The organism is Paenibacillus sp. J31R30, assembly GCF_059692115.1.
The window spans coordinates 1-57,671 of record NZ_JCAUAV010000001.1 but is presented as its reverse complement, the minus strand read 5'-3'; the positions used below and the strand labels follow the sequence as shown (position 1 = coordinate 57,671).

Annotated in this window: 40 protein-coding genes and 1 pseudogene (1 of these 41 running past the window's edge); 7 read left to right on the top strand and 34 right to left on the bottom strand. The window is 44.3% G+C overall.

Annotation, left to right across the window (positions count from 1 at the left end):
* From AC58QO_RS00205 to nagA, 18 genes are all read right to left on the bottom strand, one after another.
* Window positions 1-683, bottom strand: the 5' portion of a protein-coding gene (locus AC58QO_RS00205) for a class II fructose-bisphosphate aldolase (RefSeq protein ID WP_497262930.1). The gene continues 238 nt to the left of window position 1, outside the view; only the first 683 of its 921 coding nucleotides appear in the window; it begins with the start codon at window positions 681-683; its stop codon lies beyond the left edge, outside the window.
* Between the two features lie 40 nt (window positions 684-723).
* Window positions 724-1,386, bottom strand: coding sequence for an aspartate/glutamate racemase family protein (locus AC58QO_RS00200; protein WP_497262928.1), 663 nt, complete (start codon window positions 1,384-1,386; stop codon window positions 724-726).
* A complete protein-coding gene (locus AC58QO_RS00195) occupies window positions 1,376-2,755 on the bottom strand; it encodes a sedoheptulokinase (RefSeq protein WP_497262926.1) in 1,380 nt (459 codons plus the stop codon). The genes AC58QO_RS00200 and AC58QO_RS00195 overlap by 11 nt, the downstream gene beginning before the upstream one ends.
* Before the next feature lie 13 nt (window positions 2,756-2,768).
* Window positions 2,769-4,799: a hypothetical protein gene (locus AC58QO_RS00190; RefSeq protein ID WP_497262924.1), complete on the bottom strand. Its 2,031-nt coding sequence runs from the start codon at window positions 4,797-4,799 to the stop codon at window positions 2,769-2,771.
* Between the two features lie 2 nt (window positions 4,800-4,801).
* Window positions 4,802-6,070: an amidohydrolase family protein gene (locus AC58QO_RS00185; RefSeq protein ID WP_497262922.1), complete on the bottom strand. Its 1,269-nt coding sequence runs from the start codon at window positions 6,068-6,070 to the stop codon at window positions 4,802-4,804.
* A gap of 68 nt (window positions 6,071-6,138) precedes the next feature.
* Window positions 6,139-7,446 carry an ABC transporter substrate-binding protein gene (locus AC58QO_RS00180; RefSeq protein WP_497262920.1) on the bottom strand — a complete coding sequence of 436 codons (1,308 nt, stop codon included), beginning with the start codon at window positions 7,444-7,446 and terminating at the stop codon, window positions 6,139-6,141.
* Window positions 7,447-7,705: 259 nt separating this feature from the next.
* Entirely contained in the window at window positions 7,706-8,557 is an 852-nt protein-coding gene (locus AC58QO_RS00175) for a carbohydrate ABC transporter permease (protein WP_497262918.1), read from the bottom strand.
* 14 nt (window positions 8,558-8,571) lie between these two features.
* Complete coding sequence (locus tag AC58QO_RS00170) at window positions 8,572-9,444, bottom strand: carbohydrate ABC transporter permease (RefSeq protein WP_497262916.1); 873 nt, start codon at window positions 9,442-9,444, stop codon at window positions 8,572-8,574.
* A gap of 16 nt (window positions 9,445-9,460) precedes the next feature.
* Window positions 9,461-10,459 (bottom strand): LacI family DNA-binding transcriptional regulator, encoded by a 999-nt coding sequence (locus AC58QO_RS00165; RefSeq protein ID WP_497262914.1) that lies wholly within the window; start codon window positions 10,457-10,459, stop codon window positions 9,461-9,463.
* Window positions 10,460-10,802: 343 nt separating this feature from the next.
* The gene (locus AC58QO_RS00160) at window positions 10,803-11,609 is read right to left on the bottom strand and encodes a DeoR/GlpR family DNA-binding transcription regulator (protein WP_497262912.1); all 807 of its coding nucleotides are present in this window, start codon (window positions 11,607-11,609) and stop codon (window positions 10,803-10,805) included.
* 188 nt (window positions 11,610-11,797) lie between these two features.
* Window positions 11,798-14,233 (bottom strand): alpha-mannosidase, encoded by a 2,436-nt coding sequence (locus AC58QO_RS00155; protein ID WP_497262910.1) that lies wholly within the window; start codon window positions 14,231-14,233, stop codon window positions 11,798-11,800.
* 50 nt (window positions 14,234-14,283) lie between these two features.
* Window positions 14,284-15,009, bottom strand: a complete 726-nt coding sequence (locus tag AC58QO_RS00150; protein WP_497262908.1) for an MBL fold metallo-hydrolase — start codon at window positions 15,007-15,009, stop codon at window positions 14,284-14,286.
* A 26-nt stretch (window positions 15,010-15,035) separates the two neighbouring features.
* Window positions 15,036-15,953: a class II fructose-bisphosphate aldolase gene (locus AC58QO_RS00145; protein WP_497262906.1), complete on the bottom strand. Its 918-nt coding sequence runs from the start codon at window positions 15,951-15,953 to the stop codon at window positions 15,036-15,038.
* Entirely contained in the window at window positions 15,950-18,673 is a 2,724-nt protein-coding gene (locus AC58QO_RS00140) for an alpha-mannosidase (RefSeq protein ID WP_497262904.1), read from the bottom strand. The genes AC58QO_RS00145 and AC58QO_RS00140 overlap by 4 nt, the downstream gene beginning before the upstream one ends.
* Window positions 18,674-18,684: 11 nt before the next feature.
* Window positions 18,685-19,566, bottom strand: a complete 882-nt coding sequence (locus AC58QO_RS00135) for a carbohydrate ABC transporter permease (RefSeq protein ID WP_497262902.1) — start codon at window positions 19,564-19,566, stop codon at window positions 18,685-18,687.
* Complete coding sequence (locus AC58QO_RS00130; protein WP_497262900.1) at window positions 19,563-20,516, bottom strand: carbohydrate ABC transporter permease; 954 nt, start codon at window positions 20,514-20,516, stop codon at window positions 19,563-19,565. The genes AC58QO_RS00135 and AC58QO_RS00130 overlap by 4 nt, the downstream gene beginning before the upstream one ends.
* Window positions 20,517-20,585: 69 nt before the next feature.
* On the bottom strand, window positions 20,586-21,938 hold the full coding sequence (locus AC58QO_RS00125) for an ABC transporter substrate-binding protein (protein ID WP_497262898.1): 1,353 nt from the start codon (window positions 21,936-21,938) through the stop codon (window positions 20,586-20,588).
* 271 nt (window positions 21,939-22,209) lie between these two features.
* Complete coding sequence (gene nagA / locus AC58QO_RS00120; RefSeq protein WP_497262896.1) at window positions 22,210-23,376, bottom strand: N-acetylglucosamine-6-phosphate deacetylase; 1,167 nt, start codon at window positions 23,374-23,376, stop codon at window positions 22,210-22,212.
* A 162-nt stretch (window positions 23,377-23,538) separates the two neighbouring features.
* Between nagA and AC58QO_RS00115 the strand changes: the two genes are divergently transcribed.
* Entirely contained in the window at window positions 23,539-24,003 is a 465-nt protein-coding gene (locus AC58QO_RS00115) for a DUF2243 domain-containing protein (RefSeq protein ID WP_497262894.1), read from the top strand.
* Entirely contained in the window at window positions 23,993-24,781 is a 789-nt protein-coding gene (locus AC58QO_RS00110) for a cytochrome c oxidase assembly protein (protein ID WP_497262892.1), read from the top strand. The genes AC58QO_RS00115 and AC58QO_RS00110 overlap by 11 nt, the downstream gene beginning before the upstream one ends.
* A gap of 64 nt (window positions 24,782-24,845) precedes the next feature.
* On the opposite strand, the gene AC58QO_RS00105 is transcribed toward AC58QO_RS00110, so the two are convergent.
* On the bottom strand, window positions 24,846-24,971 hold the full coding sequence (locus AC58QO_RS00105) for a hypothetical protein (protein WP_268240221.1): 126 nt from the start codon (window positions 24,969-24,971) through the stop codon (window positions 24,846-24,848).
* Between the two features lie 170 nt (window positions 24,972-25,141).
* On the opposite strand from AC58QO_RS00105, the gene AC58QO_RS00100 reads away from it, so the two are divergent.
* Both AC58QO_RS00100 and AC58QO_RS00095 read left to right on the top strand, forming a co-directional pair.
* Entirely contained in the window at window positions 25,142-25,429 is a 288-nt protein-coding gene (locus AC58QO_RS00100) for a WGxxGxxG family protein (RefSeq protein WP_497262890.1), read from the top strand.
* An 88-nt stretch (window positions 25,430-25,517) separates the two neighbouring features.
* Complete coding sequence (locus tag AC58QO_RS00095) at window positions 25,518-26,375, top strand: manganese catalase family protein (protein WP_497262888.1); 858 nt, start codon at window positions 25,518-25,520, stop codon at window positions 26,373-26,375.
* A gap of 69 nt (window positions 26,376-26,444) precedes the next feature.
* Here AC58QO_RS00095 and AC58QO_RS00090 read toward each other — a convergent pair whose 3' ends face one another.
* Entirely contained in the window at window positions 26,445-26,627 is a 183-nt protein-coding gene (locus AC58QO_RS00090; RefSeq protein ID WP_497262886.1) for a hypothetical protein, read from the bottom strand.
* Between the two features lie 334 nt (window positions 26,628-26,961).
* Here AC58QO_RS00090 and AC58QO_RS00085 point away from each other — a divergent pair, with 334 nt between their 5' ends.
* From AC58QO_RS00085 to thpR, 3 genes are all read left to right on the top strand, one after another.
* The gene (locus AC58QO_RS00085) at window positions 26,962-27,810 is read left to right on the top strand and encodes an MBL fold metallo-hydrolase (RefSeq protein WP_497264340.1); all 849 of its coding nucleotides are present in this window, start codon (window positions 26,962-26,964) and stop codon (window positions 27,808-27,810) included.
* 77 nt (window positions 27,811-27,887) lie between these two features.
* Window positions 27,888-28,406 (top strand): DUF3231 family protein, encoded by a 519-nt coding sequence (locus AC58QO_RS00080; RefSeq protein WP_497262884.1) that lies wholly within the window; start codon window positions 27,888-27,890, stop codon window positions 28,404-28,406.
* 359 nt (window positions 28,407-28,765) lie between these two features.
* Window positions 28,766-29,356, top strand: a complete 591-nt coding sequence (gene thpR / locus AC58QO_RS00075) for an RNA 2',3'-cyclic phosphodiesterase (RefSeq protein ID WP_497262882.1) — start codon at window positions 28,766-28,768, stop codon at window positions 29,354-29,356.
* Window positions 29,357-29,741: 385 nt separating this feature from the next.
* On the opposite strand, the gene AC58QO_RS00070 is transcribed toward thpR, so the two are convergent.
* The 14 genes and pseudogenes from AC58QO_RS00070 to AC58QO_RS00005 all read right to left on the bottom strand — a co-directional run.
* The gene (locus AC58QO_RS00070; RefSeq protein WP_497262880.1) at window positions 29,742-36,416 is read right to left on the bottom strand and encodes an OmpL47-type beta-barrel domain-containing protein; all 6,675 of its coding nucleotides are present in this window, start codon (window positions 36,414-36,416) and stop codon (window positions 29,742-29,744) included.
* Between the two features lie 345 nt (window positions 36,417-36,761).
* Window positions 36,762-38,915, bottom strand: coding sequence for an alpha-galactosidase (locus AC58QO_RS00065; RefSeq protein WP_497262878.1), 2,154 nt, complete (start codon window positions 38,913-38,915; stop codon window positions 36,762-36,764).
* 16 nt (window positions 38,916-38,931) lie between these two features.
* Complete coding sequence (locus tag AC58QO_RS00060) at window positions 38,932-40,890, bottom strand: alpha/beta hydrolase family protein (RefSeq protein ID WP_497262877.1); 1,959 nt, start codon at window positions 40,888-40,890, stop codon at window positions 38,932-38,934.
* Between the two features lie 42 nt (window positions 40,891-40,932).
* Entirely contained in the window at window positions 40,933-42,300 is a 1,368-nt protein-coding gene (locus tag AC58QO_RS00055) for an alpha-L-fucosidase (RefSeq protein ID WP_497262875.1), read from the bottom strand.
* Between the two features lie 165 nt (window positions 42,301-42,465).
* Window positions 42,466-47,082, bottom strand: coding sequence for a fibronectin type III domain-containing protein (locus AC58QO_RS00050; RefSeq protein ID WP_497262873.1), 4,617 nt, complete (start codon window positions 47,080-47,082; stop codon window positions 42,466-42,468).
* A gap of 170 nt (window positions 47,083-47,252) precedes the next feature.
* Window positions 47,253-48,770, bottom strand: coding sequence for an ABC transporter substrate-binding protein (locus AC58QO_RS00045; RefSeq protein WP_497262871.1), 1,518 nt, complete (start codon window positions 48,768-48,770; stop codon window positions 47,253-47,255).
* Between the two features lie 37 nt (window positions 48,771-48,807).
* Entirely contained in the window at window positions 48,808-49,698 is an 891-nt protein-coding gene (locus tag AC58QO_RS00040) for a carbohydrate ABC transporter permease (RefSeq protein WP_497262869.1), read from the bottom strand.
* Between the two features lie 10 nt (window positions 49,699-49,708).
* Window positions 49,709-50,638, bottom strand: coding sequence for an ABC transporter permease (locus AC58QO_RS00035; protein ID WP_497262867.1), 930 nt, complete (start codon window positions 50,636-50,638; stop codon window positions 49,709-49,711).
* A gap of 214 nt (window positions 50,639-50,852) precedes the next feature.
* Window positions 50,853-53,192, bottom strand: a complete 2,340-nt coding sequence (locus AC58QO_RS00030) for a helix-turn-helix domain-containing protein (RefSeq protein WP_497264339.1) — start codon at window positions 53,190-53,192, stop codon at window positions 50,853-50,855.
* Between the two features lie 152 nt (window positions 53,193-53,344).
* A complete protein-coding gene (locus tag AC58QO_RS00025) occupies window positions 53,345-54,142 on the bottom strand; it encodes a polysaccharide deacetylase family protein (protein ID WP_497262865.1) in 798 nt (265 codons plus the stop codon).
* A gap of 381 nt (window positions 54,143-54,523) precedes the next feature.
* Window positions 54,524-55,426 carry an ATP-grasp domain-containing protein gene (locus AC58QO_RS00020; RefSeq protein ID WP_497262863.1) on the bottom strand — a complete coding sequence of 301 codons (903 nt, stop codon included), beginning with the start codon at window positions 55,424-55,426 and terminating at the stop codon, window positions 54,524-54,526.
* A 586-nt stretch (window positions 55,427-56,012) separates the two neighbouring features.
* Complete coding sequence (locus AC58QO_RS00015) at window positions 56,013-56,624, bottom strand: hypothetical protein (RefSeq protein WP_497262861.1); 612 nt, start codon at window positions 56,622-56,624, stop codon at window positions 56,013-56,015.
* A gap of 189 nt (window positions 56,625-56,813) precedes the next feature.
* Window positions 56,814-57,170 (bottom strand): hypothetical protein, encoded by a 357-nt coding sequence (locus AC58QO_RS00010; RefSeq protein WP_497262859.1) that lies wholly within the window; start codon window positions 57,168-57,170, stop codon window positions 56,814-56,816.
* Between the two features lie 287 nt (window positions 57,171-57,457).
* A pseudogene (locus tag AC58QO_RS00005) lies at window positions 57,458-57,671 on the bottom strand (carbohydrate ABC transporter permease); the annotation flags it as partial.

Genomic DNA, 57,671 nt, shown 5'->3' with positions numbered 1-57,671 from the left:
ATCTCCGAAGGCACACCAGAGCCGCCATGAAGAACAAGATGTACAGGCGTTAATTGACGAATTTTCATTAAGCGATCATAGTCAATTTTAGGCTGCTTCACGACATACACACCATGTGCCGTACCGCAAGAAACGGCTAGCGCATCAATACCCGTAATCGCCACAAACTCAGCTGCTTCAACAGGGTCTGTGTAAAGTTCTTCATCTTTATCTGTCTCTACGAAGTCTGTCGTACCGATCATCCCCAGTTCGGCTTCTACGGATACACCTTTGGGACGAGCATAGACTACAACTTCTTTACTAATCGCGGCATTTTCTTCAAACGGCTTCTCAGAAGCATCGATCATAACGGATGTAAATCCTGCTGCAATCGCTTCTTTAATGGTTTCCAATTCCTTCGTGTGATCCAAGTGAAGGACAACTGGTACGGTAATTTTCATTTCTTCCACTTGACGGTAGAACTCTTCGCCGAATTCAGCCGCCGTAATGCCATAGCGAACTAATTCTTTATGTGAAATTTGCACGATTAAGGGAGAGTTCGCTAATTGTCCCGCCTTTAATACTGCTGCAATCATTGGGGTATAGCGCGGTGAGAAGGAACCAATCGCAAAATGGTTTGCTTCAGCTACCTCTAGTGCTTGTTTCAACGTAATAACTGATGAATTCGTGGATGTTTGTGTCATGATGAACTCTCCTTTTTACTCCTATTTTTATCTCTATCTATTAAAGCTGCTCAATCACTTGTTTGACACGCAGCATGCCTAGCCTAGGACTGCTAAGAAAACGCGTTTGCTCCTCTGGAGTAAACTGCGAAATGACTCTAGCCATGGAAGCTTGAGCAAGAATTACCAGATCTGTTCTAGATGCAAGCTCGCGAAGAACCTCTGCTAATTCCACATCATGTCCCTCTTTATCCCCAGCTATTAGCTTTTGATATGCTGATTTAGCTACAACAGCTTCAATGTGCACCGTTTTGCCAGCTAGCGCGGCTTTACCGGAAAGCAATTTTTTCGTCGGTTGAAGTGTCGTTTCGAGCGTTGCTGCCACACCGATGGTTTCAGCAGAACTCACTGCAAACTCTGCCATCGCATCGTCAATCCGAATGATGGGAACACTCAACTGAGGTCGTACGCGGGCTACGAGCTCTCCAATCGACGAGCATGCACTTAAAATACAAGATGCGCCTGCTTTCTCTGCAATGAGTGCGTATTGAAGAAAGCGATCTTCGATCTCATCAATTTGCCCTCCGTTTGCAGCAAGTTGCGGCAAAATGGAATCATCTACCCAGTTCATCACTTCAATGCCTGGTAGAAGTTCATTTGCTAACGCTTTTAGACTGTCTACAGTAACGGGGGTTGTATGAATAATGGCAAGTTTATGCTTCATAACTATCGCTCCTTTGCATCCTTTGTAGGGCTTCCTCATAATTCCTAAAATAATCAGTTACGACTGCGGCATGAATGGCTGCGCCATATGCAGCTTCTTCTTTCACCTTCCCAAAGCTTAAGGGCAGCTGCCATTTCAACTGAGCGATACGCTGCATCGCAGCATTTTTACGCAGCCCATTGCCTGATGCGACCAGCCTGGCTAGCTTTTCAACAATGTGAGTAGGAAACTGCTGCGTACAACCAACTAATTCATCTAAAATGCCATGAAGAAAACCTGCTGTTAACTGTTTGACATTGAAATTATCTGCACGAATACCTTCAATGAAGCCCGTTGCTTGCGGATACTCCCTAGTTCCGTAAAATTGGGTTCCAACTCGCAGCGGTGGAACGGCATCCGTCATCGCTTCTTCCGCCAAGCGATTCATCGCCTCATATAGTCGGCCTTCATCTGCCTCAACAAATGCGCCGAGCACAGAACGGAAAAATTGTTCCAGCACTTCATACGATTTCCCACCGCTAAGCGAAGCCCCTACAAGCAAATACCCACCGTCTACGAACGGACGTGTTTCCAGCATGGGACATTGTACAAAATCAGGAGAATATACAGATACTTGCGACCCTGTTCCCACATTGACAAGTAAATTGCCTTCGAAAACAGGAACCGCCCCCAGAAAGCTTGCTTGATTATCGCCGATTGCACAGACGACCTTCTTCCCGTCATTCGTTTCCCCAATAAGCTGTCGGTCGGTTGCAAGCTCTGGCAAATAACTGGCATCCATCCCTGCAGCGCTTAGCTTTTCCTTAGCCCATTGCCCGGTCTTTAGCGAATAAAGCCCAATACTTGCAGCATTCGTGCGATCCATTAACGGGGCAGCTTCCCCGCAGAGCTTCATCCCCACATAATCACCAATTGTGCACAACTTTACAGCACGCATTGGAATTTCATCTTGTTGCGTCATATAAAAGTGCGTAACTAGGCCAAATCCCGTTTTGATCGGATAACCTGTCCAGTCATTTAACGTTGCTGCATACGTTTGACCCGAAGCAAAATGCAAATCTCCGCGGCCATCCTGCCAAGTAATGAGCGGGCTAACCGCTTGACCTTCTCTGTCGACATACAGCACACCGTGCATTTGACAGGAAATACCAATGACATGAACGTTTACCCACTCATCCTGACACTCGGCAATTAACTCATTGACCAGTTCTACAACTCTATTTGCATTTTGGGCACGTTCCCAAAATTCGATTCCAGGAATGTCTGAATCATTTGCTCTAGATGCGATACGGATAACTGATCCGTCTTGGATACTGGTCACGATGACACAAATGGATGTTGTGCCAATATCAATGCCCGCCGCATACATCGGGTGTGCCCCCTTATCGATTGAATAGATTCAATTCATTTTCATAAGAAAGAGAGGCTTGTGATGCATATAAAATGAGTCCAATGCACCAGGAATGGGAAAGTGTCAACATCATTCCCTTAGGCTGAAAGCAATTCGTATTATAGAATCTTTCGGTTACCATCCCTTTGTATGCATTGAAATCCCCATCTTCCCTTGCAATAAATTGCAAGAAGCAAGATATATGATCACGGGTACGATCCAGATAATAGCGGTCGCCTGTATATGTCCATAACCGCAACATCTCAGGTACAGCAAACAATCCATAATTGTGTAAATGTTGGTTCGATGTTGAGGCTTGATCTGCACCGCGTGAGCAGTAATTGTATTGGGCAAGAAAGGAATGCTTAGGAAATTGTAAATTATACGTCCAGCGGAATGTCATCATCCAGTCCGCAGCGCTTGATGCAAGCTCTAACCAAAGCGGCTGACGATTAAACTCATATAACAACACATAGGAGACGACCGCATTATAAGCATCTTCTGAAGTTGGTGTTAAATGAACATCTTCTGGCGCGCCATAGATATACTCGTCACGGATGAATCGTTCGTAATAGCTGCCGCCACGAACCGCAGCAGCGGAGAATGCCTCTTCAGCGAAGTATGCCGCTCCTTCAAGTAAGGCTGCAATCCAAAGCATGCCGCCTGCGCCGTCCCACTCTTGCACTTCGCCCGTTTCACAGTCGTAATAAGAGCCGAAGTTACCATCCGAGCGTTGATGCTCTACCGCATATCGCAGGTTGGACAGCACCGCATGCTCCCAATCCGGATGAGTGATGCCCGCTTCTCGCTCAAAAGCTAACGCCCTAACAAGGAATAACGTGGCTTCCGATACGGTTCTTGCTTGAAGCCAAGTCCGCTTGGGATTCCAACCGGCCGTCCAGCCTCGTCCAAGCTCCCATGAAGCCCAGAAGGTTCCGTTCGGGGCAAGACCTGTTGCAATCTTATTCAGAACCGCAATCCCTGCATCCGTATAGGAGGAATTATCTTTTTTCCTACCGTACGTCAGTAATGCAAAGGCATAAGGCACACCGCTTACCCAGCTGACATGCATGTGAGGACGATCGCCCATCCCTTTCACATTGTTATTGAACTCTCGATCGAATGCTGCGGTTTCCCTTAAGATGTCGTTCTCTTTGTCATAATGCCATTCGTATAGGCCATGAGCCGTTAATTCAGCTGCTTGTTCTAATCCCATCCACGGATTGAGACCGTGCTCTTGGCGATGTATCGCATACATTTGGCGAACAAATGGATTATAGCTGTGTGGATCTGGTGTACCTGCATACACATAGAGATGGAGCTGCACTTTCTCGTTAGGCTGGAAGGTATGCATAACCAAGTCGGCTGGTGCTGGCACAGCGTTACCAATAAACGTGACGGGTTCCTCTTTGTAAGGAAAGTTAAGCCAAATTTCCGTACCTGCCGCATTGCCGCGGAAGCCCAAGCCGCTTAACCCGAGCGGGGACATTTCTTCCGTACAAAGCGCGCCGCACATGCCGTCATTCCACGCGAATACAGCTGGAAGAGCTGCACGGTCCGCACGGAAAGACCAATAGTCAGACACCATTTGCTGCGGGTCGCCGCCTTGGAAATCATAACGCGGGTAAGGACGCAGGTTCTTCTCGAAACGATTCTCTTTATAAAATGCACCCGGAATCATCCAGTCTGGTTTACCTGCTCCTTCTAACTGACAGCCAAACTGCAGGTTATGGGCAGATGCTTCCCTACCTTTATACTGAATGTCTACAAACACTTCGTAATAGCCGCAAATATCCTGATGTTGTTTCCATGTTGAGCTCACTTGGAAGTTTGCGGATTGCCCTGACACTTCAAGTCCATCCGAATTCGATGACGCTACATCCACAGGGACGATTTCCTTGTCTCCCTGTCGGTTGATTACCGTTAGCAATTGGGTAAATGACAGACAGGCTTCTTGCTTGGATTCCGCATGTTGAATCTGAACTGCTTTCATGAACCCGTTATCCGATAAACGCCATTGCATCCTCACTGTACCTCCATGTCCTTCAACTTATAGATGTCAATTAAATTTAAGCGGAAAATCCGATCCGCAAATGTCATCGCTTCGGTTTCATCGAGTGCGCCTTCTGCTACCTTCTCCGTCAAAACATCCGCAACGACTTTCCTCGCTAGCTTCTGATGAGCATACGTGCCTTCGATATAGTTATAATCGCCGCCAAAGCCTTGTATTTTCGTCATGGGTACCATTTCAATGAATTGATGCAGGATTTGTTTTGCCGCCGTCGGCGAAATGATATACAACCAGGTCAAATCTGCATAAACGTTTTGGAAATTTTTTACGATACTTAAGTAGGGTAAATAATAAGGATAGCCGCTGTGGAGCAAGACGAATTTCGTATCTGAGTATTCCAACAACAATGGAATGAGCAACTCCACATTGGAGTTCGTAATCGTGTTGCCGTTGCATGAAACACTGACTTCATGATGTCCTGTATGAATTTGAATCGGGAGTCCGTAGGCCGTTGAACGCTGGATAATAAAATGGATCAAATAATCCTGAAGCGCCACTGTTTCAGCTTGAGAAAGAGACTCTTCCAGGCTGCAGCCCATTAATCGATTAAAAGCGAGCTCCGCTTCGTGAAAGGTCGGTTTTCCTGAAGCAAGGGAGCGCCAGTACGCATGCCCGAACTTCGTTGCAACCATGCCTTCCTGAACATATCTATGCAATAAGGCATCCACTGCATCTAAATATTGGCGCAAATGATAGACTGTCACGCCAGACATCCGTTCTACAGCGGTAATATCCTTTAATGTTCGTAACTTAAATGCGAAATCCATAAACATAATGGGACGAAAACGATCGTAGTCCAATTTCGTTGTTTGGATAAGTGTAAAGGCAAGATCAATACCTGACTTTTCGGCCATGACTTGCTCATACCAATTCGGGTTGTGCGTGGCTTGCAATACCTTTTCATTCGCCTCTAGCAGGCTTTTCACGTTCCAATCCGTGACGCTATATAAATCTTCCAGCGCGGTCCGGAACATCCGAGCATACGTTGTATTTTTCGTTTTATGCCAATAGTCCATAAACATCGAAGCCTTTTGCTCCACATCTAAGGGACTCTGTCTTCCCAGAACACCTTGTTTCATGCCCGCACTATAAAAATCTGAGTCCAAGTAATGCAAGAGGGAGAACAGATCATGATTTTCTCTCTTACGAATTTGCGGTGTTGCTAGATGTTCATGACCGTCAATGATGCGGATTCTGTTAACATAATCATGAAGGATGCTCATTACCAGGTCTCTCTCCTTCTAAATGCGCGGCTGCTTCTTTTCGAAGCAGCCGCCCTCTATATTTGTCATTATTGAAGCTCTGGGAACGCTGCTTTCACTTCTTTTTGGAAAGATGCTACGACATCCGCATAACTTTTGTTATCTGTAATCCCTTGACCAGCTACTTTTCTCCACGTACTAAGGATGGAGTCGCTGTATTTATCAGACTTAATAACAGGCATCGCCTTCATCATCGCGTAGTAAGGTTGAAGCACTTTCTGATCGCCTGTTAGCGTACCTGTGTATTTATCTACATTGGCATCATATACACTTTGCAGCGCCGGCAAGTTTCCTCTTGCTAGCAAATCTGCGTTTTGCCATTCTGCACTTGCAGAGAACTTGATAAATTCATTCGCGATGTCTTTATTCGCTGTTTTATTGTAAATCGCCCGGAATGTTCCACCGTTATAGAAGCCTTCTGGCGTTTTGGCAACGCCGAATTTGCCTACTGCTTTGTTATCTTTGTTACCGATCATAAAGGACGCCCAAGCTGGCATAGCAACGAGTACAACACTGCCGTCATTCAGGGCATTTCCCCATCCTGCTGACATGAATGGCAGTTTAGCATCTACATTATTCGCGCGGATATCTTTCTGCGTGTTATATACTTTTTCCCATTTCGCATCGATATTTAATTTGCCATTCACATAGAAAGGCTGCGTATTGTAGCTGGCGATATCGAACAAATCACCTGTATTCGCGATCAAATGAACTTTGCCATCGCTATCTTTTGCAACTTTTTTACCAAGCTCAATGATTTTATCGTAGCTGCTCACCATGTCACTGATTTTCGCTGAATCGTCGGTTCCAAGGAACTTTTTCGCATTTTCTTTCAAATACCAGAAGCCGCCTGGCGAGGATTGGTCAGAGATCGCTTTAATTTTGCCATCCGATGATTTACCAAGCTCTGCTACATATGGAATATAATTTTTTACGAGTTCATTTGCACCAATTGGCGCTAAATCCATTAAGAAAGGCGATTCAATGAATTTACCTACATAGCTTCTTTCAAGGTCAAGCACGTCAGGTACATCCTTGCCGGATTGTAGGGCAGACAACAATTTGATTTGATATTGATCGCCCGGGAATACCTTTACATCCACTTTGACATTTGGATATTTCTTTTCAAATGCTGTTGCAATGCCCTTTGTTCCATCAAAGAAAGTCCAAAGAGAAAGCGTACCAGAGAGCTTAGCTGGGTCTACTGCTGGCGCAGCTGTTGCAGCTGGACTCGTAGATGCCGAATTATTCGAATTCGATTTTGCGCCGCATGCTGTCAAAACCCCTGTAGTCAGTACTGCAGTCATTAAAATAGATGCCCATTTTTGTGCTTTCAAGAGAAATCGCCCCTTTGATGTAATAGAATTAGTAGTTCTACTGACTTTGAACTTGTAAGGATTTTTTTCCTATGAGAAAACCTTTATCGAGGCCATTCAATGATGAGCGACCGTGTTTAGAGGAAGGTTTTATCGCCAAATAGAAGGATGTTTTCGGGTTCCGAAAACTTATACTTTCTATTGTGGTAAAATAGAAACGAATAGGTTCAGATATATCAGCGCTTGTTAGGTGAGCATCACTCCTCTCAATGTCCGTTTCCTAGCCTTTAACAGCCCCGGCTGCAACACCGTTAATAATTCGTTTAGACATAAAAGAGAAGAAGACCAAAATAGGAACGACCGAAATGACAATTCCCACATATTGTGCGCCAAAGTCGGAGGAGAACTGCGATTTGACACTCGCGATCATCACCGGAAGGGTTTGCATATCCCCATCGAATAAAATAATCATCGGAACTAAGAAGTCATTCCATTTTCCAATAAAAGCAAATATCGCTAATGTGGCCAGAGCTGGACTCATTAAAGGTAAAATAATGCGATGGAAAATTTGCATTTCCCCATACCCATCAATTCTTCCAGACTCAATAATTTCAGAAGGCACAGAGGTATCAGCGAACTGCTTGACTAGGAAAATGCCGAAAGCATTGTACATCGATGTAAGCAACAGCGGATAATACGTATTCAGCATATGGAAGACATCCATTAATTTATAAAACCCTATAATTCCCAGCTGTCCAGGAATCATCATGGTTGCAAGCACCATCATGAACAGCGTGCCTTTATAGCGAAAATTGTATTTGGAAAAGCCATAACCAGCTAATGCTGCAAAATACACATTAATCAGGGTTGCCGTCACCGTAATGAACACCGTGTTTCCCAAACCCCGCCATATGTTGACGGTTTCAGTTAAGCGGTGATAATTCACCAAGAACTGATTCCCAGGAACGATCAACAACTTCCGCGCGATGTCCGAATTCGTATGTGTAGACGTAATCAGCATGCTGTAGAAAGGAAGCAAACAAGTCAGGGCTATCGCAATCAAACCCACATAGATGATGATTTTCAATAGTAACAGATGGAGTGCAAACGGTTTCTCTTCACTTCTAACCACTGGATGGTTACCTCCTACTCATTTAGCTTTGAAGCTTTCGCTGTAATTGCCGTTAAGATCATGACAACCACGAAAATCCCATATGCGACTGTCGCTCCGTAGCTGTAATTGAAATTTTTGAACGCTGTCTCATATAAATACATGACCATTGTTCTTGTCGTATTGTCCGGACCGCTGCCCAGCATCAATGGCGCATCGAACAATTGCAGCCCGCCGATCACGGATGTAATGAACGTAAAGAGTAATACCGGACGCAATAAGGGAAGCGTAATAAACAGTGTGCTTTGCCATTTGTTTGCACCATCAATTTTGGCCGCTTCATACACTTCTTCCGAAATGGACTGTAAACCAGCGATAAATACGATCAAATTGAACCCGAAATATTGCCAGCAGATGACACCAGATACAATCGTACGTGACCACCAAGGACTGCTAAACCAATTCACGGGCTCACTGACAATGCCTAGATCCATTAGCACTTTATTCACTGAGCCTGTTTGCCAATCGAACATTAAACTGAACATGACACCAAGCGTAATCGGAGTAATAATGTGCGGAAAATAGTACACAGCCCGGAAAAAATGTTTACCACGTATCCATTTCTCATTCAGTACAATCGCAAGTACGAGAGCAATGATGAGCTGCGGGACAATCGACATGATCCAGATGATCATTGTGTTCCCTATCGTTTGATAGAAGTATGTATCGTGCAAAAGGCGGGTATAATTCGCGAAGCCGATATAAATCGGATCCGAAAATCCATCCCATTTGGTAAAGCTTAAATAGAACGTATATAAAATCGGGATCAATCCGAAGATGCCAAAGCCGATAAAAAATGGTGCAATAAATAGATAGCCGTAATTCGACTTATTGATTTTAGAAATCATCGCTCACAACCCTTTTCTAAAGTGTGGTACAAGATTGACGAACCATCAGTGTCGGTTTATATAAATGTGCTGTTCGTTCAACTTCTTCTCCTTCGATTTGGGCAAACAACCCCTCAGCTGCCTTCATCCCTACTTCTTGCAGCGGCTGGCGAACGGTTGTCAATTTGGGCGATACCCAGCTTGACAACGTAATATCGTCGAACCCGACGATGGACATCTGTTCAGGAACTTGACGTCCTGATTCCTGTATCGCACGAAGTGCGCCAATCGCCGTTTCGTCACTGGAAGCAATGACAGCTGTAAACCCTTCATGTCGGAGTAGCTCATTCATAGCTTCATAGCCACCTTGATTGCTCCAATCAGAATTCACAATCCACTCCGGCCTGCATTCCATGTTTAACGCGCTCATCGTTTGTTGCAAACCTTTCAACCGATATTTGATTGGCCCCATATGAGCAGGACCCGAAATATAAGCAACGCGGCGATGTCCTAATCCATGTAAATAAGTCACCAAATCCGAAACCCCGGCTGCGTTGTCGATATCCACCGAGAATAATCCGTCCAACTCCCCATGATCTCCAATTAGTGCCAGCGGAAACGGCACCTCGATCATGCGTTCCAGCTCCTGCTGATCTCTTTTCTGGAAGCTGAGCAGGATAATCCCGTCAACATGACCTTCATAAAGCAGATGGAGAAAGGAAACTTCGTGTTTAGAATTCGATGTGCCGCTGTAAAAAATACAATTATATCCTTTTCTATTTGCAACAGCTTCAATACCTCGGATAATACCTGAGTAAAATATGTTTGAGATGTTATCGACAACGATACCAATCGTATTCGTCCTACTCATCACTAATCTTCTAGCATTTTCATTGCGATGATAATTAAGTGATTGTATGGCCCTCTCTAACGCCTCTTCCGTGTCTTTCTTCACCTTCTGACCATTTAAATAACGTGAAACCGTGCTCTTGGATGTATTCGCTACTCGAGCGACATCATGTATTGTAGGCCCCATCTTCTGCCTCCTTTATTAATCTAATGTATCGTCTATTCCCAACTCTGGGAACGTTCCCATTTTTACGTACATACCATTGTTTCGTATGTTATATTGGTCGTTTTCTTATTATTGGGAACGTTCCCATTTTTCATTCAAAAAAAAGACCTTTCGGTTCATCGCTGTCATTCAGTTTTGGGATCGTTCCCAAAATGATTTCTGTAAGTTCTTGTACCTACATGTTATCGCTTTCAGCTAAGATTGTCAACGCACAATTTTCCCTATTCATAATTCATGAAAAAAAAGAAAATTGAATCCTTCGGATACACTTTTGCTCCCGAAAAAGATCAATTTTCTTCAATTCTTATTCGTCATCATTTTGAAGGAGATGCTTAACCGGGCACACCATCACTTCAACACCTAACTGACTAATCTCGTCAAGCAAACTCTTTTCAACCAAGTCACTGGTTACCAGGATATCCACATCTTGAAAGCTCGAAAATGAAATCAATCCCTGCCGCTCGAATTTACTGTGATCTGCTACGATAACAATCTTCTGCCCAGCTGCAATCATAGCCCGCTTCACTTCGGCTTCATAGAGATCAAAACTTGTAAATCCTTTGCGTTTGGAAATCCCAGAGGCGCCTAAAAAAGAAAAATCAGCATTATATTTTTGCAGCTCAAGCTCTGCCTGCGGCCCAACAAGGCTCATCGATTTTTTAATTAGTTTGCCACCGATCACAAAGACTGAAGCTTCTTCATTCTGACTGCTTTCTTCAGCAACATTCAAACCGTTCGTGACGACCATTAGATCCGGTACATTACGTAAGTGACGAGCGACACACCATGTCGTGGAGCCCGAGTCTAGAATGACAATCTCTTGGCCGACCACTAAAGAAGCAGCCATTTTACCGATAGCATCCTTCTCCACGTAGTATTGAAATCTACGCTGTTCGACAGGTGGAATCTGTTGTAAATTCGATTGCAATTCTTCGACAAGAATGGCGCCGCCATAATTTTTTTGGATGATGCCATCTTGCTCCAATTGATTCAAATCACGTCGAATCGTTTCTTCGGAGACACTGAATTCTTTCACCAAATCAGCTACTTTGACACTGCGCTCTTGGAAGAGTAATTCTTTTATTTTGGTTCTGCGATGTATGGCTATCATGCCCAATCCCCCTCTAATCCTCGAATACCTTTTCACCTATTAGTTTCCGTATCAGAAAGGGATTTCTGATTGGGGAGTTCACAATGGAGATAAAGCAATGTTGCAAATTCTAATATCGCTTTTCTTTGGGATGTTGTCAACCTAATTATAATGTACAGTTGGAAACGACTTCTCCTTGCCAAGCCGCCTTACCATTCAATCAGATTGGTCTCTGAAATGGGTAGGCTCGGATCTAAAGGTACGCGGAACGTTTTAATTTCACAAGGGCCAAATCGCGCCGTGATCGTTCGATTCACATGCGGCAATTGAATGATCGCATCTGTTGTCTCTCTCGTTGACTCATAAGCACGAATAATCAGGTCACAGCCATCTTCGGCTTTTTTCACTACGCTGACAATGATATTATCCTTATCTACATTTAAATAGGAATCCTTCTGCGGGAGATCGCCTTCATGATAGGACTCAATGATCATAGTCGGACGTTGATTCAGCTCAAGCGCATGTTTGATGGTACCAGCCTGCTCCCAGCTTCCTTGATGCGGCAGCAATCTGTACGTAAAAGACTGAATCCCTTGATCAATAAATGAATAGTGGCCATGAGGCTCAGGTACAACTGGATCATGGTGGGCATAAATCGGGCTGCGAAGCACCGTCATCGCCAACTCTTTATTCATAATGCTGTAGCTGTACTTGGCATCATTCATCAACGACACACCGTACGATGTCCCGCTGTGTTCGCCTCCATCCCTTAGGATACCACCATAATCAACCCAGCTTTGGCCTGGTTCTTCTTCACCATTGTGTTCTCTTTCCTTAAAACCATAAGGAATTTCATACGTTTGTTTGGTAAATATCAAATTAATCGGGAATACCAATTTCAACATTTTAAACTGTTCGCGCCAATCTACCGTCACTTTGACGTCGATATAGTCCAATTCTTTGAATAGCGTAAAATCCTGAACGATTTTTGAACTGCCATATTCACTAGTGACACGGATGACGGACTTTATCGGCCCATGTTCCACGCGCTGGACGCTCGTTGCGATGAAGTCGCCAACTTTATTGTTAAAATGGAAAACATTATGACTCCACGTATCTGACTTATCTTCAATCACAACGGGTCTGGCCGCAGGTCCGCGGAATACTTCATACTGGACTTTCTTATCAAAGAGACTGGATATGAAGCCTGTCTTTGGATCAAACTCCAAGCGGAGTCTATCATTTTCTAAGGCATAGTCATTCGCTTTGATCGGCTGCACGGCTAACTTGGGTTCCAGCGATGCTGTCTTCACCTTATACACGCGGTAACCCAACGAAGGCAACTCCGCAATAAAACTTAGACGGAATCTTCCGCCAGCCGTTGCCTGCGATTGCACCAATTGGAAAGGCACCTGTTTCCCCGTCTCATCCACCACGATGGTCGTATCCTTGATACCGCCAACTTCAAGCTCTACATTTACTCGGCTGTCCCAAGAGTGCGGATTGAATATAACAATCGGCTTCATGCCCTCTTCCTGTTCAATGCCGATATTCCAAGATAAGGATTGAATCGCATAATTCAAACCACGTTCTGCAATGGTCATGGCTTCTCCGTGCATGTTGCGCGCATCTTCATAAGCCGACTCTAGACTAGTACCAGCCAGGATATCATGGAATTGGTTGAATAGGACATTTTTCCAAGCGCGGTGATAATCGGCCGGATAAGGTTGCCCCGTCACGATTTCTGCCAGGGATGACCACTTTTCCGCTGCAAGGAGTGTATTCTCTGCTTGGCGATTCCAGTGCTTTATTCCTGAATGAACCGCATAACAACCACTTGCATGATGCTGAAGATCATCGTGAACGACTGGAATAGGCAAATCCATTGCTTCCATATCGGCAAAAAATTCATTCGGAGCCGCCATTTCCATCGTCGGAAATTCAGGCAGTGCGTTCATCCGCTTGATGCTGTTGATGTTTTCCTTCGTCGGACCACCGCCATGATTACCAACCCCATAGAAGACCATCAAGTTACCGAACGGATCTTTCAACTCCTCCATACAGCGGCGTACGTGCTTTTCCAAATCTTTGCCCCATGTGCAGTATTCGAATGGAATCCGATACGACATGACACGGCTGCCATCATCGGATTCCCAATGGAATAATCGCCCTGGTAAGCCTTTTTCATTCGGCATAGGACGCATAAAAATATAGTAAGGCATTCCGCTTTTGAGTAAAATTTGCGGCAGCATGCCGTGATGTCCGAAGCTGTCGACGTTATAACCTACCTTCGCGGTTACGCCTAATTTCTCTTTAAAATACCGCTGACCATATAAGCCTTGGCGGACAAAGGATTCCCCGCCAGGTATGTTACAATCGGGTTGGATCCACCAACCTCCGACGATTTGCCATCTGCCTTCGCGGACACGTTCCTTAATCTCTTCAAACATTTTGCGATCATTGTTTTCAACCCACTCATAATTCGCTGCGGAGCTGGAAGTGAAAATAAAATCGTCATATTCCTTCATGCGATCGAGCGCTGAGCGAAATGTTGCTTTCGTTTCTTGAAAGCCTTCCTGCCATTGCCATAGCCAGACTGGGTCCAAATGGGCATTCCCGATCATGTAAAGTTTCTTATGTTTCATTGGTTCTCTCTACCTCTCTCTACATAGTTACTTTCGTTTGAACAAGCGAGTTAATACTGAAAGGCTTCACACATCGGCTTAAACCAAGGGTTAAAGTACGTTCCTAGCTGTCTGCGTGCTTCAGCAACTTTCTTCTTCGCATCATAGACCAGCGTTGGAGGCAAATGACCGAAGGTCATCAAGTCAAAATCATAGGTCAGCAACTTATCCATGGAATGCTCCCATGCTGCCAGATCAGATCCTACCCTAGGATGGTAGCCGCCCCACAAAGTATCTCCGGCAATTAATATGTTGTGTATGCCATCTTTTAATAGAAGGGACACACTCCCAGGCGAATGCCCTGGGGTGTGAATCACTTCCAATGTGAACTTGCCTACTTGCAAAATTTCCCCATCGTTCAACGTCCTGTGAACCTGTACAGCTGGAAAAGGCTTGCCATAGAGAAAAGCAGCTGTTCGCTCGTAATCGCCTTGTTCCACTTGCTCGCGATCATTTTCGTGAATCCACAGTTCAGCATGGCTTTCCTCGGCTAGCTGCGCAAATCCACCCACATGATCCCAATGACCATGCGTGGCTATCACTTTTGTAATATCTTGCGGCTGCAATCCTAGCTCATCGAGGTTTCGCTTCAGTGCAGGGTAACCTTCAGAGCCTCCACAATCAATTAGGATAGGCTCGCTTCCTGTAAGTAAATAAGCACTTGCACCCCATGGATGGGTCAGTTTATCGCCAGAAATGACATAGAAATCTTCAGCAAGTTTCACTGCCTTGGGCATTGTGTTCCTCCTTTATGCCATGACTGCTAAACAAAATGGTTATCTCGCCCTGTGCTTCCTAGAAAATGGGTCATTTTATCGATGACTGTGTTTTCTACAGCGGATCTTCCTACTTCTAAAAGCGATGGCTCTAGAGCCTGACATTCTGCATTCGTTAGTCTTTCTTCGCGTCCTAATGCGCCTAAGAAGGCAAGTTCCAGATCTGTTGCAATATTGACTTTGCTCACACCGCCGCCTGGAAGTTGAATCGCGCCAGCCATCATGTCAGCCGGCACACCGGAACCACCATGTAGGACGAGATGTACAGGTGTAAGTGAACGAATAGCTTGCAGTCGATCGACATCGATCTTAGGCTGCCTAACCATGTAAACGCCGTGAGCAGTTCCGCAGGAAACGGCCAATGCATCAATTTGAGTTTCATCAACGAAGCGGTGTGCTTCCTGTGGGTCCGTGTATAACTCCTCATCTTTATCCGTTTCTACGAAATCCGTTGTGCCAATCATACCAAGCTCTGCTTCAACCGATACGCCTTTCGCACGTGCGTAATCCGCAACTTCCTTCGAAATGGCGATGTTCTCTTCCAAATTTTTCTCGGAAGCATCAATCATGACCGAAGTAAAACCAGCATCAATCGCTTCAGCGATCGTCTCTAATTCTTTTGTATGATCAAGATGTAAGACCAATGGCACGGTGATATTTTCTGCAACCACTCTGTCATAGAACTCATCCGCGAATTCCTTCGGTGTAATGCCGTATCGAACCAATTCTTTATGAGAGATTTGTACAATAGCTGGTGATTTCATCTTCTCTGCAGCCCGCAAAACTGGCGTTATCATTGGTGTATATCTAGGGGAAAACGAGCCAATAGCGAACCCAAATTTCTCAGCTACCTCCAAGGCTTGTTTGAGTGTTAGGACATTCTTTGGTCTAATTCCTGCTGTCATGACAATCTCTCCTTCGTCGTGAAATAGATTTCAAGTGTAATAATTTCTGCACCTTTGGCCTGCAGGGTGAACGCACCCTCGGCATCGATGATCAAGTTTTCTCGAACCATCGGTTGTTCATTTAACTTAACGTAACGAACCTGCTGAGGCTTGATCTTCAGATGCACGCTGGCAGTTGTAGCTGCCTTCGACGTATTCCAGAAGCGCACAATGAGCGCATCGTTTTTTTCGGATTTCTTACAAGCACTAAGCATGAGTGTATGATCGCCTTTGAGCTCCAGCCAACCGCCAGTTTGCTCTAAAACGCCATCATGCTGATCTGTGACTGAGCCGTAGCTTGCAGTTAAATATTCATGGACCTTAGTACTGATCTTGGCTTCCAGCCAATCTTCCTGATGGACAAATATGGCATACTCCGCTTCATTCATCCCCAAGCTTTGCGCGTCAGGTACAGGTGTTTCGGGTCCTGCCCCGCCGTGTCTGATCAGGGTATCTTCACGAGATAACCAGCCCACAGCCCTCAGAAGCGTGATCGCCAGTGTCCCTTGCTCATCGTTCAGCATTTCATACTCGGTCAGCCCTTTATTAGCGATTGTCAGTCCTTTATCGCTGCCTTTTACACTGACAAAGCCTTGCTGTGGCTTCTGCGGCACGTACGTTTCTGGCCATCCATTCCCCATGTCTAGAATAGCTGCCTCTCGTTCCACCACATCGAAATGGCTTTCTGCATACGAGACCTTAAACTTCTCACCTAGAGGGAATAATACCCTCAACCGATGGTCTTCCGCCTGATTGTTCCAAACTGTTCGTACATCCACTCTTTCGGAACCCGCAGTTAATGTCACATAATTCGTTATGCGATAATCTGTGTATGAGGCCATTCTGCTTAACCGATCCTCGCTAAGCATCGTCGGTAAGGACCAATGAATGTCCACCTGAAGGGTGACTTTCGCGTATCCGATTTCCGCTGCAGAAACATGCACGCCTAGCGAATGATCGGTCGTACGCCGTACGTGATCGATTAATGGAGCCGCATAATTGTACGTGTCCCCTGCGTCTCCACCACTTTCGAATGCGCCTAAGCCATCATAAATGCAGCCGCTTCGTTTGTCCGTGATACGCAGTGTACCGTTCTGTGCATGAACCTCCACACGCAGGAATTCGTTCTCTATTGTGTTGTTACTAATGTGCAAGTCAGATTTGGCTTCACTGCCCTTGATCTTGGCAGCTGGCTGCAGCGTATTGAAATAGACCTGTTTAGGATCGCAAGCAGTCTCTTTTTTTCGTAGCACATACGTCTTGTAACCAAGGCCTGGAAGGTCTTTTGCAGCGAAACAGATTTCCGTATAGAAATGTTTATCCGTCATCGGTTTCATGCCACTGACGTCCTTCACTTGAAACGGAACCTCAAATCCATTTGAGTCCTCAAGCACATGCGTTTTAGGGTGAACGGTCAACTTGCGTTCGATCCAAACTGTAGCGGTATCACTCCTCGTCCAACAGAGTGAGTTATGGATAACAATCGCGATGGCATCCTCAGGCAACCCACTTGTATCAATGAGTTTGTTGATGTGCTGTACGCTCTTCTCCGTCAATATGTCAGCGATCTGTTTAGATTGGGCGAAGCGAGGGAGCATCTCCCGATGGACTTCATCAATACTGCAACCGCAAATACTATCATGGGGGTGATTCTGAACAAGAAGCTCCCAAGCCGTCCACAGGAGTGCCGCTTCATACTTGCGCCCATGCATCCAGGCTAAAGCTGAGAATGGCTCTGCGTATCGCTCCATGGCTAGCTGCCCAATGAAATTATGCCGTTTCAGGTACATCCGGGCAGACAGCACACCGGGCAATACATGAGGCAGCTCTGCGCCAAAATGCCGTAGCTCCCCTTTGATGACGTCCAAGGAAGGATTTTGTGCACGGACAGCCTCCATGAAATCCTTGGTTGTTCCCCAGTGCAGCTCCGCCACTTCCTGTAAATCCTCTTGAACCTGCTTCATTAATCGGGGCAATCGTGCATCGATAAGTCTATGATCACCGCCGTATGGCATTAACAAACAATCTGTGGTAGCCCGTGTTGCCCAGCGTTCAATCGATTTACGGACTCTGCCATACGTTTCTTCATACGTCTTCTTCGGATTATCGAAGTGGAGAAAATCCACCATATAATAGCCATCTGGGAACCAATATGTGAACACTTGTGTGCCATCTGGCGCTTCCCAAAGAACCTCTTGTTTAAAATCGGGAGATGGGCCGCCCAGCCCTCGCCAAACCATCGCATTATCAATGCCAAAGCCTTGCAGAATCTGCGGCATTTGCGAAATATGACCAAAGGTATCCGGGATATAGCCGACATCCAGGTTCGTAAAACCAAGCTTTTCGGACATCCGATTCCCCAACATCAGATTGCGTACATGTGCCTCACCGCTGACGAGAAACTCATCCGGCAAAATGTACCACGGACCGCATTGAATACGGTTTTCGTGGATGAATCGCAGCAAACGCGCTTGATTTTCTGGTCGAATCTCCAGATAGTCCTTCAATACAATCGTTTGACCATCCAGTAAGAAGCAGCGAAACTCGGGATCTTTATCAAGTGTATCCAGCAGTTCATCGATAAGCTCCACCAAACGGATGCGAAAATCCTGCATCGTCGCCCACCATTCTCGATCCCAATGGGTGTGATGGTACACAAAAACGCGATATTTACGATCCAAGCTATTTCCTCCTACCCTTTCGTACCAGCACTGATGTTCATACCTTCAATAAAATACCGTTGGAAAATAAAGAAGATTGCGATAACCGGAATCATCACCATAACGGAACCTGCCATCAATAAATGCCATTGGCTTGTGCCTGAGCTGACCTTGAAGGCTTGTAAACCAATCTGTAAGGTGTACTTCGCTTCATCGTTCACATATAAAAGCGGTCCAAGGAAATCATTCCACGCTCCAGTGAATGTCCCGATTGCAACAGTCGCAAGTGCGGGCTTGGCCAGAGGAAGCATGATTGAACGCCAAATGTATAGATGGCTTGCGCCGTCGATTTTGGCAGCTTCAACGAGATCATTTGGAATCCCCAAATAAAATTGACGGATAAGGAAAATATGAAATGCACTTCCAAAGAACCCTGGGATGACGAGTGGTAAATAGGTACCTACCCAGTGTAATTTGGAAAACAAAATGTATTGAGGAATAAGCGTTACGAATCCCGGAATGATCATCGTTCCCAGAATAATGGAAAAGAGAAACCCTTTCCCTGGAAACCGAATTTTAGCAAACCCATAAGCAATGAAAGAGTTTGAAATGACGTGAGCAAATACGGCGACTGACGCAATGATTAACGAATTCGCTGAGTATCTGGCAAAATGCCCCGCATTCCATGCCTCTTTGTAATTAGACCAGACGAATTTCTGAGGAAACCAGGTTGGTGGATACGAAACAACTTCCGATAGTGATTTCAACGATGTTTGAATCATCCACCAAAACGGCATTAGAAAGGACAAGCTGCCCGCAATTAGAATCAGAGTTACGACCCATTTAGAGATTATTTCCTTATTGCGGCGGCTTTGATGATACGATTTTTTAGTAACTGTTGCAGCAACCGTCATCGCGAATCTCCTCCTTCATAGTGAACCCAATATTTGGACAGCACCATATTAATCACGGTAACAATAATGGCGATTATGAAGAGGAACCAGGCCATGGCCATGGCGTACCCCATATCAAATATTTTGAAAGCTTTCAGGAACATATGCAGATTGTAGAATAAAAGCGAGTTCGATGGAGAACCAGGCGAACCAGGATCATCAGCCATTACGTAGCCTTCCTGGAAAATTTGAAAGCCGCCAATTAGGCTAGTTATAACATCAAAGAAGATTACGGGTGTTATCATCGGCACGGTAATATGCCATAGCTTGCGAATTTTAGAAGCACCATCAATCTCAGCGGCTTCATACAGATGATCGGAAACCCCTTGCAGCGCCGCTAGAAACAGCAGCATCCCACCGCCGACGGCCCACATTTTCATCATCACAATCGCATTTTTCGTCCATGCAGGATCCGACAACCAAGCAGGTCCTTCAATGCCAATCCAGCTAAGAACGGTATTAATAAGTCCTGATTCCGGATTAAGCAGCATCATCCAAAGCATATAAACAGCTACACCGGACAAAACGGTTGGCAGATAGTAAATCGTCCGAAACCATCGCATACCGGGAATTTTCACATTCAAAAAAACGGCAAGAATGACAGAGCCCATCGTGGTTAAAGGAACGGCAAGTGCAACATAATACAGCGTATTGCGGAGCGATTTCCAGAATAACGGATCTTCGGTAAACATGCGTTTATAGTTATCGAGCCCGATATAATCCATGCGCGAAGTGATGTCATAGTTCGTAAAGCTGGCGTATAAAGAAAACAACAGCGGACCCGCAGTGAAAATGAGAAAGCCAATGAACCATGGAGCAACGAAGCTGTATCCTTGCAGTGCTTCTTTTTTATCTAATGACCACTTTTTTATTTTTTTCGGTTGGGTACCTTCCATCAATTGAGGATTCACTTGTTTCCCTCCTTATATTAAAAGGGTGGAGCAGTAAAACACTACGCCTCCACCCTTTATCTCTAAAGCTTATTTTGTATTCGCTTTAACCAAATCTTCGACCGCTTTCTGTGCTTTATCCAAGGCCTCTTTCGGTGTTTGTTTACCTAAAATCGCTTCATCAATTTGTGGATTTACCAAGTTGAGGAAATCAGGCGCTGTTACTGGAACAGTTCCCAGTACCGTTGATTTCAAGTTATCTACCGTAAACTTATAGATCGGATCCTTGATCAACTCTGGATCATTGGACGCTTTAATATTGGATACATTATCGAAGTTGAATTGCGCCCAATATTTCTGTGCATCAACATCTGTCATGAATTTCAAGAACTCCCAGCTTTCATCTGGATGCTTAGCGCCAAACGGAATTTCAATCGTAAAGCCTCCGCCGTTACTCCAGTTGCCGCTGCCTGCTTTGAATTCAGGCATTGCTGCGACACCAAAGTCTTCTTTCTTCGGTGCAAAGTCACGAATTTGTGTCCAGAACGTTCCTGCATCAATTTTCATCGCTAACTTGCCAGCAATGAGTGGATCGTTCGTTTTACTGCCGAAGCCAGCTTTGAAGGCATCTACTTCTTTTTTGCCTAAACGCGTATCCCAACTGTTAAACCATTCCAAGGCTGCGATTCGGTTAGGTGAATTGATATAAATCCCTTTGTCATCCAGCCAAGGTCTTCCGCCATCGGCGTTGTTCAAGAACATATCTTGCCCACCTGCAATACGAGGATGGAAGCCTAAACGCTCAATTTTACCATTGTTAATTTTATCGATTTTCTTGGAATACTCTTCCAATTCCGCCCATGTTGTTGGTGGTTTTTCCGGATCGAGACCCGCTTCTTTAAAGATGGCTTTGTTATAGAACAATACGCGAGTATCTGTTACAAATGGAAGCGCGTACACTTCATTTTTGTATTGCATCGCATTTAATAAGTGCGGGAAGAATCGATCCTTAATGTTATCTTTCGCCAGATATGGCGTTAGATTCATCACTTGCTTTTTGCTTGCGCGTTGAGCAACTTGGCTAATATCGTGAATGATAACATCGGGCGGATTACCAGCTGCAATAGCGGCTAGTTCTTTCGTCCAACCATCTCCATAAGGTAAGAAAGTATGTTTCACGACGATGCGATCCTGAGAAGCATTAAAGTCACTAATGATTTTCTCAATAATAGGACGGCGAGTTGTAGAGCCCCAATGCGTCCAGAAATCTAGTGTTACTTTACCCTTCGGTTTCTCTACCGCGCTACTTGCAGCTGGACTTGCAGCCGTTCCAGCAGAAGCACTCGGACTTGCCGTATTGCTCGTGCTGCAAGCAGTCAATACTAAGCCTGTAGTAAGCGCTGTGCTGAGTACAACCATCATGGATTTATTTGCTCTCTTCATACGGTTTCATTCCCCCTAATAAAATGGTTAGACAAGCAATGCCACATTGCGGATTAACAATCCCACATCTTGAAGCGCTTTCAATGTGGTTTCTTGAAGCCTATATCTATATAATACTCAAAAACTCCACATTGTCAATTTATTTTTAAGCGCTTTCAGACATGATTTCGTGGTGATTGATAAAACAAACCTCACAAACCCACATTTCATGCGAAAGATCCCAATAAAAAAATCTCCCGCATCAAAGGATGGGAAGATTTCTCGTGCTTCACTATTCGTTTGTCTCTCCAAACACCCTGCCGCCGATCATCGTCCATTCCACTTGAAAGCGTTCGTCCAACAAGACCAAATCAGCATCCGCATCCACTGCGATTCTTCCTTTCTGGGGAAGGCTAAGCAGGTCCGCAGGTGTCCTTGTCGCCATGGTAACGGCATCATGCAGGGAAATGCCTAACTCTACTGTATTTTTCAATGCCTCATTCATCGTTACCGTGCTGGAAGCAAGCGTTCCGTCTTCTAATTGCGCAACACCGCCAACTACCTTCACCGGATGCCCACCGAATTGATAATCTCCATCGCCTAATCCCATAGCGTGAAGTGCATCCGTGATGAGTACCATCCCATCCGCACCTTTAATCTTGTGCATCAGGCGAATAATCGCAGGATGCAGATGAACATGATCTACAATCGCTTGCAAGCTAACATGCGGCTGTTCAAAGGCTGCAACTACCAGACCGGGGTCTCTGTGGTGAATCGGACGCATTCCATTGAAACAATGTGTGATATGACTTGCACCAAGCCGAAAGGCCTCTGTTGCCTCTTCATAGGTGGCATCTGAATGTGCAATCGCCGCGATGATTCCCCGCTCTCGCAAATAGGAGACAAGTTCCATTCCTCCGGGGAGTTCGGGGGCGACTGTCACCATTTTCAATAGTGAGCCTGCTTGCTCCACGACACGCTCCATTTCCATTAAATCAGGATGTCGAAGAAAGGCTTCATTCTGCATCCCTTTACGTTTTACATTTAAATAGGGTCCTTCTGTATGAATACCTACGATCGATGCACCACGCTCTGTCCCAGCTACTTGCTTAACATTGTCAATCATGGTCAGCAAATCCTCCAGTTTGGAGCTCACCGAGGTAGCTAAAAACGATGTACAGCCAGTCGCAGCGCATGTATCTGATACTACTTCGATACTTTGTAGGCTGCCGTCCATCATGTCATACCCTTTTGCTCCATGAATGTGGACGTCAATCATACCAGGGATAAGCAGCTTTCCTTCTCCATCGAGAATCTCATGACTCTCCCCTTCTACATGAGTAGGAATGCCCTCTATAACAGCAGTAATTCTACCTTTTTCCACGCGTACGGAACCTGATTCAATAATCCCCGTTTCTACTACTACTCGTACATTCGTAATCCATCGTGATGGTTGCAAGAGAATTCCTCCGTCTACTAAAATTTAGATTTAGTATACAAGAGTCTATTATCATGTTGTCAAGGATGGAGTGTTCTATGAGTCTAAGTGGTTACAATTCCATAAATTGGGCAAATTAAAAATATGATATGTAGCTGGGAAATTTTAAAGGAGTTATGAAAAGTGGAAACAGCTAACCGCAATCTGTGGTCGGGTATATTATTTGGCCTTGGTTTAGTCGGCTTTATCGATGAAACAGTATTTCATCAACTCTTGCATTGGCATCATTTCTACGACAAATCCACGACCCAAATTGGTTTGATTTCCGATGGTTTGTTTCACGCTTTTAGTTGGTTTGTGACGGTTGGGTCGTTATTTATGTTTGCAGATCTTCGACGTAGAAAAGCGCTACACCTTAAAAGGTGGGTAGGCGGCATATTACTAGGCGCTGGCTTTTTCCAACTATATGATGGAACAATCCAACATAAAATCTTGCGACTTCATCAAATCCGTTACATCCCAAATGTCATCATTTACGATACCATATGGAATATTAGCGCTATAATTTTGCTTTTCATTGGAATCATTTTAACTATTCATTCCCGTATTAATGTTCATGTCGAGAGGGCACCTTCGGATGACAAATGATCATTTTTCTCATGGCGGTGGCGCTTACTCTGACTTTATCCTCATACTCCTATTTTTAGGTGTGGTATTTTTTTATCTGTACGCAGCAGTCATATCCAGTCGCACCTATAAGCAATGGCCCTTCTCTCGTTATAACTACTGGTTATTAGGTTTACTATGTATTGCCCTATCTGTTGTTGGGCCTATAGCAAATCTTTCACACATAAACTTCACAGCGCACATGATAGGTCATTTACTTCTTGGGATGCTGGCTCCTCTATTCATTGCACTTGCAGCACCTGTGACTCTCATCTTAAGGACTCTCCCCCTACAATCTGCTCGTAGGATCTCACGGATACTTAGAGGCATGCCGTTTCGTATGTTTAGCGATCCTTCAGTAGCTTCAATATTAAACATCGGTGGACTATGTATCTTATACACTACCAACTTATATTCGAACATGCACAAGTTTTCAATTTTACATTTAATCGTTCATCTTCATATATTTACTGCAGGTTACCTATTCACAATCTCAATGATTTACATCGACAGACCACCCCATCGAACTAGCTACGTTTACCGTGGTATTATCTTTATATTTACCATAGCCGCACATGGCATATTATCTAAAACCATTTATGTGAACCCCCCACTTGGAATATCAGCCATTCAAGCGGAAAACGGTGCTAAGCTTATGTATTATGGCGGGGATGCAATTGACACTTTTATTATTATTATCTTTTTCTATCAGTGGTTAAAAATCAGACACCCTCGTAACTCAGTAGTACCTGAAACCTAGCACAACCTCACTTGATTGAAGTGAGGTTGTTTGATCAGTTTATTAAGTTGTTGAAATAAATTTATTAACCACCAGAATTAATATTTGCATCATCAATACCATTATTGCTGCTACTTTTTTTACTACTGTTTTGATTTGGTTTTTGGTTTTTTTGCTTTGCTGATTCAATACTCTTTTTTTGGTTCGTCATGACTTTAGCCCACCTATCTTAAGTAATTGGAACATCAATATTATATGTTTTTCGTAACAATCTACACCTTCCATTTAGTGGACTACTTTGGTAATCTCTCATTCGTATAATTGATTTACATAAAGGAGAAAACAAACGTGTAAACAAATTGAATGAAGGAGAGAAGCCAAATGAAAAAGAATGCCTTTATGTTTTTCTTAAGTATCTGTTTTATGTTTCTGTTGTGTACAGGGGTATCGAGTGCCGCGGATACTACAGGTATGATTGGATCCGTAAATAACGGATATGGTTCAGTTAACGGTACGACTACTACCACCAATAGTTACGGGACAAATTCAACAGCTACTTATAGAACTAATGCTGCTACCGATGACAATGATTCCAATTGGGGCTGGCTTGGCCTTCTAGGGTTAGTCGGTTTAGCTGGTTTAAAAAAGCGGAATCGTGAACATACCTAACCGACAAACATTAATTTTAATAACCGCCAATTAAAAAGGCGGTTATTTTATAGTTCAATCATTTAAATCAAAGGAAATGAGTGAATATATGTATTATTATAAAGAAGAACTTATTAATCAAATTGTTCCAGACCAACCAGATCCAGCTGCAGCTAAAGTTTTACAAGAAGCACTTGGCGGACAATTTGGTGAGATGAGAACTATGATGCAATATTCTTTTCAAAGCTCTAATTTCCGAGGCAAAGCTACACAATACCGTGACTTAATTCGTGGCGTATTTTTAGAAGAAATTGCCCATGTGGAACTAGTTCAAAATACGATAAATCAATTACTAAACGATGCTGGCAACTCCACAGGTGTAGGGAATTCAGGTATTGATGGTGCACCTCTTGATGAAGCCGTCAAACATGCAAATCCTCATCATTTCATTGTTGGGGCACAAGCTTCCTTACCCGTAGATGCTGGTGGTAACCCCTGGAATGGTTCATGGGTGTATTCACATGGTAATTTAATTAGTGATTTGTTGAATAATTTAGTTCTTGAATCAACGGGCGTACTCCAAAAAAGCAGGATTTATGAGATGAGCTCCAATAAAACATTTAGGGAGACCATTGGGTTCCTCATCGTACGAGATAATGCGCATCAAAATGCTTTTGCTAAAGCTTTAGAAACGTTAGGTGTCGATTGGGGGAAACTTTTCCCAGTACCTAATTACGATATAAATAAGTATCCAGAATGCAGAAAATTTGTAGATATGGGTTATCATAATATGCAGTTTAACTTCCGCTTAGATGATACGCGCATTGGTGAGGTTTTCAAAGGTGCATCACCAAGTAGAAATAAAGGCCAGCTATTAGTTACCCCGCCACCGATGGGATTCCCAGTGCCTAACTTACCTGATATGCCAAGTGAGCACAGCCCAGGATTGCAAGATATGAATGTTTAAAGCTTTCATTCTACTAGGCTTACTCCTGTATCAGCAGGAGTAAGCCTATTTAATTTTGATGCACTTTCGCTAGTTGTTATCATTATTGAATATTTCATCCAGCTCTGAACTATGTTCATTTGCAGCTGCATTGATTTCTTGATCGACCTTATTACTTCCTTGAATTTGCTCCGCGGCTTCTGCCTGATTGTTCAGTTGGTTAACAATTTGTCCAGTGCCATGAGCTCCTTGTTGTCCTCTATTTGATGTCATCGTATTTGTATCCTCCTTTTTCAAAAGATGGACTTCCAGCTATATTATGACGCTATTTTTCATCGTTATTCACGTGAATTTCGACGCTTGATAATTGTACAAATAAAACATTTCGTTTTTTTCCCTTTTAACAATTGCTCATTTTCGCAAAGTAAACAACGCATATGATCACCTCTGGTGTAATGTGTCCAAATTGTATAGTAAAAAATTCACTTTACAGTAACTTTATCCTATATGTAGTTATAACTATTAAGTAAATTTGGACATAATATCGAGAAATTTATGTCACTTTAAAAACAGGGGGACACTATTGGAACATACTCATTATGGGGATATGGAAAATACATTGGCAGATAATTATATACCGATGACTTCCGTTAGAAGCGGTGTCGGTGAAGAGGTTAGCGACAATCTATTCTGCTATACCAATCAGATCGTCAACATAAGTTTGGTTGGCACTGCCGAAGATTGGGTGTTAGTTGATGCGGGTATGCCACAATCCGCAAACCGTATTTTGAAAATGGTGAAAGATCATTTTGGCGTAGATTCGAAACCAAAGGCCATCGTTCTAACGCACGGGCACTTTGATCATGTTGGCGCTGTTGTTGACCTTGTTGAAGCTTGGCATGTAAGGGTATATGCCCATGAGTTAGAAATAACATATTTAACTGGCAGTTCCAGTTATCCAGAACCTGACGGCTCCGTTGAAGGTGGTATCATAGCTAAATTATCACCCTTGTTTCCTAATGAACCGATCAATCTTGGAAGTCATGTTCATCGTTTACCATCTGATGGCAGCATCCCTGGAATGTCCGGATGGCGATGGATCCATACGCCAGGTCATACGCCTGGACATGTCTCGCTATTTCGAGATAAGGATAGGGCACTTATTGCGGGGGATGCATTTGTAACGGTTGAGCAGGACTCACTATATAAGGTCTTAACTCAGAAAAAGCACCTGACAGGGCCTCCAGTATACTTTACAACCGATTGGCATGCAGCTGAACAGTCTGTTAGAAAGCTAGAAGCTTTAAAGCCAAGTGTTGCAATATGCGGTCATGGGGTACCAATGTCAGGTGAGGAACTAGCGTGCGGATTATCACAATTGGCAGCCGATTTCAAAAAAAAAGCTGTTCCCGACCATGGTCGTTACGTAGATAACAATTCATTAAATGTAAATTGATGGACACATGAATTGTAAAAGGGCACATGGGTATGATAATCAAGTCATTAAATTAGAAAAAAAGGAGCTACACTCATATGGGAATTTTAAGCGGTAATCCAAAAGATGAACCTCTACACTACGGGGAAATCTTTAGTGTATGGACAGCATCCACAGTGGCTAAAGGAGCTGTATCCTGTTATCAAGCATATTTAAATCATTCAGGAGACAAAGATCTTAAAAAGATACTCGACGGTCTCATTGATCAAGCAAATCTTGAAATTAAAGAATTAGATAAAATACTTATTGATAACGGAATTGCAACAATTCCAATGATGCCAGAACGACCACCAGTTAAACTCGAAGATATCCCCGTCGGAGCAAGATTCGCTGATCCCGAAATTGCAGCCAAAATTGCAGCAGACGTCTCATTGGGATTAGTTGCCTGCAGTCAAGCTATGGGCCAATCCATTAGAGTTGATATTGGCGCTTTATTTGCCAAATATCATATAACTAAAACAGCAATAGGACTTAAAATACTGGATATGAGCAAAGAAAAAGGTTGGCTTGTTCCTCCTCCACTACAAATAAAAAGGCCTGAAACAGTAAATGCGTAGTTTTGATTTAAATCTTTAAAAATCATATTCAAATTAAATTAAAATAAGTGAGCAGGATTTCTGCTCACTTATTAACCCATACATGCTACTTTGAGGAGGTTGAATTATGGGTGAAAGTGGGACGACGACATATTAGGAAATTTCATGCTTATTCCCGTTCTACCTTCAATTCGTAACAAATTACATATAACTTCGTTTCAAGTGAGCTTAATAATTACGGTTTACTCTGTTACTCTACACTCTACCTTGCTTAGATTCATTGATAATGTGTTATTGCAGCACTTCTCGCTTTATTCGCTATTAAACCTAGTCAAAATGAAGTCACCGCTACGTAAAAAAGATCTCTAAGCGAGGCAATTATGAATTCAGTCAATCTAGTGCGTTTATTTGTTGCTGTGCCGGTCCCGTCTGGAATTAAGTATGTGATCGCCAGCTGGCTCGATGAAATCAAACCACATCTGCCTTTTCGTAAATGGGTCCATCATGAAGATCTGCATATTACGCTGCAGTTTCTCGGGGATACACGATCTGACTGTGTCTCTCACATTATTCAAGTTCTGAAGGAAATAATGGCAGTATCTTGTTCTCTCTCACTACGTGTGGAATCCCTCAGTTTTTTCGGGCGATCGACCCAACCTTCTGTGCTGTGGGCAGGTGTCGGTGGTGATGTAAAGGGGCTTCACAGCTTACAGAAACGGGTAGCCGACGCACTTACGCCGCTTGGCTTTTCTCCTGAAGAGCGTACTTTTCACCCGCATCTGACGCTTGCACGCAATTTTTCAGGTACGACTCCATTTAATCGTAATAAGCTAAGTACTATTACAATGCCCAACTCTCCCTTAGAAGACCTGCTTTCGTGGAAATCCAATGAAGTTACGCTTTATCGGAGTCATTTGAACAAGCGACCTATGTATGAAGCTATTTCTCTCGGTGACTTGACGTTTGAATGAACTTAAAATGCCATGGATTTTCAACAAATCGAGGGTAGCCTAAAAGGTATCCAGTGCTCAAGTGTCATCTATTCCCTTCTTACCGACATCGTGCAAAATACCTCCATTAATCCTAACCATAGTGCAACCCAACTGAATAATAAACTTAATCCATTGTTTAATTATATTGATCAAAATTTAGTCGTAGGAAATTGCCTGTCTGACCGGTTTTGAAGATGCCAACTACTTCTGTACAGTCTTTAAAACTCTGGAACAAATCAGTCCTAACCAATTTAGGAAACATCAATTGAAAATACGAAAATAGAAACTGAAGAGAACTTGATGCGGTCAATTGATCTTCCCAACTTCTATTGGAAAGCGAGAGGCTTCAAAGACTGCTCGCTAGTTACTTCAAAGAATCTAAAACTGCGGCAAGATCAGGGCTTAACTTGAGCGAACGTAACAGAACCGTTACAGCCTCTGCACGAGTAGTATGCTTATCCGGAGCAAAAGTACCAGTCGTTTCCCCGTTAATGATCCCTGCAGCAGCAGCTGCTTGGATACTATCTTTTGCCCATGTGCTGTTGATATCGTTAAAGCTAGTGACATTTCCTTTATTCAAGTCCTTCAGGTTGATTACTCTGGAGATGATAGCCACCATTTCTGCACGAGTGATTTTATTATCCGGTCGGAATGTAGCGTCCTCGTAACCATTGATAACGCCATAAGCCATAAGAATACTAATTGCGTCCTTCGCCCAGCTTCCATTGATATCGGAGAGTTGAACCACAATGTTAGTAACCGGAGTCAGCGGGAATATGCTAGAAATGATAGCCGCGAACTCACCGCGAGTAATATCCGTATCTGGTCTAAACGAACCATCATGATAACCATTTATAAAACCAATCTTAGTAAATACTTTAACGCTCTCAGAAGCCCAATGATTCGCAATATCCGTGAATGTAACCGGAGCCGTCAAAGATGTTACTTTCATTTTCTCAACGATCGAATCCTTAATCACCGCAACTGCTTGAGTATTATTGATATCGACAATCGGTTTACCCGGGGCCGGCGTAATAGTTGCTGGAGTCGATGTTGGTTTTTGTGTTGTATCTTGTGTTGAATTTTGGTTTCCGCCAGTACTGTGCGACTCCGTTACCGCCACCACCACTACATCGCTTGTTACAGCAGTTGTTTGATCGCCTGTTACATTAATGTTTGTGTTCGTCACTAAGACATAATAGTAGCTCTTACCAACCGTAGCCGTAGGCGCAGCATAAGATGAGCTGTTTGCACCGTTGATTGGTGTTCCGCCGCTGTTGCTGTTCGTTGTATGGCTATACCACTGGTAGCTGAGCATTCCGCTGTCACTGACACTAGCTGCTACGCTTAAGTTCGGGCTGCTGGCGCCTTGACTCACAGTCGCTCCCACCGGTTGTGTATCTATATGCGGTGCTACTGCATTGGTCAGCGTATTTACCGTAACTGCTATCGCGTTACTTGTTACTGTTGCAGTTTTGTTGGCTGTTGCACTGTCATTGGTGTTTGTCACCACGACATAGTAGTACGTCGTACCAACCGTTGACGTTGGTGCAGAATACGATGCGCTGTTTGCACCGCCGATCGGTGTCCCGCCAGTATTGTTGTTCGAAGTATTGCTGTACCACTGGTAGCTCAGCGTACCGCCGTCACTCACAGTAGCCCCAATGGCCAAGCTTAAGCTGACTCCCACGTTGACGGTTTGATTTGTCGACTGCGTGCTGATGCTTGGCACTGCCGCATTCATCTGCAGGTTAATATTGATCGTTTTTGCATCTTCCATAGTTCCAGCATGATCTGTTGAACGGTAGCTTAGAGTATAATTCCAGTCTTCATTGAACGTTATCGGCACGGTATAAGCCTGCCAAATGGTCCCGCCATTTAAACTGATCTCTGTCTTAGCAGTACCAGATAAATCATCGTATACGCTTAGGCTTACTGTAACAGGATGCCTATACAAGCTATTCTGTCCATCCGGTTGAGAAGGTGTGACCGTTGCCGTTGTGATTGGTGCCGTCGCATCCAGATTAAAACTGATGGTTTTTGTATCTTCCACATTCCCGACCTTGTCCGTTGAACGATAATGAATCGTATACATCGCGTTTTGGTTAAAAGTAATCGGCCCATAAACAGACTGCCATGTGGTCCCGCCGTTCGTACTATATACCGTATTTGAAACACTTGTCGAATTATCGTTTGCCGCAAAAGTCAGCGTCACTGGTTGCGTATACCACCCATTTTGACCATCAGGTGCAGCTAAGGAAACTGTCGTTACAGGTGGAACCTGATCCACTTGATAGGTCACTTCAAGGAATGGTTTATTTGTACTATTCTCCTTACTGAAAAAATTTACGGTAACGTTCTTATTATTGGGATCGTAGACAGCTAAACTTACAGTCTTATCCCCGGCATACTCGCCGGACACGAAATTCGTTACGTCCAATGAAAGCCATCCTGAGGCTCCGAGCGTAGGTTGTGATGTGATTAACGATCCGATATTTGGCTTGTTGCTCCATGTAATACCGCTTGCAGCGGTTCCGTTTCCCGTCCCCTCGTTCCACGTATCATCGGTTACGGGAGAAACCCCTGCTATGCCGCCGGTTGAAGCGCCGGTCTGATATAATTTTAATACAGCACTTGTGACTTTGTTGTTTTGCGGAATTAAACTCAAATCGAACTTCATAAAGGCATGCCTTACAAAGGTGGCCCCACAGCATTTATTTAGTAGCGTATTATATGCGCCATAGTTCCAAGTAGGTTGCCCGTCATATACAAATGAGTCGGCGATAGGCGTCAAGTTTGATAGGATCGGGACTGGATTTCCTCCAGGGTTCTGCGTCACGGTAACCGCCAAAGCGTTACTTGTTGTCGAGGCTATCTTGCTACCAGTTGCACTGTTGTTCGTGTTCGTTACCACGACATAGTAGTACGTCGTGCCAACTGTTGATGTAGGTGCAGCATACGTTGCGCTTGTCACGCTGCCTATCGCAGTCCCGCCAATTGTACTGTTCGTCGTATTCCTGTACCACTGGTAGCTCAGCGTTCCGTTGTCACTCACACTAGCTGCCACGGTTAAGATCGGGTTGCTGCCACCTTGGGGCACCGTCGCTCCCGTCGATTGTGAACGGATGCTCGGTACCACGGCATTCGTTGGCGCATTTACCGTGATCGCCACGGCGTTGCTCTTGGCTATTGTTGTTTTACTGCCTGTTACACTATTGTTTGTATTCGTTACTAAGACATAGTAATACGTCGTTCCAGCCGTTGACGTAGGTGCAGTATACGTTAGGCCCGTTGCGTCGGTGACTGTCGTTCCACCGCTATTGCTGCTCGTCGTATTGCTGTACCACTGGTAACTCAGTGCTCCACCGTCATCTACACTGGCCGATACAGTCAAAACTGGGCTGCCCGCACCTCGCATCACAGTAGTTCCTACCGGCTGTATATCGATGCTAGGCATTACGGCATCCGGATAAACATACGACTTGTTTATTTCTACTGTCACATGATGCGGAGATTCTACGTTCCCTGCTTTATCCACGCTATAATAGGAAAGTGTATGGTTGCCGTCCGTTGAAAATACAATGCTGTTGCCTTTGTGCTCAGCACTGCCGTCCACCGTGTAGTACGTGTTCATCACGCCCGAATCGCTGTCAGTTGCCGTCAGTGTAACCGTGACATCATGGTTCATCAAGCGCGTTGGCGCATTGTCTGTGGTAACTGGAGCGATTTGGTCGATAGGAGCTAAATGAAGGCCGGCTGCAACTCTAGATAGTACCCCGAATTTCCCAGCGTTCAGAATCGGATTATCACGATCGATAAAGTCAAATACATTAGCGGTTCCGTCAAAGCCAATCAAACGAACGCCGTTTTGGGTATCCACAGCTCCTACAGTGATAGCGTGGGGTACACCTTGTGTAACCATTTTATTTGCGTACGAATTGAGAAAGATCTGAGTGCCAGCTACATATTTTTGAACCTCCCAAGTATCTCTCTTAAAAATAATGAGATAGGCCGTATCGCCAGACCATGGGGTAGCTATGCCTGTTTGTGAACGAAGGATAATCCCGCTATAATCCGACGCTGTAAAATTGTTTTTCAAATCGAATTGAAGCAGATCATTCTTGTTCAGCGGTGAAACACCCGAATAGAATGTGGTAGTACTATTATTAAAAACTGTGAAGCCACCAATATTTTGGAGCACTGGCGGTCCAACTTGCATACTGTTCAACATCTGGGCCATATTTGCTTTCGGTATCGCAGCGACATCAGCTTGTAGTGTCTTAGGGGCTATGCGCTTGCTTCTGAATGTATCCATTGCAGGTGACAGTGCATTTATTTTATTAATTACGTCCTGTTGGGTTGCATTCATATCATTATAAACGGCATAAAGTGATTGAATAGCTGCCAGTAAATCCGCCTTGGCGCCTACAGGATATTCATTTTCGTCAGTGCCCTCAACGGATACATCGTAAAGCGTTTGCGCCGCTGCAGCTTTAGGCAGATCATTCTTTTTCTGAATGAACGCATCATACATCATCGCCAGGGTAGCTTGAGAAATAGTAGGATTAGTTACAGATGCTTTGGTAGCATCCATTACCCCGCTAAACATGTTAACCGTTGCCCCAGACAAACCGCTTAATACACTCGTGTCACTAGCAGCAGCCTCTAATAAAGACGGATTCACCCTTTGCAGACCAATTTCATCCACATAAATGTAGCTTGTTCCTGCAGTTGGCTTTTTTAACACAATCGTCGCTGATGTGCTTGTCGGCCCTGTCTGAAAAGTTAGTACCTTTTCAGTAAAAGCAGTTGAACTTGATGAAACCCAAGTATCCGTTCCACCGAAGCCCATGACCCCAAGTTGCCCGGTTTCTCCGCTGCTAACCTTCATCGATGCCGCCAATTTGTAGGCTGTATTTGGTGCAAGACCGGTAACAACTTGCGAAATAGAATCTACGCCTTGGCCGAGTCTGGCGCTATATATCCCTGACCTCGTATTCGTCGACGTTAAGTGCCATGCAGACTGGTTATTAACCCATGCAGTTCTTGCATCACCCAAAGTCCATGACTCGAAGGTCCCTTTTTCAAAGCCGCCATTCTTAATTAGGTTGCGATACAAAAATGTTGTATCCAAAGCAGGTGTTGGCACAATTGCAGGAGGTGTTGCAAAATTATGCCCATACTGAAAAGCCGTCGTTCCAAGCTCAAACGCTCCGGCATCCGGAGCATTACCGGCATATCCGTCCGTAAAGCCAGGAATTTGTACACCTTCATCGATAGCTGGCGAAGAGGATGTTAGCAGGAAATTCTGGTTCGCTGTATCAACAAAGCCAGCGCTTCCGCTCATGAGGTTATTGAAGCTTACTGTACTCGTAGCCATATTATTAGGATCAGTAAGAATATTATTTAGGATTTGTGTCCCTCTGACATCGGCATAACTTGCGTTATACGTATTTGTCAAATTAGAGTTGTCGTGCGTAGTATTATTATAGGCCAGATTATAGAGAGAAGGCTGATTGAGTTGCAGGGCATAACCCGGAACGTTGTACACAATATTGTTTGAAACGATATAATTTCTTGTCATCTCATCCAAATAAATGCCTACCGCTAAACCTGCCGTGTAATTATCATGAAACACATTATGATGAATCAGTGTATTTTGACCGTCTGTATTTGCAGAATAAAGAAGACCGAGGTCCTTGGTAAGTCGTCCAGCCCCGTATATGTTATTGAATTGAATATTGCTTTGCTCGATACCCGAGCCCAAGGTGATCAAATCGCGACCAGATTCGGCTATCGTGTTATTGCTAACCAGTGCCCTTATTCCTGCTACTTTGGTGTGACCATCACTAGAGCCCATGTAATTGCCGTCATGAACATAGCTGTTGATTAAACGATTATCGCTTCCCTGAATATTGACGATCGGGCCTGAAGAATAGGAGATTTCGCTTCCGTTTATTTCATTAAACGAGCCCTTGAGCAGTACGCCCAGATTCGCCTGTTCACCGCCTGTAGTCGTATTAAAACTGTTGTGCGATACATACGCCATCTTCATATTTTTGAGCTGGTTATTCGTGCTGGTGTCATTCGTTGTTACCGTTGCGCCTCTTACATGAATACCACTAATCGTAATATAGGATTTACCTGACAAATCGATGGCATTTTTACGTGTCTTGACTTCTACCGTATTGCCTGGATTTCCCCCTCCTGTAGCCCAGAGATACAACATCTTATTCGTACTGTCGTACCACCATTCGTTTTCCGTGTCCAGCAAGGCTTTACTGCCAAAAATAATATATTTATTCCCGGATTGTGCATTATAATTTGCGCTCGTAGGATAGATGGAATCAAACGTGATTGTTTTCGTGGAGGGATTGTACAATTGAATAGGGTTCGTGTATCCGAACCATTCGTAACCAGGCGCTATCCAAATATAGGCCCCCGTTAAATCCGATGCATTCGCCCAAGGCACGGAGGATGCTTTCAGCGAAGTGGTTTCCCCGTTGGTCCCGCTTTTGCTTGCACTGTCTACCGTCGCCCGCGTAAAATTTGTAATCGTTCCCGTATTGTTGGGCCATCTGGCCTCATACATGACATTGTTATTTACGAACACTTGATTTTGGGAGCCCAAGGACATGTCAACAGAAGCTTTATATACATTGCCGCTGTCCAAGGTCCAGCCTGATACCGGATCTCCTCCCGAAATGGTTACAGACTCTCCGTTAAAATTTTGGTAGGTGATCCCTTGTGTTGCCGTACCTGAGCTTGCTGGGATGACCGTTTCTCGATAAGTGCCGCCCCGAATTAAGACAGTGTCGCCAGCCGTTACTACTGTAGCCGCTTGTTGGATCGTCTTAAACGGCGAACTAAGAGATGTGCCATTATTGGAATCGCTTCCAATATCTTGGGCGACATAATAAATTGTGCCGGCAGCCTTCACAGCATCCACTGGGAAGATAATCGATAAAGGCAAGATCATTAATGCAACTACCATTATGTTTATAACGCGTAGTTTAAAGCCCTTTGTAAATAAACTCACTTTCCCTCACTCCTTCAGGTTATTAAAAAAGGGACTTCCCTTAAATAAATGATAAGAAGAAAGTGCTGGGGATAGATACTGAGGAAACTGTACGTTTGGCTACATATTCCGGACTGTCATTTTTGAATCAACTGTTAATAAGTGCGACAGCCGCATTTATAAAAGCAAAAAAGCCGGTTGATCAGCTAGTGATGATCAATTGGCTTTTGCATTTGGCTTATATTAATACTGATCTGAGTAACTTGGGACGTGGAGTACGTGGCATTCCGTTCAATGTCTTTTGTATAGAAGAAAATAATACATAGGCAGTTCGCCATAACGAAAAAAGTGCTTCCAATGGAAGCACTACTTAAACTCATACTGATAGATTGCAAAAGAGAAGGGCACAGGACGAGAGAACGTATACTCGCCTCGCTTACTTGGTTTATATACAATCAGGTTTTGATCTTGCTCTATGTGTACAACATCCTTCTCATCCATGCGTACCAATTCCCTCAGCAGCAAATCCGGGTAGCTTTGCTCTTCGGATTGCCGCGTCCCCCAAAGGTTCATCGAATAGGTAGCTTGATCATTCCGCTCTCTAATAATCAATAAATATCCTTTTGAACTGGTCGTCATACTCTGAAGCCCCGTCCATCCTGTACCCGAAGGCTCTTCGCCAATGGGAAGTACATGGCCCGCCAGAATCGCGCCATGATGAGGCTTAACTGCATGTATTACGGTAGATAGACTATCCGTTTGCAATGCATCTAAGCTAGAAAGCTCCATCCAAGCTAACGGATTGGTGAAGGCAACAACGGCAAATACATAGACTTGCCCGCATTGGGACGGAGCTAGCGGATCCGCATCATAAAGCGCCACATTGCGATTCACGTTTAGAAATTCCATTTGCAATTTGGCTGCGGGCAAGTATGGCGTCAGCATCCAGAGATTGCGCAATGTCCAGTGCGGGTAATAGTTCGTCCAGTCCGTATACCGATTTTCAAGAAATAAATTGCCGTATTGCGTTTGACCGAAATAACCCAATCGTTTCTGTGCGGTCGTATCCAGATTGAAATCAATACGACCATCGCTCTTCTCAAACACATGGCGCATGATGGCCAACAACCGCGTTGATCCTAATTTTGATCGTAGTTCTATGCCATCTAGCTTAAAGGTGCAAACATGATATTTGCTGTGCAGGTGCAGTAAGGTTTGAATATCCTTTTCCCAATTGGCGTAATCCCTTGCTGCATCGGGTGAGTACCACAAACCGACTCGAATGCCGAGCTGCCCCGCGCGTTCAACAATGGGCGACAACCCCCTCGGAAACCTTTCCGGATGTACCTCCCAAAAGTCCCCCGCGCCACTGTAATAATCGCTCCAACGTCCCCCGCCCATTTTGGTAGCATGGATGGAATTGCTCGTCGTCCCCTTTTGCCAGCCGTCATCAATTTGCAGGATAGTTAGGCCAAGCTGAGATGCCACTTGAAGCTCTTTTAATAGAAAGGCTTCGCTTACTGCACCATCTTTGGAACGATCTCCCCAGGTATTGCTCATAAAGAAACTGTCTCGTTCCGGCTTAAATTCCATTAACTGCCGATGATAGCTATTAAGAAGTTGATACCCGCCGAGCTGGCTGCCATCATAGACACCTACTGTCGTACCATACGAAGTCATCGTATCCTGAGAAACGAAGTCATCTTGCTCCAAACCAGTGCCTTGGACAGTAAGCCCCACACCTCGAAAGTGATAATCGCTGCAAGCTTGCTGCAGATCCCCTTGCGGCGTCGGTCCTTCTTTTATAACGATCAAGCCGCGTTTCCTCAACATTTTTCTAAGCAAAAGAACATTCCCTCGCATGCTGCGATTTTCGTTCACATACAATAAGCCGGAGTCTTTGCTCACTAAATTATTATTGGTGTCGGTCTGGTCGTAGAAACGAATGACTTCCCAGCGGCAGTGAAGATCGCTTAGTTCTAAGTAATCATTATAATCGACGCAAGCATCCTTACTACTATGCGAATTGTTATCATCCAGTTGAAGTGAGGGTACAGCCATATTTATCTCGCCAGTTATTGGTGCGTCTGCCCAAGTATAGATTTCCGTTTTTCCTTCTACGCTTGCTGCAATCGGTTGGGGAAGCACAGACACGTCATGGCGGATAAAAGCAACCCCAGGGTAAATCTTAATGGTTAAACGAATCATGCTTCCAATCGCATCAAATTGCATATCTATGTCCGTTTGCAAGTACGACTTGGATATCCCCGCATCGTTAGCCACCAATGAACTTATGGAAATACGGCTGGGCATCGCAGAATTCGACAGCCAAGGGAACTGAAACATGGGTTTCTTGGGCTTATCCACAAGCCATTCTTCTTGATTTATTTTATCCAAAATCGATATACTCACAGGTCTTCCGTTGGTCATCGACCATCTGCGTTCAATCTGCGTATTTCCAATGACAACTAGCGATTCATTTATGTGGACATAACAATCATTCCATTGCATATCGGCCACTTCGTTCACCCCTCCTCTACTCCATCCATTGCTGAAGGTCAGGCAGGTCCATCACTTTCAACATCCCAGGCACAATCAATTCCATTTGCGCATGCGTGTCGTAATACAGGGAGCGCACCCAGTCACTCACACTCTTCGTGCCGTTCTCAACTTCCAGCAGAATCGACTGGTTATCCAACAGAAAATGCGCAAGCTGCGCATACAGACTATAGTTCCCGTAAGTGTACATCTTGACGGCATGCTGACTGCCCTTCATCAAGCGCTTTACCATGTTCATCGCTTGTAATGTATCAAAGATTCTGATGGCCGCCAGGCTATCATTTAACCAAAACAAATCTGTAGTCAACTTATGCAAGGTGCCATATGGCTCATGAAGCGGTTTCGTATTGATCGGGTTCGGCGTAAGCTTCCCAGCTCCCGTGACATCAAGCACCATAACCCTTCTTCCAAGCGCACACGTTGCTGTAATCCAGTCCAAGTGATCGTGTAATTGGGCTGCTCCACCTTCCCAAATCGCTAAGGTTACGGGGAGATCGTCAACGCCTCCAGCCTGCATCGCCGAACGAAACACCAAGCCGTGATTATACACGTGCTCCTGACTCCACCACAGCCAGCTTTGCACAACAAGCTCGCCCTGCCGCTCCATTGGACCCAACGGCTGATAGCGCGGATTTAGATCGGTAAGCTTCCGATCTGCATATACGACCTTGTGCAGCCATTGTTTAGCCAACTTAACCTGCTCCGCTGATCCAACTTGATGCCGAGCTTCCTCCAACAACCGCAGTCGCTCAATATTCTCCTCATACACCCGCTTCGCATTAACGAACTCCCCGCGAACCTGCGCGTGTTCCGTACATTGCAGCAGCTGGGAAGGAAGTACTTCTACCGGAGCACTAGCCGCCTCGGTTCCCCCTAAATGAAGAGCAAAGAACGCCGCTGCTGCTTCTGCCATCTGAGGCGAATAGCTGTGCACGGTCTTTTCCTCGATAAGTTGAAGCCCCGCTTCTACACCGTACATGCGCCAAAAGCGCTGAGCTCGCTCTACCGTTCGCCGTGTACCCTCGATTGGGAAAAAATCATACTCTACAGCCAAAACAAGCACGGGACGGGGAGCCATGGCCAGCAGCAAATCTTCATGATCGAAGCCCAGCGCTGACATGCCCATCCAGATTTGTTCAGCATCCTGTGCCTGACCGGTGAACAAGTAAGACGCCCGATTCATAATAAACGTAGCTGGTGCGGCAGCGGCAATTCGCGAATCACACAGCATGGCTAGCGTTGTTTGGAGCCCTCCACCAGAGTTACCCGTTACACCAATACGGCTCGCATCAACTTCAGGCCTGGCAACTAAATAATCAATCGCACGTCGGATATCATGCAAAAAATAACGAGCAATGGAGTCGCCAAGCGGCCAGCATTGCGCACCTGCATAATCATGCTCGGTAGTGCCCCATTTTACAGTACTGTACCCCAGCTCAGGCTCATAATAACTAAATCGCTCTCCCTGACCTATCGGATCAACAGCCAGCACAATAAGGCCACGCTTCACCAACGTCTGGCAAACAATCTGATACTCGTCATCCGATTTCCCTTTTTCGGAGTGTCCGCATAGGAACAGAACTGCGCCTCGTGGCGTAGTAGCAGACGCGTCTTTCGGGATATATAAATTCGTCGTGACATAATGATTCGGGCGCGGCTCTATAATGATTTTTTCGATGGAATAACCCGCACAGTCTACGATCCCAGTTAACTGCGTGCGAAGTGGGAGATTCGGCGGCAAGCCGCCAAGTGCGGACAAGAACGACTCCCTCATTTTCCGATTATGCGCTTCTAAATCAGCAGCACACTGAATGGCGTCTCTGACTGCATCCCCACGCGCAAAAGCGGTCATAGACCGCTGGTACACATGCTGCTTCAATTGATCCTTCACATCGTGCAAATAGATTTGAAACTGTTCCAGCTGCTCAATGCCCATAGGTGAATTCCTTCCTTGGCTTTATGAATTAGTTGAACAGTATCAGCCTTCAACTTCTTTTTCCCCGAATAGCTCCAATTCCACAACCGTATCTCTCTCATCCGGCAAAGGGTACGTATAGTGACCAGGATTTCCGAAGGCGATAAACACATCCTCGGGAAATTCCGCCGCATTCCAGGGCACGCTTAACCGCAGTTCGGAATGATCGGCAACAAATCGCGCGCGTTTGATTTTACCAGCCATCCCTTTGAGATGAAGACGACCTAAGCTTTCCTCCAAAATATGTGCGTATAGCTTATTCCCCTTCTGCGTATAACGCCCCCATTCTGGTTTCGGATACGCGGCAATACCACAACCATAAATGCTATCGCCGTTGGCGTGCATCCATTCGCCCATTTCTTTCAACACTTGTAGCGTCTTCAAAGGGAATTCCCCCTTCGCCGTTGGCCCAACATTTAAGAGCATATTGCCGTTCTTACTGACACATTCCACCAGCCTGCGAATTAGAAGCTTCGTGGACTTATACATCAAATCTCCTGCATGGTAGCCCCAATTGTTATTCAAAGTGAAGCAAGCCTCCCAGGGCACAGAGCGTCCAGTCGCATCCACAATACCTTCCGGAGGAATAAATTGTTCCGGCGAGGAAAAGTCCCCAGAGCAGATCGAAAGTTCCCCTGTTTTAATGCTGCTGCCATGGGCTTGTAAAATTTCCAATCGGTCATCGACTATAATATCTGGTTGGATCGACCGTACCATTTGCATCAATTCCGTCGCTCTCCACGTTTCGCCCTTCATGTTATCATAGGAAAAATCAAACCACATGATATCGAGCTTCCCGTAATTGGTCAGCAACTCGCGAATTTGCCGATGCATATACGTGACGTAGTTAGAAAGATCATGATTTTTGTCCTTAAAAAGCTCATTATCTCTCATTGGATGATGCCAATCGCCGTAAGCGGGGTAATCTTCATGATGCCAGTCCAATAAGGAATAATATAAGCCGACGGCTAACCCTTCCTCACGAAAAGCATCCAGAAACTCCCGAACGAGATCTCGGCGAGCTTTCGTATTCGTTGCCTTAAAGCTTGTCAGTTCACTATCGAACAAACAGAATCCATCATGGTGCTTCGCCGTAAGTACCGCATATTTCATCCCTGCGTCTTTGGCCGCTTTCGCCCAAGCTTTAGGGTCGTAATTCATAGGATCGAACTGATCGAAATATGTCTGATACGTCTCAGCATCCATTCGTTCCACACTTTGCACCCATTCCCCTCTTGCCGGAATCGCATACAATCCCCAATGGATGAACATGCCAAATCGATCATGCAAAAACCACTTCGTTCTTTGCTCGCGTTCTTCTCTTAGCTTTTCGGTACTCATGACTAAGCGCTCCTCTTCTTGTGTAGTCATTGCTCACTCTTTCATTATTAATAACTGTGCGATCCAGGGCTACTGTCATGTTCGCAGAATGACCGTCATATTCCGACTGTCATATGTTGCTTAGCTGTGAAATCGTGCTGATAAATAATGAAGCCCTGGATATCCTTGTTTCTAGGATTCCAAGGCTTCGTTAAGCTACGGCGTTACGGACACATTGGTGAATGTCGAGGTATTTAGTTGTGTATCATCTTTGCTGGTTACAACAAGCCCTACATAAAAATCCGTTGGGAAGGAGCTTAACGTTTGATTCGTTCCCACTTGTGTCCATGTCGTGCCGTCACTGGATACGAAGCCGGCAATGGTCGTGCCTGACCGAGTTAGCTTCACCCAATACGGTGCAAGTGCTGTAGACAGACCATTCGTTGTAGAGGCAGAGTTGCCTGCTGTCGAGCGCTTAACTAATTTGGCTCCAGCCGTCGGCGTAAGTGCCAATGTGACCTGCGCCGCATTAGCCGCAAGGCTTTCGCGCACCATTATCCCTGCTTTTGCGTTAACGTTGGTATTCTCAACTGATGACACTTTCGCGATGATTTCGCCATTGCCACTGAAGCTCTGGTAGACAAAGCGGAATTCATCCGAATTGCCGCCAATATCCGCGCCGGAACCATCTAAAGTAAATGTGCCGCTCGCATGTGTTCCGCTCCCCGTTAACCCTACACTCCCAATATCCTGTGTGAGCCATGGACTTGGCAATCCCGCAGAAGGCGCATTCGTTGTGACATTTAGCGTCGAGCTTGCGGTTGATGTGTTCCCTGCCGCATCTTTCGCTTTCACCGTGAAGGCATATGCCGTACTCGCCGTCAATCCTGTCACTGTATACGTCGTGGCACCGGTTGTTGTGCCTGCAAGTACGCCGCCTTTGTAAATCTCATAACCGGTTACTCCGACATTGTCCGTAGATGCTGTCCAGGACAGATCCACCGTAGTGTCGGTCTTGGAAGGTGAACTTAGCCCTGTTGGTGCTGTCGGCGCTGACGTATCACTTCCTCCTCCGCCTGCACCAGATAAGCTCACATCGCTGAAGGTTGATGTATTTAACTGGGTGTCATCCTTGCTCGTAACTGCAAGACCAACGACAAGATCTGATTTAAAGTTGCTCATCGTTTGATTAGAGCCTACTTGCGTCCATGTGGTGCCATCGTCAGATACAAAGCCTGCTACCGTAAGCCCGGTGCGAGTCAGCTTTACCCAGTAGGGAGCAACAGCTGTGGAAGGCCCCGTCGTTACGGAGATAGAACCGCCGCTGGAAGAGCGCTTAAGCAGCTTGGCTCCTGCCGTTGGATTCAATGCGAGTGTCACCTGTGCCGAGTTCGCTGCCAGACTCTCCCGCATCATAATGCCTGCTTTCGCATTAGTGTTCGTATTCTCGACAGCTGAGACCTTCGCCACGAGTTCCCCATTTCCGCTTAACGTTTGATAAACAAAACGGAATTCATCAGATGTACCGCCAATGTCAGCACCGGAACCATCTAAGACGAAATTACCTGAGCCGTAGGCAGCATTACCTGCGATGCCTACGCTGCCGATATCCTGCGTTAGCCATGGACTAGGAATGCCAACTGGGGTTGCATACGTAGTGACGCTCAGCGTACTAGACGCTGCGGATGAATTTCCTACCGCATCCTTCGCCTTGACCGTAAAGCTGTATGCCGTCGATGCGGTAAGCCCAGTTACTGTATATGTGGTAGCCCCCGTGGTCGAACCTGCTAGGACACCACCTTTGAAAATGTCATAGCCAGTCACCCCAATATTATCCGTAGAAGTGGCCCACGATAAATTCACGGTTGTATCGGTCTTCGAAGGGGAAGTCAAACTGCTTGGTGTTGAAGGTGCCGTAGTATCTGTCGTCGTTGTCACGTTTACGGCGGAACTCGCTGATGAACGATTGCCAGCGCTATCTCTAGCCTTAACTGTAAAGCTGTATGTCGTCCCTGGTATTAGCCCGGTAACTGTATAACTCGTTGCCCCCGTCGTAGATCCTGTAAGGACACCGTCTTTAAAGATCTCATATCCCGTGACGGCAATATTATCTGTTGAAGCCGACCATGTGAGATTCGCTGTCGTTTCTGTCTTCGACGGAGAAGTCAGCGCAGTTGGCGTTGTTGGTGGCGTGGAATCCGAGACCGGTCCGCCAACCGTCACATAAATGGTCGAGCTTGCCGGTGACACATTGTTAGCCGCATCCTTGGCAACGACATAGAAACTGTGCGTTGCATTGTAAGCGACCCAATGGACGAACATTGATGTGCCTGTTGTAGAGCCATACAAGGTGCCGTTCCTGTACACAAAATACTCCGTGACGCCAACATTATCTGTTGATGCTGTCCACGTTAAATCGACGCTATATCCGACATCCGTAGGACTATTTGACGGAGAAGACAAATTCGTAGGTGCCGTAGGCGGTTGTGAATCGGCTACGCCAACGGATACAAATTGTACACCCAGATCATCAACATAGACGGTTCCCGTACCTGCTGGTTTCTCTACATAGATAGTCGCTGAAGTTTGACTGGCGCCTGTTGTAAATACGAGTGTGTTCTGCAGCCAAGTCGATGCGCCCCCGCTAAATGCGTTACTTACAACGCTGGAGCCGTTGAAATTTTTGACCCCTAATACCACAGTTTCATTCGTTGATGATCGCTTCGCCCATCCTTTAAAGGTGTAGCTGGAATTCGGCTGTAAGCCGGTAATCGTCTGTTCGATGCCGCCGCCATTTCCTTGAATTTTCGCCGCATAGTATTGATTGCGTGAATTTTTACTTTCGGTCTGCCAAGCATTGTCCAGATTGACCGACTTGGTGCTCGTTCCCGTCTGCGTCCACCCATTCAAATTGCCTGTTTCGAAGGTGCCGTTTTCGACCCGATTCATATAAGGTGTATCGACTTGATACATCGTTGGGTTAGGTGGACTGCTGAAGTTATGCCCTGGCGTCCAAGCCGCCGCACCGTATTCATAGGCGCCTGAATCAGGAGCCGTGCCAACATAACCATTATTGATGCCTGGCAGCACGACACCATTATTAATCGCTGGCGAACTGCTTTGCAGCTTGAAATCGTTGCTTGCTGCATTGACGAATAACGGGTTAACCGAAGGAACAATGTTATTCCCTGAAACTGCATTTGCTTGAACTTGTAGAGGATCTGTGAAAATATTATTGAAGAACCGGTTGCCGAACATATCCCAGTTGAAGCCTGATCCCCAGTTGCGTAACCCGCCGTTGTTATACGCCGTATTGTGATACATTAAAATATAATTACTTGGCGTATTAATCCGGAAACCGTCACCGCCTGGAATGTTCCATACGACGTTATGATGAACGATGAAATTGCTCACATTATTGTCCAAATATAAGCCGTCGCTTGCCCCGTTCGTCTTATTATCATGCAGCCAGTTGTGGCTGATGACCGTATTCTTACCGTCGGTATTTGCCGCGTACAACAATCCTAAATCCTTTGTCAACCAACCGCCATTATACAAATTATTGTATTGAACTACGCTTTTGCTTATGTTGGTAAGTGTTATGATATCCCGACCGCCATCATGAGCGGTATTATGACTAATCAAATGGCCCTCACCGGAGGCTTGGATGAGTCCAAAAGCTGTCCCATTGCCATGATAATTACCATCATGAACATAGTTATTGATGACACGGTTGCCCGTTCCTCTAACATTGATAAGAGCTGCAGAACTAAAGGCAAGCTCGGAGTCTCTGATTTCGTTATCAGTCCCCTTGATTAAGATGCCATAGTCCGCTTGATAGGTGTAGGCCAAGTCCCAGTCCGATAAATCAGAGTGAGAAATATAAGAGCCCTTAATCCCCTTGAGCAAGTTATGCTCAGAGGTGTCATTTGTCGTAATCGTTGCACCAAAAATTTCAAATCCATCTAATTCGATGTAGGAACGACTTGATAAATTCACCGCAACTTCCCGTTTCTTCGCCTCCACCGTTAATGTGGATGGATTCACATTGCCTGGCGCATTAAAATACATGCGGTCATTCACACTGTCATACCACCATTCCTTTCCAGTATCCAACGCGCCTTTAATACCTGACATGAAAAAGGTGTTACCCGCTTTTATATCATAGTTCGCGCTTGTGTACGTACTGAATGGCGTTACGGTCAGCTGCTTCGATGAAGCCACATAGTTCGTGACTCGACTCGTTTTGGCCTGCCAGGCTGCACCTGAAGCACTCCAAATTGTCGCGCCGTTCCAGAAACCGTCTCCTCCAGGTATGGACGCATTTACGATGGTTGTTCGATTTGTCCCTGACTGCGCATCAGCAAGCGTCGGCTGAAATAGCGTGCCGACATTATTCGGCCATCTCGCCTCCGTCATCATCGTGCCACTGGCAAATAATTGGTTCTTATCGGCAAGGTCCCAGTTCATGCTCGCATAGTACATAGCCCCAGATTCTAACGTCCATCCGCTTAGCAGCTCTGTACCGCTAATAATCGCTCGCTCATCGTTATAGTTCCGAAACACGATCGGATTACTCGAGGTTCCCGAATTGAGTGGCGTGACCGTCTCTCGGTACGTTCCTCCTCGGATCTCACACGTGTCACCCGCCGTTGCTACATTCGCACATTTCTGAATCGTTTGGAACGGGGAAGCCAGTGTTCCCGGGTTAGCATCACTTCCTGTCGGTGATACAAAATACGTACTACCTGCTGCTTCTGCAGCATTCAGCGGAAGAAATGTCGATACTAATGCTGTCATTAGTATGATTTTCAAGCTTGCCTTTTTCTTCATTGAGACACATCCTCTCATTCACAATCTTTGTCCATGCTGAACTTTAAACTTCATCCAACCCCTTATGTTCTCCTTCACCACCACCCTTCCAACAACAAACGGATCCTGATAACTCAAAGGAAATTTCCTAGAGATCAGAATCCGTCATGCTGTCACGTAGTAGGAATTACTTATTTCGTTTTCTTCCACTCATCCAGCTGTTTTTGAACCTCAGCAACGATCTTGTCGATTCCCGCTTTCTTCAATTTTTCAAGAAACTCTGGATATTTATCTTTCATGTCTACTGCACCTGTATTGAATCCAGGGCCATACTCGTCGCCAAGGGAAGTGACGTTAGCAATTTCCGCTGCAACCGGCGCAGTTTGGAATTTAAAGCCCATAATCGGAGATGGCTTCGCTGTTTCGTTTAACAGCTTCGTCTCTTCGGCAATTTTAGGATCTTTACCTTCAACTGGATAATCGTTGAATACATTGCCAATCGTCCAATCCGCCAAACCATAGCCGCTATCTTTGATTAATTTTAAAGTACCGTCAGCATTTTTCGTGTAATGTTTGCCTTCCACACCATAAACGAGAAGATTATAGAGCGCTTTATCCGTATTCACTAAGTTGATCAACATCATAGCGCGATCTGGGTTAGCCGACTTCGCATTAATCGCTTGCATCGTTGTGATGATGGTGTTCGTTCCTGCGTAGGCATCAGTAATCGGAGCGAAGACGATATCGTTGTTGCCGTTTTGTGCTTTCCGCTCAAGTTCACCGCCTGGCTTCAATACGTTGTGGAATCCGAACACGGATTTGCCGGTTTTTTGCAGATCAGTTTTGGATTTCAGTGTTGCGGCATCCTGATTGATATAGCCTTTCAAATACCAATTACGCATCATGTCCATATACTGTTTGAATTCGGCGGTCTCATAAATATTTACGACTTTATCCGGGTTATTGATATTGATGTAAGCCATACCAGAAACGATCGGCTCCATATTAAACGATCTTGGCATATTTCCGAAACTGCCGCCACGATCCGTCGCATAGACGAATTCTGCTTTTTCGCCAGCTTTGACTTGTTCAAACATCGCTTCAATGTCGGACACTTTTTTGATTTTCGTTAAATCAAGCTTATATTGATCGACAAATCGTTTTTGGATAAAGAAGCCTTCTTTATTTGTAACGGTTTGATAATTCGGAATCGCGTAAATCTTTCCGCCGATTTTCGTCGCATCCCATACAAACTGCGGCATGCTTTTCTTCAATTCAGGACCGTATTTATTGAGCAGATCATCCAGCGCCAGGAATGCGCCTTTGGATTGATTTTGCACATAATCGAAGTTCCAATTCGAAGTCCACATAATGTCTGCTTTTTCACCGGAGGCAACAACCGTATTCATCTTTTGTGTATAGTCGCTGGATGCAATCGGCATCAGCTTTACTGTTGCATTAATTTTCTCTTTAATGATTTTGTTTGCAGCTTCTTCAACGGTTTTAAGATCAGCAGGTACTGTGGATGCGGACAAATACCAGACAAGCTCAACCGGCTTTAATTCAGGTGCTTTCGTAGCTGTTGCTGCTGTTGTCGCTGTAGCTGCACTCGGGCTGACTGCTGCATCTTTTGTCGAGCTGCAAGCCACAAGCAAGGTAAGTGTACAGAACGTTGCCGTTAGAACGGTAAATGGTTTTCTCATTTTCATAGATATAGGACCTCCTTCTATTTGTAAGCCTTTTCAACTAGCTTTTAATAGAGCCAACCGTTAAGCCAGCAATGAAATAACGTTGAAAGAATGGAAAGACAATCATCATCGGGCCAGCCGCTAGTACAGCCATTGCCATGCGCGCCGATAAGGTTGGGAACTGCGAGATGTCAATGCTGACATTCACGAGATCCACATTGTTAGTAAGAAAATCAATCATGCTCATAATTCGATACAACAGCAGCTGCAAGGGAACTAAATGCGGTTCATTAATGAATAAAAGACTGAGCCACCAATCGTTCCAGTACACAAAAGAGATAAATAACCCTACTGTCGCTAAAGCTGGCTTTGATAACGGAAGAACAATTGTCCAATAAATTCGCCATTCACTTGAACCGTCGATTTTGGCCGATTCGAAGATTTCGTGCGGAATCTTTTCCAGGAACCCTTTCATGATTAAAACATAGAACGGGCTGATTAGATAGGGAATAATAAGCGCCCAAATCGTATCGTTCAAGTGTAGATATTGGGTGACCAAGATGTAAAACGGAACAAGCCCGCCATTAAACAGCATGGTGAAAAAGATAAACAGCGTTGTTACCCGTCGATAGCGATAATCCTTGCGGGAGATGGAAAAGGCAGCCATGGTCGTCAGTAAGAGACCGACGATGGTCCCGATTACAGTAACGCTTACTGTCACGCCATAGGCTCGCAGCATCTGAGCTGGACTCTTCAGAATGATGGTATAAGCCAGGAAGTCGATGTTCTTCGGGATCAGTTGATATCCGGAAGCAAGCAAATCCTTCTCATCGGTTAACGATATCGCGATAACCAGAAGAAGCGGGATTAGAATCGCAATCGACATCAGAATAAAAAAGGTATGTATGACTACCTGTGTGCCCCGAATAGGTCTGCTTACCGTATTCATGTAGACCTCCTTACCATAAAGCATGGTCCTTATTAATTTTGCCAGTAATATAATTTGCAGTAAGCACTAGAACGAACCCCACAATGGATTGGTACAAGCCGACTGCCGTTGACATCCCCAAGTCACCTAAGACGCGCAAAGAGCGATACACGTAGGTGTCGATAACATCCGTCACAGGGTATAGGAAGCTAACGTCATTGGGTACGAAATAAAACAAGCCAAAATCTGCACGGAAGATGCCGCCAACTGCTACGATAAATAAGATAATAATAAGCGGTGTCAATAACGGAACCGTAATGTGACGGATCAACTGCAGCTTGGTAGCCCCGTCTATTTTGGCCGCATCGTAGTAGCTGGGTTCAATACCCAATATGCCGGCATAATAGATGAGCGCTGAAAAACCTACTGATTTCCATAAGTAAACTAGTACAATGATGACAGGCCAATAAACGGGATCTTGGTACCAATTAATCGGGTTTATTCCGAAGAAGCCAAGCAATTGATTCAGAAATCCATGCTTATTTTCCAAGAAACCAATCGTAATATAGCTGACGACAACCCACGATAAAAAGTACGGTAAAAACATAATCGTTTGATGTATTTTCAGCCATTTCCGATTGATCTCATTCATCAGAATAGCAAGGGACACCGCAATGACAGTTGTTAAGACAATAAAAGAGCCATTATACAAAATTGTGTTGCGAGTAATCCGAAAAGCATTACTTGATGTAAAGAAGAATTCAAAATTTTTTAAGCCTACCCAATCGCTCCCCCACATGCCTTGTGCGTAATTGTATTTTTTAAAAGCAATCACGAGCCCTACCAGCGGGAGGTAATTAAATATCAGTTTAAAAAGTACAGCTGGAAAGGAAAGAAAAAATAATTCCCGATTGCGTACCATGTGTTTCCACTCTTTCCGTGTCCAACCAAGCCAATTCATTTCAATCATCACCTCCTCTAGTTCTGGCCCCCTGCTGCTCTTATCTTCTCGCATTAAATAGGGAATAGATACTGAGGAAACTGTACGTTTGACTACATAATCCGGACTGTCATTTTTGAATCTACTGTAAAATAGTGCGACAGCTGCACGATTTTTTAGCAAAAAAGCCGCTAAATCAGCTATTCGCTAATCAACGGCTTGACGCATTACGCTTTTATAAGCTGCGGCTCATTCGGAATTCGTTAGGCGTTACACCAATTTTCTTTTTAAATAGTTTGAAAAAGTTACTCTCGTTATTGAATCCAACCTTGCGAATAATCTCTACAATACTATCTTCCGAATGTTCAAGGAGCTGCAGCGAATGATTTAACCTTACCTGGTTTACATAATCGGCTACAGACATCGCTTCTTTACTGCGGAAATAACGCCCCAGATAACCGGAAGACATTTTAAAGGTATCTGCTATGGACTGTAAGCTAAGATTGGGATCCGTATAATTTTGCTCAACCATTTCTTTAACAGCGCCAATGAGAAATTCCGGTTTTTCTTTCTTGCCGCTCTCCCGCTCCTGAATTAACTCTTGAAGCATGTGCAGCATAATAAGCTGCATGTCCGCCAACGTTTCCTGTTCCCAAATACGGCGCGAATATATATTAAAATCTATCGTTAAAGGTTGAGATCTGACCAAATTCAGCTCTCGCAAGGTTTCTTTAAGATACATGAACAGCTGCATCACCGCTGTATCCAGATCTTCGCAATGGCAAGTCGCAATAGAATCGAAAATCTCCTTCAAATGCTGCTGTATGAACTCTTCCTGATTGCTTTTTATACTTTCCCCTAATTTTTTGCACGTTTCCATTGGAATAAGCTCATCCATCTGCGTTTTTCTCTGTTGTTCATACATCTCTGGTGTAATAACAGACATTTTCCCTAAGATGGACCTCAGCTGGGCATGACGTTGTACTTGTTGATACTGTGTTGTCATAGCCTGAAAATGCGTAAGGGGTTCACTTACAATTGCCGTTAATGATACTTTGTAATAACTGAAAATTAATCGTTGTATTCCTTTGATTTTATCCAACATGATAGCCATATCTGCTCTTTGATTAAGTTCATAATCGTCTGGCAGCTGAATTAACAGGAGAAGATGATCATGCATCATATCGACGGTTTGATTCACGTAACGATCCCCAATGATTTCTTTAGAAATATTAGCAATCGCAAATCGAATTAGCTTTCGTTCGGCGTCCGTATGGTGAAAATTGAATGATGCGTAATCATCTATTTTGAACATGACGAACAGGTACGGCTTCGCTGCAATCCAGAGCTGCCCTTGCGTATACTGGCTGATCTGCTCCTCGGATATATTGGCGCTATCTGTCGCCCACTGCCGAATAAAATAATCATACAACACCTGCTGGTTCACTGAGCTCTTGGCCATTAGTCTACTCATGCTATCCTGCATATTGGCATATACGGAAGATAAAAACTTCAGCTCATCGTGATCCTGCTTACGGGAATCTGACTCACGAGTAGGTAAGCGCTTTAATTCATTTAGTAATCGGCTCATTGGTTTATAGGTCTGAACGAAGAAGAAAGGAGAAATAATCAAAGACAAAATAATAATAGCCAATAAAGCCAACAACGAAAATTTACCAATTTGATTGATCTTGCTAAACACTTGATCGTAAGGCTGTATACTGACAACTTTCCACTGATTCGCTTTCGAAGACATGTAGGTAACAATTTGTTTCTCCGCACCACTTTTGGTAACAAAGTAACCTGAAGAATCTGTGGCAGAAAGCAGCTTTCGCATCAGTTCAGGACGACTGTTCTCACCTGGCACGATTTGATTCGACGTTTCGATGACATGTCCCTGATCATCCATTAAAAAAACTGTGCCCAGCGAATTATTCGCCAGCTCGTTAATCGTTTTGATATTATCAAACAGCCACTCCGGCTTTACTTGAATCATTAATACACTTTCGTTGCCTGTATAGCTGCCGATCGACCCATACATTAAATACGCAAATCCGTTTCGTACTAATCCCCCTACCTGATCCACAAAAGGAATAAACGTAAGTTTAGGCACATCAGGATGCTCGCGTAAGTACCTCTTAAGCGTGCTTTCATTCTGCAATCCACACTGAACCGTGTTGGTTGCAGAGGAAGAATACGTGCAGTTATTGAGAGCATTGTACACGGTAATGGAATTGATAAATAAATTCGAGGAAGCAATTTGCTCTAGCTTGTTCAGTTTATTGTATAATTGGAAAACTTCAAATTCTTGAGAGTTCATTAATGAAGTTAGATCTCGGTCGTTGAAAGAGGAAATTGCTAACGTCTTGGCCATATCGTTCAAACTATCAATATTGTACGCAACCTGGTTCAATACTTTACGATTCGCATCCTGCTGCAGCTCCAGGGTTGTCGTACGTGAATAGACGTACACAGCCGAACAAAAAAACAAGAGGAACAAAATGACAAGAAGCATATTCGTCCATACCATCCGCCAAAAAAACTTGCGGGATCTGTACTGCTGAAGCAGGTTCATCAATCGTGTTTCCTCCTCAATAAGAAGCAAAGCATTCTAATTTACATTGTGCACAAAACCTTTAAGGCCAGCAAGGAAATATTTGGAATATTGAGGGGGAGAAACCGAAAAAAGGAGATAACGAATGCAATCCGTCTCTCCCTTCATTATATTTACAGCGTCCTTTGCTCCCCGCTTTTCACTTCCACGATTTGTCCGTCGACGCTTAGACAAATGCTTAGTGCTGTCGGGTTGTAGACGAATTCCAGTGAAGCTGAGAATTTTAGTTGTTCATACGATTTGACATAATCAATAATCTCCAAGTTTGTGGCATACCAGATTTCCTCTCTTCCCCCTGCATAGGCACAGAATGACTCCATCAGATCCCAATTGTTATCGTGATCGAACTCATAGCTGTGCCCCCAAATATACATGAGATATAGATACTGCGTGTGGTTCAAACTGACAAACTTCTCAGCATACTTCATTAAATCTTGATTATGATGACAAGTTGGCTCCCATTCCAACCAATCATCCGGCATACCGAATTGTCCGAAGCCTGGGACCTTTCTAGCATATTCGATGCCAAGCCCGGGCAATATTCCTTGTACTCTGCGGTTGTATGAATTATTCGGGTATGACATCCCTCGCACAGTACAACCCATGATGCGTTCCAGATTCTTCCGGTCTTCAATCACTTCTTGGACGATGAGCTCATTCGGACATCGCGCCATTGTCGGATGGGTCAAGGTATGTACCGATACCTCATGCCCTTCGTAAAGGGACTTGATTTCATGTTCCTTCACGCGATCTGGATTAGCAAGCAATCCCGAATTGATATGAAAAGTACCCTTAATCCCATTGCGATTGAAAATATCCACAAGCCGTTTATCGGCAATTTTGCCGTCATCGTAGCTCATGGTAAGCGCTTTGTGACGTCCTCCCGGAAAACACATAACTATTCTCGGCATACAAATTCCTCCTTGTTATTCTTGAGGTATGTAAACTGACCTTTCTTCCATTTTCTCAGCTTGCGCACGACATGGATACTAAAGAAAATAGATCGTAATATATAAAGTGGACTATGAAATTTGAATTAACTGTTAAAATGTGTGCTTATTTTTGTTTCAGAAATGAGCAATTGATTTTTGTGGGCATATAACAAAGAAGCAGTGACAACCACTGCTTCCATTAAGATTTATACTAGGCGGTACCAAAAGAAACGGAACTAGCGTTTCCCTTTCTGGCTACTAAGTAATTTAGATTAATAGGTAGATAAACGATTTATTATCAGATGGAACTTTACCCAAAGCGTGAATATGGTGTTAGCTGAAGCTTCTGCCCTCCCTGAATCACCTCGTACGCTCTTTAATGGATATATAAAATCCCAGAATGTTTGAATCAATTGGTAAGCCAGATACTTGCCCATCTCCAATTTCAATAATTATCCAGTCCCCAGAATCTGTCTTTCCGATGTCCATCGTAAAAAAGTTACTTCCAATATTCTGAGCAAGACGATTGAAGATCGTTAAATCAGGTTTCTCATCATCGTAATGTATATCTTCCCAATAATCTAATTGAAGAAGAAATTGTTTTTGGAAATAAAACAACCTATATTCCTTTGAGAGTGGTATCTGACTCTTGGAATGTATAGATATTCTTTCAAGATTCACAAACTCTCTAAATACTATACCTTCATTAATGTGTTCACCTTGTCGATCAATGAAGTTCTTGATTACAATGGTTGCATGATTTCTATCCGAAGCATCAGGTATGAAAAATGATTCGTTCCATTCGTGTTTCCTAGATTTCACATAGTCCTTTATGATAATCGGCTTGTTCCCAAACTCAGACAGATTACTTTGGATTTGATCGAAATCATTATTTAGGTTTTCAATATGAATCCAATTGCTATAAGGGGTAAAGTCTTTAATCTTATTATAAGAATTTGGAAACCAATGACCATTCTTATATTCATCAGGATTGTTGATGAGAATTATATTCTTCTTTTGTAATCCGTTGTATAAGTTTTCATAGTTCTTAGGCTTCATCATCCAGCCTCTATATAGAGCTGATTCATGAGATTCAACTGCATTAATCTTACTTATGGACTTGTCAGTATTGCCTTCCAATAACTCTTCAAGACAAATCAACATGACAGAAAACCCCAGTGATTTAGCAATGGAATATTCCATCTCATAATCAAAGTCAACTGCATTTTTATTCATCGGATCTGAACAAAAAATAAGAAACATATTGATTCGACTCCCATATTGGATTTGATCTTGCACTTTCAGAAGTTTCAGCTAACGATATTTTTCGAACTTCGCAAGCACCTTAAATGTGTTACATATTCGTGAGTCGGATTAAACTATCCTGCCCGTTAGCGGAGTAAAGGGCTGCCACGCGGAAGCCCTTTTGTTAATTAAGCTATAGTTCTCCTTTAGCTTAATCCACTCTACATATACCTATATTCATTAGTTGTTCATTTAAATTCCATTCGATTGGTCTTTTCTTTTTAATAAACCAAATTGCTCCCTCAATAATCCATTCATCTCTATAGGTTTCTATAGTTTTTCTTCGAAGTAAATCATCGTATCCCGATTGAAAGCCGCAACAAGAACAAATATTGTAATTGGGAGCACCTGATTCAAGAAATTGCGGCTTGGTAAGTTGATCATATCCACAAACAACGCATATATACATTACCGTTTCCTTTCTTAGACTTGGCGTTATCGCTGCGATTCAAAGATGTTTGAACTATAGTTCTCCGTTAGCTTAGCCGTGCTTGATTTACTTTCACAGCGATCAAATCTGATGATTCTTTGGGATAATCCATTGTTAAAATGCTGTTGGTCCGCCATCTCCTCTTGGAGCAACTTTCGTTACATGTACAAGCTTCTTATCGAACTTAGCATATATAGCTTGAACTTGCTCATCAGTAAAAGCACCTTCAACTTCAATACTTTGCTTATCAACAAAGTAACCAGATGTGTAGAACATATCTTTTGGCTTAATTGTATAGAAGATAAATTTTGATACTTCGTTACTCATTTCACTCATTTCTAAAGTTGTTTGAGAGATTCTAGATTTAACGAACTTCACTTTTGCACCAAGCTTTTCTTCCAATTCTTTACGAATAGCTTTCATTTCTTCCGCATCTTCTTTAAGTACCACAAATACTACCTGAAGATTGTCATTGTCCCAGTACCAATCTAATTGTTCCATATATTTCAATCGATCTGCATCTGTCATTTTCTCACTGCTTTGATTTTCTTTAAGAAAATACCTTTCAACAACACCTTCAACAACTGGATGTACTTCTCTTTGAAAAGCAGCTACTTGATCATTCTCAGCTTTCGTAACTTTCTCATTGGTACGCTGTGCGCTAGTCAATGCAATTGCAGTTGCTACCAATACTACCGAAATAACTATTATGATTCGACTTTTCATTCCATATTCCCCTTTTTCTAGATGCGTTATATAGACGTTTTGTTTTAGAGAATGTTTCGTTCACATTTATGGAAATTGGAGGGGTATCTCTTTAGTTTGTTAAGTTATCCTGCCCGTCAGTTGAGCAAAGGGCTGCCACGCGGCAGCCCTTTTGTTAATTAAGCTATAGTTCCTCGTTAGCTCAACAAGCTAGTACTCTTTTAGGCGATGGTTAGGATAGTTCTTCTCCGCCTCCTTCGCAAATCGCTGAATCCGCTCCTTAATTTTGAGCAGACCGGCAGGCCCCTCGCCGATAACAAAGGTTTGCTTTTCCGTTATCCCCTTAATCGACCAAGTAAGTGTATCCGTCCATCCATCGCACACCATCCCTTGCTCCAGACGCGTATCAACTTCCTGCTCCCACGGGCGGGAAAGAATAACCTTTGCAAGATTTTGGTAGACTCGCTTGGAGGCCATCCATCGGTGTCCGTTCGGAAGGGCGTACGGCAAGTCCTCTCCGTCGCAAGTGTACTCCATCATACCGTCGGGCTGATAACGCAATTTCATGTATCCGAAGGGATGGCCTGCGAAAAACTCCAGTTGAATCCATTCGATACAGCATCACTCCTTCTTGTAAAGACTCTCATATAGCTTTTTTACGAACTACTCAAATTCTAGTGATTATAACTAACCTGCCCTCGTAAAACGACAGCCATTACGCTGGTTGCCGTTTCTCTGTATGCATTACGCTATCGTTATCCGTTAGTTCAATGGTTTATCTATCCATTGAGGGAATTGTCATCAATTCAAGCTCTCATTAATTCGATAAACGCCAGAGGGGATTTTCATTCCTGTTATTCCTTCACAGCTCCCAGCATTATTCCGGATACGAAATATTTTTGCAAAAATGGATACACGATAAGCATCGGCACCATGGCTATAAAGACCTTGGCGGCATTGAGTGTCCTGTTGGATAACTCAGACAGCTTTTTATATTGTTCAGGCGTGAGGTTTGTGCCGACCGGGATGTTAACAACCAACTGCTGAATATAGGTTTGCAGCGGATAT

Coding starts and splice junctions, on each gene's coding strand:
- AC58QO_RS00200 (WP_497262928.1), bottom strand. CDS start 1,386: ATGAAGCATAAACTTGCCATTATTCATACAACCCCCGTTACTGTAGAC.
- AC58QO_RS00195 (WP_497262926.1), bottom strand. CDS start 2,755: ATGTATGCGGCGGGCATTGATATTGGCACAACATCCATTTGTGTCATC.
- AC58QO_RS00190 (WP_497262924.1), bottom strand. CDS start 4,799: ATGCAATGGCGTTTATCGGATAACGGGTTCATGAAAGCAGTTCAGATT.
- AC58QO_RS00185 (WP_497262922.1), bottom strand. CDS start 6,070: ATGAGCATCCTTCATGATTATGTTAACAGAATCCGCATCATTGACGGT.
- AC58QO_RS00170 (WP_497262916.1), bottom strand. CDS start 9,444: ATGATTTCTAAAATCAATAAGTCGAATTACGGCTATCTATTTATTGCA.
- AC58QO_RS00165 (WP_497262914.1), bottom strand. CDS start 10,459: ATGGGGCCTACAATACATGATGTCGCTCGAGTAGCGAATACATCCAAG.
- AC58QO_RS00160 (WP_497262912.1), bottom strand. CDS start 11,609: ATGATAGCCATACATCGCAGAACCAAAATAAAAGAATTACTCTTCCAA.
- AC58QO_RS00155 (WP_497262910.1), bottom strand. CDS start 14,233: ATGAAACATAAGAAACTTTACATGATCGGGAATGCCCATTTGGACCCA.
- AC58QO_RS00150 (WP_497262908.1), bottom strand. CDS start 15,009: ATGCCCAAGGCAGTGAAACTTGCTGAAGATTTCTATGTCATTTCTGGC.
- AC58QO_RS00145 (WP_497262906.1), bottom strand. CDS start 15,953: ATGACAGCAGGAATTAGACCAAAGAATGTCCTAACACTCAAACAAGCC.
- AC58QO_RS00135 (WP_497262902.1), bottom strand. CDS start 19,566: ATGACGGTTGCTGCAACAGTTACTAAAAAATCGTATCATCAAAGCCGC.
- AC58QO_RS00125 (WP_497262898.1), bottom strand. CDS start 21,938: ATGAAGAGAGCAAATAAATCCATGATGGTTGTACTCAGCACAGCGCTT.
- AC58QO_RS00110 (WP_497262892.1), top strand. CDS start 23,993: ATGACAAATGATCATTTTTCTCATGGCGGTGGCGCTTACTCTGACTTT.
- AC58QO_RS00105 (WP_268240221.1), bottom strand. CDS start 24,971: ATGACGAACCAAAAAAAGAGTATTGAATCAGCAAAGCAAAAAAACCAA.
- AC58QO_RS00100 (WP_497262890.1), top strand. CDS start 25,142: ATGAAAAAGAATGCCTTTATGTTTTTCTTAAGTATCTGTTTTATGTTT.
- AC58QO_RS00095 (WP_497262888.1), top strand. CDS start 25,518: ATGTATTATTATAAAGAAGAACTTATTAATCAAATTGTTCCAGACCAA.
- AC58QO_RS00090 (WP_497262886.1), bottom strand. CDS start 26,627: ATGACATCAAATAGAGGACAACAAGGAGCTCATGGCACTGGACAAATT.
- AC58QO_RS00085 (WP_497264340.1), top strand. CDS start 26,962: ATGGAAAATACATTGGCAGATAATTATATACCGATGACTTCCGTTAGA.
- AC58QO_RS00080 (WP_497262884.1), top strand. CDS start 27,888: ATGGGAATTTTAAGCGGTAATCCAAAAGATGAACCTCTACACTACGGG.
- thpR (WP_497262882.1), top strand. CDS start 28,766: ATGAATTCAGTCAATCTAGTGCGTTTATTTGTTGCTGTGCCGGTCCCG.
- AC58QO_RS00060 (WP_497262877.1), bottom strand. CDS start 40,890: ATGGGCATTGAGCAGCTGGAACAGTTTCAAATCTATTTGCACGATGTG.
- AC58QO_RS00055 (WP_497262875.1), bottom strand. CDS start 42,300: ATGACTACACAAGAAGAGGAGCGCTTAGTCATGAGTACCGAAAAGCTA.
- AC58QO_RS00050 (WP_497262873.1), bottom strand. CDS start 47,082: ATGAAGAAAAAGGCAAGCTTGAAAATCATACTAATGACAGCATTAGTA.
- AC58QO_RS00045 (WP_497262871.1), bottom strand. CDS start 48,770: ATGAAAATGAGAAAACCATTTACCGTTCTAACGGCAACGTTCTGTACA.
- AC58QO_RS00040 (WP_497262869.1), bottom strand. CDS start 49,698: ATGAATACGGTAAGCAGACCTATTCGGGGCACACAGGTAGTCATACAT.
- AC58QO_RS00035 (WP_497262867.1), bottom strand. CDS start 50,638: ATGAATTGGCTTGGTTGGACACGGAAAGAGTGGAAACACATGGTACGC.
- AC58QO_RS00030 (WP_497264339.1), bottom strand. CDS start 53,192: ATGAACCTGCTTCAGCAGTACAGATCCCGCAAGTTTTTTTGGCGGATG.
- AC58QO_RS00025 (WP_497262865.1), bottom strand. CDS start 54,142: ATGCCGAGAATAGTTATGTGTTTTCCGGGAGGACGTCACAAAGCGCTT.
- AC58QO_RS00020 (WP_497262863.1), bottom strand. CDS start 55,426: ATGTTTCTTATTTTTTGTTCAGATCCGATGAATAAAAATGCAGTTGAC.
- AC58QO_RS00015 (WP_497262861.1), bottom strand. CDS start 56,624: ATGAAAAGTCGAATCATAATAGTTATTTCGGTAGTATTGGTAGCAACT.
- AC58QO_RS00010 (WP_497262859.1), bottom strand. CDS start 57,170: ATGAAATTGCGTTATCAGCCCGACGGTATGATGGAGTACACTTGCGAC.